The 45012-nt window shown below is 69.8% G+C and carries 32 protein-coding genes and 1 CRISPR repeat array; of the genes, 20 read left to right on the forward strand and 12 right to left on the reverse strand.

Translation table 11 applies throughout. The features are described from left to right. Positions 1-196: 196 nt before the first annotated feature. Positions 197-274: a pentapeptide repeat-containing protein gene (locus AC08OU_RS03840; RefSeq protein WP_476604392.1), complete on the reverse strand. Its 78-nt coding sequence runs from the start codon at positions 272-274 to the stop codon at positions 197-199. 490 nt (positions 275-764) lie between these two features. Between AC08OU_RS03840 and cas6 the strand changes: the two genes are divergently transcribed. From cas6 to cas2, 10 genes are read left to right on the forward strand one after another with little or no spacing between them, the layout of a single operon-like run. Next, the gene (cas6, locus tag AC08OU_RS03845; protein ID WP_476604393.1) at positions 765-1505 is read left to right on the forward strand and encodes a CRISPR system precrRNA processing endoribonuclease RAMP protein Cas6; all 741 of its coding nucleotides are present in this window, start codon (positions 765-767) and stop codon (positions 1503-1505) included. Positions 1506-1561: 56 nt separating this feature from the next. Continuing rightward, entirely contained in the window at positions 1562-3349 is a 1788-nt protein-coding gene (locus AC08OU_RS03850) for a hypothetical protein (protein ID WP_476604362.1), read from the forward strand. A 10-nt stretch (positions 3350-3359) separates the two neighbouring features. Continuing rightward, positions 3360-5444, forward strand: coding sequence for a hypothetical protein (locus tag AC08OU_RS03855; RefSeq protein WP_476604363.1), 2085 nt, complete (start codon positions 3360-3362; stop codon positions 5442-5444). Beyond that, positions 5441-7537, forward strand: coding sequence for a Cas10/Cmr2 second palm domain-containing protein (locus tag AC08OU_RS03860; protein WP_476604364.1), 2097 nt, complete (start codon positions 5441-5443; stop codon positions 7535-7537). Before AC08OU_RS03855 ends, AC08OU_RS03860 begins: the two co-directional genes overlap by 4 nt. Beyond that, positions 7534-8100 (forward strand): RAMP superfamily CRISPR-associated protein, encoded by a 567-nt coding sequence (locus AC08OU_RS03865; protein WP_476604365.1) that lies wholly within the window; start codon positions 7534-7536, stop codon positions 8098-8100. The genes AC08OU_RS03860 and AC08OU_RS03865 overlap by 4 nt, the downstream gene beginning before the upstream one ends. After that, a complete protein-coding gene (locus AC08OU_RS03870; protein WP_476604366.1) occupies positions 8100-9386 on the forward strand; it encodes a hypothetical protein in 1287 nt (428 codons plus the stop codon). The genes AC08OU_RS03865 and AC08OU_RS03870 overlap by 1 nt, the downstream gene beginning before the upstream one ends. Further along, positions 9383-10873 (forward strand): RAMP superfamily CRISPR-associated protein, encoded by a 1491-nt coding sequence (locus tag AC08OU_RS03875; protein WP_476604367.1) that lies wholly within the window; start codon positions 9383-9385, stop codon positions 10871-10873. Before AC08OU_RS03870 ends, AC08OU_RS03875 begins: the two co-directional genes overlap by 4 nt. Further along, positions 10870-11316 carry a hypothetical protein gene (locus AC08OU_RS03880; protein ID WP_476604368.1) on the forward strand — a complete coding sequence of 149 codons (447 nt, stop codon included), beginning with the start codon at positions 10870-10872 and terminating at the stop codon, positions 11314-11316. Before AC08OU_RS03875 ends, AC08OU_RS03880 begins: the two co-directional genes overlap by 4 nt. 2 nt (positions 11317-11318) lie before the next feature. Continuing rightward, the gene (gene cas1, locus AC08OU_RS03885) at positions 11319-13220 is read left to right on the forward strand and encodes a CRISPR-associated endonuclease Cas1 (protein WP_476604369.1); all 1902 of its coding nucleotides are present in this window, start codon (positions 11319-11321) and stop codon (positions 13218-13220) included. Next, positions 13211-13495: a CRISPR-associated endonuclease Cas2 gene (gene cas2, locus AC08OU_RS03890; protein WP_476604370.1), complete on the forward strand. Its 285-nt coding sequence runs from the start codon at positions 13211-13213 to the stop codon at positions 13493-13495. Before cas1 ends, cas2 begins: the two co-directional genes overlap by 10 nt. Positions 13496-13695: 200 nt before the next feature. After that, positions 13696-14697: a CRISPR direct-repeat array (repeat unit 37 nt; unit sequence GTCCGAAACCACGTCACGCCGTCAGGCGTATAGAAAC). A gap of 70 nt (positions 14698-14767) precedes the next feature. Here the strand turns inward: cas2 and AC08OU_RS03895 are convergent. From AC08OU_RS03895 to AC08OU_RS03905, 3 genes are all read right to left on the reverse strand, one after another. Then, positions 14768-15016, reverse strand: coding sequence for a hypothetical protein (locus AC08OU_RS03895; protein ID WP_476604371.1), 249 nt, complete (start codon positions 15014-15016; stop codon positions 14768-14770). A 362-nt stretch (positions 15017-15378) separates the two neighbouring features. After that, positions 15379-15588 carry a hypothetical protein gene (locus tag AC08OU_RS03900; RefSeq protein ID WP_476604372.1) on the reverse strand — a complete coding sequence of 70 codons (210 nt, stop codon included), beginning with the start codon at positions 15586-15588 and terminating at the stop codon, positions 15379-15381. After that, positions 15585-15983, reverse strand: a complete 399-nt coding sequence (locus AC08OU_RS03905; RefSeq protein ID WP_476604373.1) for a transposase — start codon at positions 15981-15983, stop codon at positions 15585-15587. The genes AC08OU_RS03900 and AC08OU_RS03905 overlap by 4 nt, the downstream gene beginning before the upstream one ends. 174 nt (positions 15984-16157) lie before the next feature. On the opposite strand from AC08OU_RS03905, the gene AC08OU_RS03910 reads away from it, so the two are divergent. Further along, positions 16158-18989, forward strand: a complete 2832-nt coding sequence (locus AC08OU_RS03910) for an AAA family ATPase (RefSeq protein ID WP_476604374.1) — start codon at positions 16158-16160, stop codon at positions 18987-18989. 51 nt (positions 18990-19040) lie between these two features. On the opposite strand, the gene AC08OU_RS03915 is transcribed toward AC08OU_RS03910, so the two are convergent. The 3 genes from AC08OU_RS03915 to AC08OU_RS03925 form a co-directional block, all read right to left on the reverse strand. After that, complete coding sequence (locus AC08OU_RS03915; protein ID WP_476604375.1) at positions 19041-19367, reverse strand: hypothetical protein; 327 nt, start codon at positions 19365-19367, stop codon at positions 19041-19043. Positions 19368-19493: 126 nt separating this feature from the next. Continuing rightward, the gene (locus AC08OU_RS03920; RefSeq protein WP_476604376.1) at positions 19494-19934 is read right to left on the reverse strand and encodes a hypothetical protein; all 441 of its coding nucleotides are present in this window, start codon (positions 19932-19934) and stop codon (positions 19494-19496) included. A 1-nt stretch (position 19935) separates the two neighbouring features. Beyond that, positions 19936-20568, reverse strand: a complete 633-nt coding sequence (locus AC08OU_RS03925; protein WP_476604377.1) for a hypothetical protein — start codon at positions 20566-20568, stop codon at positions 19936-19938. A 322-nt stretch (positions 20569-20890) separates the two neighbouring features. On the opposite strand from AC08OU_RS03925, the gene pglW reads away from it, so the two are divergent. The 8 genes from pglW to AC08OU_RS03965 are packed head-to-tail and all read left to right on the forward strand — an operon-like array spanning position 20891 to position 41454. Beyond that, positions 20891-25366 carry a BREX system serine/threonine kinase PglW gene (gene pglW / locus AC08OU_RS03930; RefSeq protein ID WP_476604378.1) on the forward strand — a complete coding sequence of 1492 codons (4476 nt, stop codon included), beginning with the start codon at positions 20891-20893 and terminating at the stop codon, positions 25364-25366. Beyond that, positions 25363-28995: a BREX-2 system adenine-specific DNA-methyltransferase PglX gene (gene pglX / locus AC08OU_RS03935; RefSeq protein WP_476604379.1), complete on the forward strand. Its 3633-nt coding sequence runs from the start codon at positions 25363-25365 to the stop codon at positions 28993-28995. Before pglW ends, pglX begins: the two co-directional genes overlap by 4 nt. A gap of 2 nt (positions 28996-28997) precedes the next feature. Beyond that, positions 28998-30194 carry an ATP-binding protein gene (locus tag AC08OU_RS03940; RefSeq protein ID WP_476604380.1) on the forward strand — a complete coding sequence of 399 codons (1197 nt, stop codon included), beginning with the start codon at positions 28998-29000 and terminating at the stop codon, positions 30192-30194. Beyond that, complete coding sequence (locus AC08OU_RS03945) at positions 30191-31180, forward strand: ParA family protein (RefSeq protein ID WP_476604381.1); 990 nt, start codon at positions 30191-30193, stop codon at positions 31178-31180. Before AC08OU_RS03940 ends, AC08OU_RS03945 begins: the two co-directional genes overlap by 4 nt. Positions 31181-31228: 48 nt before the next feature. Next, entirely contained in the window at positions 31229-35098 is a 3870-nt protein-coding gene (locus tag AC08OU_RS03950) for a BREX-2 system ATPase PglY family protein (RefSeq protein WP_476604382.1), read from the forward strand. Next, positions 35095-37959 (forward strand): BREX-2 system phosphatase PglZ, encoded by a 2865-nt coding sequence (pglZ, locus tag AC08OU_RS03955; RefSeq protein ID WP_476604383.1) that lies wholly within the window; start codon positions 35095-35097, stop codon positions 37957-37959. Before AC08OU_RS03950 ends, pglZ begins: the two co-directional genes overlap by 4 nt. Then, positions 37956-39275, forward strand: a complete 1320-nt coding sequence (brxD, locus tag AC08OU_RS03960) for a BREX system ATP-binding protein BrxD (RefSeq protein ID WP_476604384.1) — start codon at positions 37956-37958, stop codon at positions 39273-39275. The genes pglZ and brxD overlap by 4 nt, the downstream gene beginning before the upstream one ends. Positions 39276-39288: 13 nt before the next feature. Continuing rightward, complete coding sequence (locus AC08OU_RS03965) at positions 39289-41454, forward strand: DEAD/DEAH box helicase (RefSeq protein WP_476604385.1); 2166 nt, start codon at positions 39289-39291, stop codon at positions 41452-41454. A 157-nt stretch (positions 41455-41611) separates the two neighbouring features. On the opposite strand, the gene AC08OU_RS03970 is transcribed toward AC08OU_RS03965, so the two are convergent. Genes AC08OU_RS03970 through AC08OU_RS03985 form a run of 4 tightly spaced genes read right to left on the reverse strand, consistent with a single transcriptional unit; the run spans position 41612 to position 43430 of the window. Then, entirely contained in the window at positions 41612-42049 is a 438-nt protein-coding gene (locus tag AC08OU_RS03970) for a hypothetical protein (RefSeq protein WP_476604386.1), read from the reverse strand. A gap of 24 nt (positions 42050-42073) precedes the next feature. Continuing rightward, positions 42074-42502: a hypothetical protein gene (locus tag AC08OU_RS03975; protein ID WP_476604387.1), complete on the reverse strand. Its 429-nt coding sequence runs from the start codon at positions 42500-42502 to the stop codon at positions 42074-42076. Next, positions 42480-43154 (reverse strand): hypothetical protein, encoded by a 675-nt coding sequence (locus tag AC08OU_RS03980; RefSeq protein WP_476604388.1) that lies wholly within the window; start codon positions 43152-43154, stop codon positions 42480-42482. Before AC08OU_RS03980 ends, AC08OU_RS03975 begins: the two co-directional genes overlap by 23 nt. Before the next feature lie 15 nt (positions 43155-43169). Continuing rightward, positions 43170-43430 (reverse strand): hypothetical protein, encoded by a 261-nt coding sequence (locus tag AC08OU_RS03985; RefSeq protein WP_476604389.1) that lies wholly within the window; start codon positions 43428-43430, stop codon positions 43170-43172. 410 nt (positions 43431-43840) lie between these two features. On the opposite strand from AC08OU_RS03985, the gene AC08OU_RS03990 reads away from it, so the two are divergent. Further along, positions 43841-44128, forward strand: coding sequence for a hypothetical protein (locus AC08OU_RS03990; protein WP_476604390.1), 288 nt, complete (start codon positions 43841-43843; stop codon positions 44126-44128). 375 nt (positions 44129-44503) lie between these two features. Here the strand turns inward: AC08OU_RS03990 and bioD are convergent. Further along, on the reverse strand, positions 44504-45012 hold a 509-nt coding region (bioD, locus tag AC08OU_RS03995), incomplete at its 5' end, for an ATP-dependent dethiobiotin synthetase BioD (protein WP_476604391.1).

Consider the following 45012-nt stretch of genomic DNA (forward strand, 5'->3'; position numbering starts at 1 on the left):
AGGGTTTCGCATAAGCCTCATGGGATGGTCTCTCGTCCGAAACACAGTCACGCCGTCAGGCGTATAGAAACACGACGACCCGTTCCAGACGTACAGGTAGGCGCTGGTGTCCGAAACACAGTCACGCCGTCAGGCGTATAGAAACCCGTCTGGGGCACTCCAATGGCCATGATTAGCGATCCGGTCCGAAACACAGTCACGCCGTCAGGCGTATAGAAACCAGGTTCGCGCCGGTCAGGTTCGCGCCGATCAGGTTCACGCGTCCGAAACGCAGTCACGCCGTCAGGCGTATAGAAACCAGGTTCGCGCCGGTCAGGTTCGCGCAGCTCAGGTCTGCGCTGATCGTCCGAAACGCAGTCACGCCGTCAGGCGCATAGAAACACGTGCACGACGGGGTGCTCGCCAAACTGCTCCTCGGTCCGAAACGCAGTCAACGCTGTCAGGCGTATGGATGCTGGCCGAGCGTCGGGCGCCAAGTGGTGAGGAACTGTCCGAAATCAGGTAGGCGCCGTCAGGGTGCCAGGGTCTGTTCGCGGGCCTTGTGCGGCGTGTTGTCGGTGGGGGCTGCGCGGTTTGGCCTGCGAGTGTCTGGCGTTTTCTGGCAGGCTGGGCGCCGCTCGCGGCTGGGGATGCCGTGTGGAATGGGGTTCTGTGCGATGCCTTCTCGGTGGCGGCTGCTATTGGAGGGTCCTGCGGGCGTGCAGGTGCCGTTGATGGCGCCGTTGGCGGTCGTGTCGAGCTGGCTGGATGATCAGTCGCCGATGATGGAGTTGCCTGGTTGTGGGGATGGCGCGGAGGGCGACGCGGGTGTCTGGAGTCATTCGGCGCGGGTGCGGTCGTGGGCGTTGGCCCCGCCAGATGTGGACGGGGCCGGCCGGACCGTTCTGGATGTGCGGTTGCTGGATGACGCGTTGACGGAGCGTCTGGACGCTGTCCGGCCCGGTCGGCCGGTTCGGTTGGGTCGGCATCGGTTTCGCGTGGCGGCGTCGGCTCGGCGTGTCGCCGGGGCGCAGTGGGGGCAGTTGCGGCGTTGGTCGGGGGAGCGGGCTTGGCAGGTGCGGTTCGTCAGTCCGGCGGTGTTTCGTCGGGGTGGTCGGACGTCGCCTCTGCCGGAGCCGGCGACGTTGACGCGGGGGTTGTTGGCTCGGTGGCGTGGCCTGTCGCCGGAATCGGCGCCCGGTGAGCCTTCTCGTGGGTCTGCGTGGGTGTCGGATCTGGAGGGACGCAGCGAGGTCGTGTCCATGCGCGGGACGGTGGTGACGGGTTTCGTCGGCACGATGCGGTTCGTGTGTGACGGGTCTGAGGAGGACGCGGGGTCGTTCGGTGCCCTGTTGGCGTTCGCCGCTTACGCGGGGGTGGGGTCGCATACGACTGCTGGGTTCGGGGCTGTCGCGCTTGAGCCGACGTGGCAGCCTGGGCGGCAGTCCGGGGGCGGTTCGGGCCGGGTGGTCGATGTCGACGCGCCAGGTCGGCGGCGGCAGGGCGTGCCCGGCGTCGCCGGTTGATGTCGCGGGCGATGCGGGGGGTGGTCGGCGGTCCGGGACCTGAGCGGATCGAGCTAGTGAACCTGACGGACCATGCGGTGTCGGTCGATGGTGTCCAGCCGCTGACGCCGATCGACTCTTCCCGGCCCGATCCGTCGGCGTGGTCGGACGCCGTTCCTGCTCGGTTGGCCTTGGCGCCGGCGGGGCATGTGGCTCGGGTCGACGACGACCTCGATCGGGTCGCGGTGGAGGTCACCGAGGTCGGTGATCATCGGCTGACCTTGACCCGGCTGCGCCGCGGTTCCCGGCTCAGTGGGCTGCCCGAGCCGAGGCCAGGTCGCCGTTTCCTGGTCTCGCGGTTGACTGCGCTCGCGGCGGTTGAGCGCCGCGACCTGGTGTTCCCGTTGGATGAGATCCGTGACGTCGACGGCCGGATCGTTGCCAATGCGGGGCTGGGGACGTTCCTGCCGTCCACGGCGCGGGGGCGACTGGAGTGGGTGTTGCTGTGGTTGTCGGATCGGCGCGAGCGGCGGCGTACGCGCCGCGCGCAGCGGGCGATGCGCGGGACCTGGCTGAGCGCGGTGATGTTCGCGGGGGGTACGGCGCTGTTGGGTGGCGCTCTCGGGCTGGGGCCCGAGGTGATCGACACTGTCGGGCTGTCGCCGCCCCAGGGGTACTTGTGGCGGCGGTGGTTGACCCTCGCGATGGTGAGCTGTGGCCTGGCGCTTGTGCTGACCGGTGGGTGGCGTTGGCGTCGCGTCCAGCAGTTGCGGAAGGACCGTGGGACGGCCTACATCATCGCCGAGGAACGCATCAGTTGGCTGCGGGAGGAGCGTGCCTCGGTCCTGGCCCAGATCGCGCCGGAGTTCGCTGCGGTGCTGCGGGTGCCGGGACCTGCCGAGCTGAATCGGCGGTGGAGTTGGGGTCTGGACGCCGCGCACGTCGGTCGGTGGGATGAGCGGATCGACGATCTGGTGCGGTCGTTCTGGGCGGTTCACTACAACGACGACCAGGTCACGCACAACGCCGTCTTCGTGTGGGCGCCGTGGTCGGTGGCGATGGCTTTCGGGATGCGCGCCACGTACGGGCGGCGCGGCGTGGTGCTGCGGGTGCGTCAGCGGCCGAGCTTCGGCGCCGGCGGGATCAATCCCGAGTTCCGGCCGACGGATCGAGCACACACGTTCCTGACGGTTCCCGGGGAGCGGCTGACGACGCTGGCCCCGGGGCATGCGCTCAACTCCGCCGCCGCCGGGACCTGCCGCCTGGTGATCGATCCGGCGCCGGTGGTGCAGGTCTCGATGACGAAGGCCGAGGCGCAGGCTGCGGTCGCGGCCGAGGCCGCGACGGCGCCGGAGGGTGGTGATCGGGTGCTGTTGTTGATCGCTCGGGCTATCCCTGGCCCGATCGGGGGGATCCCGGCTCGGGGGCTGCCGAACGGTCAGGTCCGAGTCCGCGCCCACGACGGCGGACCTGCGAACCGGCTGCGGCCCGGGACGCACGAGGCGAAGGTGCGCGAGTGGTCGCTGTTGCCGGGCCCGGACACTCCGGCCGCGGACCGGTGGCTGCCTTGGGAGGCGTTCGAGACGATCGCGGACCGGGTCGCGCGGTGGGTCGCCGAGCAGGCGGAGTCTTGTCCCGGGCATGTCGTGCTGCTGGCCACCCGGCTGCCGCAGGAGGTCGTGATCGGGCTGGGGATCCGGGCCGGTCTGATGCGTGGGAGGGATCCGGACGGATGGCCGAAACACCTGTACCCGTTGATGTACAACCGGGTGACGAACGCCGCCGGCGACCTGCTTCAGGACGAACTGGTGGTGCCTCACCTCGAGCTGGGCGGCGACGCTCTGGCGCCCGAGCGGGTTGGGTAGGGGTCGCCGTATGACCGCTGTGGTCAACCCGTACACGTTCGTTCCGCTCGTGACGCGCGTTCAGCGAGGCGAGCCGTCCTGGCATCACCACGCGACCGCGGGGAACCTGAGCGGCGAACTCCGCCTGGACATCACCGCGAAGACACCGCTGCTGATGCCGGGATTCCCGACGCCCACGGGCCGGCAGGACGTTCCGCGGAACGCGGTCACCGGGGAGGTGATCCTGCCAGGCTCCGGGATCGTCGGTGCGGTTCGATCGGTGCACGAGGCGCTGGTCGGCGGTTGCCTACGCACGTCCGACCCGCAGTACGCACCGGTGCACCGGCACTCCGCGGTGAAGGCCCATCTGCAGAACGTGGAGTTCGGCATCGTCGCCGCCGTCGACGACCACGGTCCGCATGCCGGGCTGCCGGCGAGGGTCGTGCCGTGTTCTGACGTCGTCCTGATCGAGGCAGACCTCCTGGCGGGTCACCCGGGCGGTCCTCCCGCCACCGGCGACGTGCTCACCTTCCCCGAGGGCAAGGTGGAGTCCGTCAACGGTCGCCGGGTCCTGCGCAGACGGCGCACGGCAGCGGACGGGACTGTCCGTGGAGTCGCGCCGGATGATGTGAGGGTGGCCGGCGGGCCCGGGCTCACCGGGCCCTCAGGCAACGGGTGGACGCTCCTGGTCACCGATGCGTCCAAGGGCCGCCGCGTCACCTACTTCGCCGCCGGAAAGCCGGACGGGGCGGCGCTGGACGTACCCGGCGATGTCCGTGCCGCGTTCAAGGCTGCCCTCGAAGGGACGGACGACCGACGACCCCAGAACCGTGTTGCAGCGATCCCCGCTTCCAGTGAGTGGGGCCGTCAGGGCGCGCAGATGGTGGCCGTGCACCGCGACGGCGATCCCGCCGGACCCGTCCTCGGCCACCGGCTCAAGGTCTCCGACCGGGTGCACGTCGGCCAGCCGGTCCGGTTCCGCCGGTCCTCGTCCTCGTCCGGTGACGGCGACCGGGTGGGTGAGCTGCGGCTGTCGCACCTGTGGCGCCACCGGGGCGGTCCGGTGCTGGGTGAGCGGATCGGAGACGCCCGTCCGTGCACCGAGCCGGACCGGTTGTGCCCGTCGTGCCGGTTGTTCGGATCCGCCGGTAGCGATCGCCGCGACGACGCCCGCGAGGACGCCGCGGGGTCGCGGCAGAGGTCGTACCGGGGGCACGTGCGCATCGACGACGCGACACCAGCGGGTGCAGTCAGCACGCGTGCCTGGGAGCGCGCGCCGCTCGCCTCACCCAAGCCCAGCGCTGGGCAGTTCTACCTCGACCACTGCGGCATCCCCGAAGACCAGCTGCTCGCCACGGACAAGCAGGTCCCCGCCTACGCGTGGGGATCGGACCTGGACTCCCGCGCGACGGGGCCGCGGCGGATCAGCGGCCGAAAGTTCTACTGGCGCACCGCCGACCCGGCGCCGGAGCACGGCCGGGTCCGCGGACGCAAGCGGCCTCATCACGACAACGGCGAGCTGACCGAGACGGTCACGCTGATCGAGGCGGGAGCGACGTTCACCGCGCGCGTGTACGTCGACAACGTGACCCCCGCGCAGCTCGGCTCCCTGGTGGCGGCCATCGACCCGCGGCGACTGTGGCCAGGGGATCGTCTCGTGACGAGCGTCGGCGGTGGCCGGCCGTTCGGGTTCGGCAGCGTGGAGATCACCGTGACCGCCATTAGGGTGCAGGACGCCCGCGCGCGCTACCTGCCGGACCCGGACGGCCCTCCGGCTCCTGTCCCGGACCTGGACGAGTGCGTCGCCCGCTTCCGCGCCACGGTCGGCGCCGCCCCTGACTCCGCCGAGCATCCCGACGTCGATCCCGGCGTCGCGACCGACGACGCCCGGGCGGTCTGGGAGGACCTGCGGGCCGCGCTGACCTACGACCGGTTCCCTGACGCGCAGGTGTGGTACCCGGCCGGGGACACCGGCAACCCCGGCGAGGAGGACTTCGACAAGTCCTACGAGTTCTTCGGCAAGCCGATCGTCCCCCTGGCACGGCCGCACGAACCGCCCGCGGCCCACTGGATCCGACCACAGGTGACGCGACGCCCCGACGGAGACGCCGGATGAGCGCGAAGCGGAAGAAGCGCCAGGGCAAGTCGGCGCAACAGCAGCAGGCCGAACTCCAGGCCAAACGCTCGGCGGCCCGCGGCACCGCTGGGCGCCACACGGCGCCGGGAGGATCCGCAGGCTCCACGACGACGCCCTCGACCTCCGTGCCCGTCGCCCGGGTTCGGCCTGAGAACTGGTACGTCGACGTCGCCGCCGTCCGGATCCAGGACTGGCTCGGCCGCAGTCCCAGCCTCAAGCTGCGCCGCGGCGCCTCCGTGCTCCTGACCCAGAGCACCGAAGAGGCCGTGACGCCCGACTCGGGTGTGCTCCCGCCGCCGGTCGCCGAGAACACCGAAGCCGGCCGCATCGACGGTGTCGTGTCCGTGCGTTGGGCCGTCACGGCCGTCACGGCCGTCACGGCCGTCACCGACGACACGGCCGTCACCGACGTCACCGACGTCACCGACGTCACGGCCGTCACCGACGTCACCGACGTCACCGACGTCACCGACGTCACCGACGTCACCGACGTCACCGACGTCACCGACGTCACCGACCCCGCCGATGGCGTCGCGGTGGCCTCGGACGCCGCTCCGGATCCGCGGGAGGTGGCGGTGGCGGTTGTGACCCACTTGCGACGGCGGATGCCGCACCTGTCCATGCGGGCCGTGGCCGCTCGGGCAGCCACGTACGTGGAGGCGTACCCGCGCCTGGCCGCCGCGCGAGAACGCGGCGAGTTCATCGTCGAGGCCCCCGCTGCCGCGCCGGAGTCGTTCCTGGCCAAACCCTGCGACGCCTGCTTGATGGCGCCGGCCCGGCATGCCGGCGTCGTCATCGTCGGCGGCGAGCCCGCCCGGGACCTGTGCGACGAGTGCGTGGCGCGACTCGACGCCGCGGGCGGCACGAAGGGTGACCGGCTCGCACGGATGTCGCGCCCGGAGCGCCGCATGCAGGACGCCGTTCACGCCCTCGGCCACGACGTCAACTTCCCCGACGACTTCCTGCGCCAGGTCACGGACCGTCCCGCACGTGGTGCAGCGGCCCTGCCCGCCGCGGCCGAGGGCGTCCAGGCCGCTGACACGCACCTGGCCCTCATCTACGCCGACGGGAACCGGGTCGGCGCGTTCCTGCGCTCCGCGGTCGGCCGGGCCGATGCGGTGGATCGACCCGCGCCGCGGACCCGGTCGCGACGTACCGGCGACCTTGTCGGGGCGCCGCGCCGGCCCGACAAGTCGGAGATCGTCACCGCGCTGGATGAGGCCACGCTCGCTGCTCTCGGCCGCGCCGTGGTCGACACGTTCTTGGACCCGCCGGCCTGTCGAGATCCGAAGCGTCCCCCCGTCCTGACCCATCTCGCCGGGGGTGACGACCTGATGGTCAGCGTTCCGGCGGCGGACGGCTGGCGGTTCGCGCGGCGGTTGCTGGCCGCGTTCTCGGCCCAGCTCGCCGGCGTCGCGCAGGGCTGGGGCCTGGACCCCGAGGACATCCCGACCCTGTCCGCGGGCCTCGTCTTCCACCATTACACGCACCCGTTCTCCGAGGTCGTCACCCTCGCCGCGGGTCGCCTGAAGGCTGCCAAGAACCAGTTCGAGGGCCGGGCACCGGCGATCTCGTTCCTCGACGTCACCGCCGACGGCGCCGCCGCCGGCCCGCACCGCCGAGCCCGCGACCTCGACTGGCTGAACGCCAGCGCCCACGTCCTGGACGGGCTGGCGTCGACCCCTCGCTCGCATCTGCACACCCTCATCGACCAGCACCGGGCCTGCCTCCGCCGTGACCCGGCCGGAACGATGGGCGCGGTCAGGACGCCGAGGGACGGGGCCGAGACGCCGCAGCAGGCGTTCGCCCGTCGCGTGGTCGATCGCAACGACGACCGGGTCGTGCGGGCCGCACGTCACGCGGTCGCCGCCGTGACGGGCCTGTCAACGGCGCAGGCCGAGGCGATGACCCCCGCGTTCCTGCGCACCGAACTCACCGACAACGCCGACGCCCGGGACGAGTTGCGGAACCTGCTCGACGTCGCCCGCTGGTGGCGCGCGGAACCGTCGAACGCCACCGGCGAAGCAGACCCGGACGGCGCGGACGGCGTGGACTCGGGGAGGCCGGTGTGACGACCCTGGAGTTCACCGTCCGGTTCCACACCCCCTTCCGAGTCGGCGGCGCCCACGCCGTCGACGGCGTGGACCTCGCCACGGACCTGTCGGACCCGCTTCCCGCGGACAGCCTCAAGGGCGTGATGCGGGCCGCCGCCACCCGCCTGCTCGGCGCCGAGCATTGCCTGATCGGGGCGGTCTTCGGCAGCACCCGCACCCCGGCCGCCTGGTCATGGACCGGCGCGGTGCCCGGCGGCGACACCCACTGGTCCCGAGCCACCCGCCACCGCGTCGCGATCGACCCCCAGACACACACCGCCAGGGCCGACCACCTCGCCCTGGCAGAGCACGCCTGGGTCCCGGCCGCGGGTTTCACGGTGGAGCGCGTGCGGCGGCTGGACCCGCGGGACGAGCAGTTCCACGCTGCGCTGCTGAAGGTCAGCGCGGGCGCCGTCCACGGGCTCGGCTCCTGGCGGCGTCGCGGGCTCGGCTGGGTCAGCATCACGCCCGCGGACGGACCCGTCACCGCCGCCGACGTCACCCGTGTGCTGGAAACTGCCGACGGGGAAGGGCAGCAGTGATGGCGAGGCTCACCGTGACCCTCACCCAGCCGGCGCTGCTGACCGATCGCGCCCGCAGCGACTTCGTCCGCAGCAGCCACCACCACCTCACCGGCGCGGCGGTCCGCGGCGCGTTCGCCGCCGCGTGGATCGCGCGGCACGGCCCGGTCGCCCCGTCCGGCAGGCTGCGGGAGGAGTTCCTGGCGCTGTTCGAAGGGCAGGTGAGATTCGCGCCCCTGTTCGCCGGCGACGGGTTCATCCCGCTGTCCGTGGTCGGGCACAAGTACCGGGTTCCCGAGGTGTGCGAGGCCGCCGAGGTCGACCTGGCCGCCGATCCCGCCGCGACTCCGGCGTGCCCCGACTGCGGCGTCCAACTCGAACCTCGGCACGGACTCACCAACCCGGCCGCCGCCCGCCGCCGGATGAGCGTCGGCATCGGTCCCGGTGATGTGGCCCGCCACCGCCACCTGTTCGCCCGTGACTCACTCGATGCTCGGCAGACGTTCACCGGCCACGTCATCAGCCGCGACCCGGCCCTGCTGGACGTCCTCACCGACCTCGGGCCGATCCGGATCGGGGGTCGGCGCACCACCCACGGCCGCGCCGACATCGCCATCGACCGCACCGCACGACCTCCCAGTCCACAGCGGCGCCGGGACGGGCGCATCGTGCTGCGCCTGCGCGGGCCCGCCGTCTTCGTGGACGACGTCGGCAGGCCACTCGCCCAGCCCCATCCCCGCGACCTGCGCCAGGCCCTCGACCTGCCCACCGACACCACGGTCGAGGTGGAACGGTCGTGGGTCCGCTGGGACCGTCACGGCGGATGGCACGCCGCAAGCGGACTGCCCAAGCCCATGGAACTGGCCGTGGCCGCCGGATCCACGTACGTGGTCCGAGCGGATGCGCCCGTCACGGACGCCGCAGTGGCGGCGCTCGGTGAGCGTGGCCTCGGACTGCGCCGCCATGAGGGCTACGGCGACCTCGGCGCCGTGTACCAGCCGGCCGAGTCACCGAAGCAGCGACGTGAACGGGAGGCCCGCACCGTCAACGCCTACGCCCGGGTGCTCAGCCTCACGCTGAACGAGAACACCTGGACCCGGATCCTGACGCAGCTCGGCCGGGTCGCCAGCGGTGATCAGCAGGCGCGCACCGCCCTCGTCACCCTGGCCGAACGCATCCTCAATCCCGAGCCTACGGACCGCACCCCCACGACGCACGAGACCGACGCCGCGCGGCGGCTGCTCGAGCTCGTGGACCAACCGGGCACCGTCATCCGCCTGCTCCACGACCACTGGAGCAGCACATGACTCGCGCACCCGCCACCGTGACCCTGATCCGTTTCCACCTGTGCCTGACCGCTCCTGGCGGCGTCACGGTGCCCGGCGCCAATCGCCGGGACGAGGTGGACGCCATCCTGGACACCGACCATCGCGGACTGCCGCATCTGCCGGCGACCTCCCTGGCAGGAGCGCTGCGCCAGGCCTACCGGGACCAGGTCGGCGAAGACCGCGCCGACGCCGTCTTCGGCCACCTGCTCCCGCCCGGGACGGGAGGGGACGACGTCGACGCGGTCGCCAGCCGCCTGTGGGTGCTGGGCTCGCGGCTGATCGACGACCGCGGCGAACCGGTAGCGCCGGAGGCCGTGGAAGTCCTCACCAGGACCGCCACGGCCATCGACCGCCGTCGCGCCGCCGCCCGCGTGCACACCCTGCGCACGGATCAGATGCTGCCGGCCGGCGCCCGGTTCGAGGTCTTCACCCGCTGGCACGGCGCCACCCCCACCGACCGCGACGAACTGCTCGGCGTCATCTCCCGGTGGCGCCCACTCATCGGACGCGGCATCACCCGGGGCCGCGGCTGCTGCGACGTGGAGAACCTGCGGTGGGGGGTCCTTGACCTCCACGATCCCGACAACCTGCTCACCTGGGTCACCGCAGGGGGACCCGCGCTGTTCACCCAGGTCGCCGTCCGCCACCCCGAACCGGGCCACGCCGCCTCGGCGGCCCATCAGACCGACGCCGGTACCGTTCCCGCCGCCGTGAACGCGGCGGTCCCCAGCCCCGGCCGCGCATCCGGCCGCACCGTGCTGCTGGACGTACCAGGACACCTGCGCGGCCCGCTGCTGATCGGCAGCGGCGCCGCCATCGAGAAACCACGCCCCGACGGGGGCACGCGCGAGGTGACGCAGCCGCTGATCGAAAACGGCCGGCACCTGGTGCCCGGCTCCGCGATCAAGGGGGTCCTGCGGTCCCGCTGCGAGTACCTGCTCCGCAGCCTCGCCCCACCCGAGGAGATCGAGCGGTTCGCCTGCCTGGAGCAGCGCTGCGGCACCTGCCTGCCCTGCCGCACCTTCGGCCACGGCGGCGGCCCCGCAAACGGCGGATCGGTGGGCGGGCGAGCCAGGCTGCGGGTTCTTGACGCGCCCATCGAGAACGTCGTCACACGCGAGCGTCACCACGTCACCCTCGACCGGTTCACCGGCGGAGGTGTCGACGAACTGCTGTTCAGCGACGACGTCGTCGAAGCCGGCACGTTCCGCCTCGTGGTCGAGGACCTCGGCCTGAACCCCGAGGATCGGGCCGTCCTCACCGGCGTCCTGCGGCTGGTCCTGGCCGACCTCAGCGACGGCCTGATCGGCATCGGCCGATCAACCACGCGTGGCTACGGAACCGTGGGCGTCGACCTCGCCGCCGCAGAGGCCGCCGGACTGCCCACCGTGACCCAGGCACAGGAACTGCTCGCCCGGCACGTCGCGTCGATGGCACCGACACCCGCACCGGAGGTCCGACCGTGACGGCAACCAGACCCGAAACCGGGACCCGACTCACCGGTGGCCTCCTGACCTGGACCGCGGCCGTCGCCGGGCCCCTGTCCGCGGCCACATGCCTGTGGCAGGACCTCGACGGCGTCCACATCGCCCCCGCACCCGACGATCCGCCCCCGACTAGCATCATGTGGGGCTGGCGGAACGACTCCGCCGTCCGCGTCCGCCTGGACGGCCACGACGCCCACGTCGCCGTCATCCGCCTCGACGGCGACGAAACCATGAGCTGGGTCCCGGTCATCGCCTGGTCACCCGTCGATGGGCGCGTGCAACAGGTGCGGGTGGCACCCGACACGGATCCCACGGACCTGGGGACCCACCTCGCGCAGATCACCGTCGAGAGCCTCGCCGACGGAGCGGGTCCCATCACCTTCATCGTTCCGGCCCGGCTCCTGCCCACCTCCCACGCTTAGCCGTGTCAGAGGCCGCGATCAGCACGAGCGGCCTGCTCGGGCAGGTCGCCCGGCTGCCGCTGCTGCGGTCCGGTTGGGATGACGTGCTGGCGAACGACCGCGCCGACGGGGTACTCGGGGCCGGCGTGACACGCTTCGCCGAGGACGCCGAGGAACACCTGGCGCGGATCGCCGCCGAACTCGCCGCGGGCACCTTCCGGCCGGGGCGGCTGACCCGGGTGGCGCTGCCGCGCGGCGACGGCCGGGTGCGGTCGTTGCACGTGCCGACGGTGCGGGACCGGATCGTGGAGCGGGCGGTGCTGGAGATCGTGACGCCGATCGTGGATCCGCTGCTGGGACCGTCGTCGTTCGCGTACCGGCCCGGACTGGGGGTCGCGGACGCCGTCCAGGCGGTGTGCCGGTTGCGCGACGAGGGCCTGGGTTGGGTGGCGCGCGCCGACCTGGCCGACTGCTTCCCATCGATCCCTGTCCCGCATCTGCGTCGGCTGATCGCGGCAGCGATCGGTGACCTGCCGCTGCGGGAACTGGTCGAGGCGTTCCTGGCGCGTCGTTCCACCGGTGAGGGCGGGATCCGCGCGGTGCCGGGCCTGGCGCAGGGCTCACCGTTGGCGCCGATGTGGGCGAACCTCGTCCTGGCCGGGTTCGACGACCGGCTGCTGGACGCCGGGTTCCCGCTGGTGCGGTATTCCGACGACCTCACGGTGCTCGCGGGCAGCCGGGACGAGGGATGGGAGGCGATGCGGATGGCCGACGCCGCGGCGTCCGAACTGGGGATGCGCTTGGGGGCGGGCAAGAGCCAGGTGATGTCGTTCACCGACGGGTTCACCTTCCTCGGTGAGGACTTCGGCCCTCGCTACCCGCCCAGCCTCAGCGATCACCGGGTGATCGAACCGCCCCGGCGGGTGGTGTACGTCGGGATCCAGGGCGCCCGGGTCCGAGTGGAGGCCGGGCGGGTGCTGGTCGAGTCACCGCAGGAGCAGGAGCTGCTCGACGTGCCCTCCGGCCAGGTCGAGCGGCTGGTGTGCTTCGGTGCCGTGGGCGTCAGCGCGGGGTTCCGGTCGTGGGCCCTGGCCAATGGCGTGGACCAGGTCTTCCTGTCCCGGCGGGGGTCGTTCCTCGGCCACGCCGACGGCGCGGGGGGCCGGACTCGGGTCGCGCGGCTGCGGGCGCAGCTGGCGGCGGCGGACGACCCGGCGCGGTGTGTCCCGTTCGGGCGGACGGTGGTCGAGGCGAAGGTTCGCAAGCAGATCGTGCTGCTGCGCCGGCTGGCCCGCCGGGCGAACGCCGCCGTGGTCGCCGAGGCCACCGGCCTGATCGAGCAACTGCTCGTGATGCTGCCCGCAGCCGGGGAACGGGACGAGTTGATGGGCCTGGAGGGCGCGGCGGCCCGGGCCTACTTCGGCGCCATGGGCGCGATCATGCCGGAGGGGTTGACGTTCGAGGGCCGCTCCCGTCAACCCCCGCAGGACACGATCAACGCCGCCCTGTCCTACGGGTACGCGGTCCTGGCCGCCGAGGCGGTGTCCGCGTCGGCGGCGGCCGGTCTGGACCCGGCGATCGGGCTGCTGCACGCTGACGCCGACCGCCGCCCCAGCCTCGCCCTGGACCTGATGGAGGAGTTCCGGCCGCTGGTGGTCGACCAGGTCGTCCTCGCCGCTGTCAACCGCGACGAGCTACGACCCGAGCACGGCCGCCGCGAAGACGGTGTCCGGGGCGTACTGCTCACCCGCGCCGGCCGCCAGGTGATCCTCGACGGCTACGAGAAACGCATGCTCCAACACACCCGCGGCGCCCTGCCCGGCTTCTCCGGGAGCCTGCGCCGGCACCTGTACCGGCAGGCCGAACGCGTCGCCGCCTACGTACACGACCCCGACGCCGGCTGGACCGGACTGTCATGGCGCTGACCGTCGTCATCACCTACGACATCAGCGAGGACCGCCGTCGCGCCCAGACCGCCGCCACCTTGCAGATCTGGGGCGACCGCATCCAACGCAGCGTGTTCATCTGCACCCTCGACCAGGCCCAGCTCACTGACCTGCTCGATCGACTCACCGGCATCATCGATCCCGACACCGACGCCGTCCACGTCTTCCGGCAATGCGCCGCATGCTGGGGCGACGTCACCGTCCTCGGCCAAGCCACCGTCACCGAGGAGCCGTACTACTGGGCCGTACTCTGATGCACGGGCAAAATCACGGACGAAAGGGGACAAAACCGGTGGTTGGCGATCATGCCGCGAGGGCGTCACCTGTGCAGGCCCACCACCAGCACGAACGTCGCCTACCGGCGAGTTATCCACAAGGTGCGGGATGCAAAACGCGGTGGCCCGTGCAGACGGCCGACAACGCCGCAGGTCACAGCCACCTCTACGATGATAGAGTCCGAAACCACGTCACGCCGTCAGGCGTATAGAAACAACTTGCAGTATCCCGTGCTATCAGTTCCGGCTGCGAGTCCGAAACCACGTCACGCCGTCAGGCGTATAGAAACAAACATGTACCTGATGACAAAAGCATTCACCAGAAGCACGTCCGAAACCACGTCACGCCGTCAGGCGTATAGAAACGCCTTGATGGCGGCGATGATCTCCGGCTGCCCGAGGTCGGTCCGAAACCACGTCACGCCGTCAGGCGTATAGAAACTCGAGTCGGACACGGAGAATTTCGGACAGCGGGAATGTCCGAAACCACGTCACGCCGTCAGGCGTATAGAAACGCGGCGACGATCCCGGCACGCACGGAGACCCTGGCGCCGTCCGAAACCACGTCACGCCGTCAGGCGTATAGAAACCTCCAGCCATTCCCGGGCGCTTTCATTTGGCGCCCGTCCGAAACCACGTCACGCCGTCAGGCGTATAGAAACACCACGCGGATCACTCGCGGATCGGCGATTACGTTGAGTCCGAAACCACGTCACGCCGTCAGGCGTATAGAAACCGCTAGCGGCTGCGCTAGTAGCTCCTCGCGACCCGTCCGAAACCACGTCACGCCGTCAGGCGTATAGAAACTTGTAACCGTTGATGTTCATTGTGGTCTCCCTTGAGGTCCGAAACCACGTCACGCCGTCAGGCGTATAGAAACTAGTAGTACCGCGCCACGCCGCCGTTGTAGAGGACGGTCCGAAACCACGTCACGCCGTCAGGCGTATAGAAACTGACCCAGATCTTCTTCCCGCCATCGCGATTGCGCTCGTCCGAAACCACGTCACGCCGTCAGGCGTATAGAAACTTCGGACGAACCCTCCTCTGTTAGCACAACTTTACCTGTAGTCCGAAACCACGTCACGCCGTCAGGCGTATAGAAACGGGATGAACTCGATGGAGACGCCGCCGGGCTTGTCGACGAGTCCGAAACCACGTCACGCCGTCAGGCGTACAGAAACGGTACATGTCCTGCGGCCAGGACATTGGCTGGTGCTGCCTGGCAGCTACTACTGGTGCGGAGGATTAGATTCAAACTTCCCAGGTGGAAGAGCGAGCTCCTGCGCGGTTTTCGCTCTGGGTCTCGACGTCCCATTCTACGTCCTTGACGTCAGCGAAAGGCTCAAGGTCGAAGACCCACTCCGGCAGTTCTTCATCGAGGCGGATCCTGGTGACGGTTGCGCGATAGGAGTCGTCGGTTGTTTGGGACAGGGTGAGGCCGGTTTCTAGATCCAGCGCGAGAGAACAACGCTTTCCATCAGGGAAGACGTATGTCTCCATCGCTACCCGTCGTCGCGCGATAATCAATTCCGATCCGGGTGGGCCAACCATGTGTGACGCAGACCGCAAGAAATCCGGATGGCCCCAGCTAAGGTAGCCTATCTCTGCTTCAGGGTGCCATTCCGTCTCGCGCGGGAATCTTCGTAGGCCATCTCTCGTCGCTGCGATGTGATCACCCTGTGTATGAAGCACGAGCAGCGAGCTACCCTCGTCCACGCGCCACTGGTCCGGCTTATGGAAGTAAACTTGCCGCTGGATCATGGGTGAACCCCGAGCTTTGATGACGACAGACGCCTCAAGCGAACGAACGGCCGCCAAGCGCTGGAGTACCTTCCGGTTACTGCTCACTTTGGTACCTCCAGTCAGGCCGTACTGTACAAGGTCAACGACGCTCGCTCGCACTGGCGCTGCATCTGCCCCCGAGCATTCCGCACCGGCGGGCGTGCCGGGCCCAGCGGCACCGGCCGCACCGGGTGGGCCCGGTAGTGGCCGGCCCGCGACCGCCCCACGGCGGCGCAGGCGGCCTTGGCGCCCACCACCGGGGTCAGCTCCAGCACGGCGGTGTCGATCACTTCTCGGGCTCGCTCTCGGGCCGGTCCGCGCTCTGCTTCGAGAGCTGCGCCAAGAGCGCGGACAGTTCCCCCTGGACCCGGATCACCTGCCGGGCCTTGTCCAGCTCGGCCTGCAGCCGGGCGTTCTCGCCTGCCAGCCGTTCGTTCTCCGGCGCCGCCGGGTCGGTCGGCTTCGGGCCACGACTCGTGGCGGACAGGGCCGCGAGGGCGCCCTTGTCCCGCTGCTCGCGCCAGGCGCTGATCAGCGACGTGTACAGCCCCTCCCGCCGCAGCAGGGCACCCGTGTCGGCCTTGTCCAGCCGGTCATACTCGGCCAGGATCTCCAGCTTGTACCGGGCGGTGTACGTGCGCCGCGACGCTCGCTCACCCACTTCCGGGTCCGGGACGTCCTCCACCCGAACAGCATGCCCCCTCGGTACGGCAGGCACCGTCTGCGTCATCGAACTTGATCTCCAACTCTCGCCCTCAGAACTCAGCAATCAGCACCGCTGAGGTGTTAAGACCCATGCCGGGATACTGGGTTGGGGGCGAACCGCGAGGCAGTTGGCCGGGGGAGACGGAGGGGCGGGGTGCTTGGTCCTTCATCCGACACCGCGACCGCTCGCGGTGCCGTCTCCGCGGGTAGTGATCTGCTGCTCGGCCGTGAACCGGAGCGATCAAGGGTCGACCAACTGATCACCGGTGCTCGCGCCGGCCGCAGCGAGGCGATCGTCGTTATCGGCGATCCGGGCATCGGCAAGACCACTCTGCTCGAGTACGCTCGCGACCGCGCCCGCGGGATGACGGTTCTGTCGGCGCGTGGGTACGAGTCGGAGTCCCACCTTCCGTTCGCCGGCCTTGCAGATCTTGTTCGGCCCCTGCACGGGCTCCTTCGCGCGTTGCCGTCGCAGCAGGCCGAGGCCCTGCGGGGCGCGCTGTCTCTGGGCCCACCGGCGGGCGGTGACAGGTTCGCGATCTGTGCGGCAGTGATCAACCTGCTCGGAGCCGTCGCGGACCAGGGTCCGGTCCTGGCAGTCATCGACGACGTTCACTGGCTCGACGACTCCTCCCGCGAAGTCGTGCTCTTCGCGGGACGGCGCCTGCACGCCGAAGGCATCGCTCTGATCATGGCAAGCCGGCCCGTCGATGCCTATGACAGTCTCTATGCTGGCCTGCAGCAGTTCCGGTTGGAGGCGCTAACTCGATCCGAGGCCGACCAGCTGTTCGACACAATGGCCGCCGACGTGCCCGGACACGTCCGTACGCGACTGTACGACGAGGCGGCAGGCAACCCCCTGGGCCTCCTGGAGTTGTTCCAGGCGTGGAGCCGCCAACCTGATCAGGGTGTCGCTGTCGGTGTGCCGGCGGAGTCTCGGCTGGCCGCTGCGCTCGGTGGCCTCCTGATGCGACTGCCGGAGCGCACACGCGCGGCGTTGCTGCTGGCGGCCGCGGCGCCCGGCGCTGAGCGGGACGTCGTGCTGCGCGCCGCCGAGCTGTCGGGCCACGGGCTGGCCGACTTCGCGCCGGCCGAAGAGGCGCGAATACTGAGAATCGAGGCGCGTCGTATCGAGTTCCGGCACCCGCTCTTGCGGTCAGCTCTGTACGGATCGGTCTCCGAGCACGCCCGCGCATCAGTGCACGCCGCGCTTGCCACCGTCCTGGCAGACCTACCGGGCGATGCCGCCGCTGATTCTCGGGCCTGGCATCTGGCCGCGGCCCGCGTGGCTCCGGATGAGGAGACCGCGAACGCGTTGACGGCCGCGGCAGGCCGCGCGCGGGCTCGGGGCGGTTACCTGGAGTCGGCGCGCGCCTATGAGGAGGCGGCGCGCTTCGGAAGCGCGTACTCACGTTCCCGGTCGCTCGTCAGAGCGGCTCGGGGGCTCCAATTGGCGGGCCATGTAAGACGCATGTTCACCCTGCTGGACGAGGCGCTCGTGCAAGCGGACCCACGACAGCGCGCTCTGATCCAACAGATGCGTGCGTACAGCTGGATCTGGCACTCCATGCCGGACGACGACACCGGCCTCGGCCCGGGCGCCACCCGCATCGAAACCGCCCTACGCGATCTGCTGACGGGTGCCAGCGAGGTCGAGGTCTCCGATCCGGGCCGGGCAGCGGTCATGTACGCCGATGCCGCGGTCACCAGCTACATGCAGGCACGGATCGGTGGGGCGCTGTCTCTGGCCCGCCGTGCGCAGGCGCTGAGTGAAAGGGCTTCCCTCCCGTCCCAGGTCGTGGCCGGGGTGACGGCGGCAGCAGTCTTTTCGCTGGCCGGCCACAGCGCCCAGGCGGCTGAGACGCTCGACCGCTGGTTCGACCCGCTGCTTGCCGCCGATCCCGTGGTCGCCGCCCAACAGCTGGCTCATGCGAACTTCGCCGCCATCTGGCAGGAGGACTACGCGCGTGCTCGGCAGGCGGTAACGCGGCTCGTCACCGGAGCGCGGTCGCTCGGCGCCGTCGGAATCATCCCGCAGTCCCTCGCGGCAGCGGCGGAGTTCCACTTCCGCCTGGGACAGTGGTCGCAATCTCGCGCCGCAGCCGAGGAGAGCCTGTCTCTTGCCAGCGAGATCCGGCAGACTAACCTCTTCGGCCTCTACTACGTCGCTCGTCTGGATTGTCTGCAGGGCAGGCACGAGGAAGGCGAGCGGCGCCTCGCAGAACTCTCCGACCTGGCAGGTCGCTCCGGGGCGAACATCATGATGCCTTTCGTCAGCCACACGCTGGGTCTCTCGTCCCTCGGACGGAGCGACTCACCGGCCGCGACCCGTCACTTCGAACAGGCACGTGCCCTCACGCTTGCCGCCGGACTCCGTGAACAGCGGGCCTTGCCGTGGGGATACGACCTCGTCGAGACGTACGTCCGCACCAAGCGCACCGTGGACGCGACGCACTTGCTGCGCCAGCTCGCGCCTGATCCCGACGACGTCACTCAACCATGGGCGCAGGCGGTGGCCGCCCGCTGCCGGGGTCTGCTCGCCGACGACACGAAGGGGATGGCGCATTTCGAGGAGGCACTGACCTGGCATGAGAGGGCCGAACAGCCCTTCGAGCTAGCCCGGACGCTGTTGTGCTTCGGACAACGGCTCCGCCGCCACCGACAGCGCGCGGTCGCGCGCCGCCACCTGGTGCGGGCATGGGAGATCTTCAGCCATCTTGACGCGGCCGACTGGATCGCTCACGCGGGCCGCGAAATCCTCGCCGTCGGTGGTACCGCCAGCCACGGCCGCGGCGTCACAGGCCCCCTGACGCCACAGGAACTTCAGGTCGCGACAATCGTCGCCGCCGGCGCCAGCAATCAGGAAGCCGCCACAGCGCTGTTCCTAAGCCGGAAGACCGTCGAGTACCACCTGAGCAACATCTACCGGAAGCTGAACATCCAGTCCCGTGGTGAACTTGCTGCCCTGATATCCAAGACGGCGTAAGAAGAGAACTTGTGGCACGCGGGGCGCGCGTCGGGAAAGGCAACATTGGCGTTACGCGGGGCGGGTTCGTTGATCCATTTCTTCGAGCAGCGTCATCCCGGCGTCGATCAGTTCCTCGCGCTTGGCGTCCGTCAGCGTGGGCTGGGTGACGAACTGATGGATGAATCCCAGTTGGACGTCGACCCGCCGGATGGGCTCGACCCCTTCGATCATCTTGCCGTCGCCGAGCGCTGTGCGGATCAGGGTCTCGACCATCCAGGCAGGCACTGGCTTCTCGTCGACGTCGATGATCTGGTACTCCGTCCGCGTGCGGCGGATGGCCTCCTCGCAGCCGTCGCCGACGGCGTCCCGTACGCACAGCACGAACGCCGCCGCCACGATCCTGTCAAAGACACCCTCAGCCGGATCCTCATTCGGAGGCGGACCTGGGAAGACCCCGTGGAAGATCTCGCTCAGCGCTCGGCGACTGTACTCGCGATCCATCAGATGCCCCTCGGCAAAGGGTCATGCACCAGTCTGATCCAAGAATTCCTGAGCGGTCTCGGCTGCCTCCGTGAGGTATTCCTCGTAAGCTTCACCTCTCAATCCGAGGTCGCCCAGCACGATGCCGTAGGTAAGCATCGCCTGGCCCTCGGTGAGCTCCTTGTCGGACATGCCATCGAGCAAGGACTCCTCTCCGAAGCCCGACCGCACCAGAGCTTCGCCCAGCATGGGCGGGAGCGCCTCGGCCTGGACGTAGTCCGTTCGGATGCACTCAACGAGCTCGGTCACCTCCTGGCGCGACGGTGGTGAGGGAAACCGGCGATCAACCGCGACGGCGAACGCACCGGCGAGCGCGGCTCGCGACCACCTGGCGCCGCCCATCCTCTCGATGAGGTCGCGATCGAGCTTCGTATCCGGCGTGAGCATGAGCCTGATGTGCTCACGCAGTTCCTTCACGGGCATGTCAACTCCTTAGCCATCTTCCGACCCTGCGCCAGAACGGCTTCCATCCAAACACGAGCGTTGCGATAGTCAGGCCGGCGTCGGCCGCGTGTCCCGCGGATAGTTCTGGGGCGGCCTGACCGACAGTCGCGATGGACGGATCTCGCGGCTCGCGGGACTCCGCCATACCGGGTCCGGGTGGATCCGGCAATCGATGGAACGTTCGCGACGCCCCTTCCACCCGATCGGCATTTCCTTGGACTGCATCCGACAGATCGTCTCGGCTGCCTGCGAGCTGTTGCAGCCAGCGTGCCCTCGGCGTCTTGGCTGCCGCGCTCGCTTGGGCGAGATCGACCAGTTCGGTACCGCTCGGACGGTACTCCGACCCCGTGGGGACCGCGCCGGCCAGGTCCGGAGCGACGTCGCGCACGAACTCGTGCAACGCCTCGGCTCCCTGATGGAACCGATTGGCCGCTTCACGCAAGCACTCCTGCGCGTCCGAGACCAGCCGGACAGCGCCGTGCACGGCGTCGTGACCGGAGCCCTCGGCGGCCTGCGTGTACTGCTGCGGCATGGTCCGGGCATGCTCGTCCGCCACCGAGCACCCGTGTTGCCCCCGCCCACCGGCCTCGACGGCCTGAGTGAGCAGGGCCACGGCCCGGCCAACGTGAGACACGAAGCAGTCGATCAGAGGTTGGCGGCGTACTCGTCGGCGGTCTGCTGCGCAGTTCGCAGCAGGGTCACCGCCTCTCCGAGCTTCTCCTTGCTCTCACGGAGGGCCTCGGGTCTCACGACCGGTAGGGAGTCGCACGTTGAGGTGATCTTCGCCCAGGCCAGGGAGCTCGACGGCCCGGGTGTCTCGGATATCCGGTCGGAACCCAATCGACTTGCTGCTTGCCTGCGACGGCCCGATTGCGCCCAGTAGCATCGCCACCGTCGGTTGGGCGAGCGGGGCGGAACGGAAGGAAGTGATCGGCGTGGCTCGGCCGGGCGGGGCGGCCCCGGGGCCTGCGCAGCCGAGGCGGCAGCACCGGTGGAATCAGGAGCGGCCCTCGGAGTACCCGTGGGAGCAGGACGGCCTGGACCACGTCCGGCGACTGCTGCCGGACGCCGAGCCCTACCGTGCCTGGGCGACCTTCTCCTTCACCGCGGCGTCGGGCCGGGTCAACGAGTGCGATTTGTTGATCGCCGTCCCTGGCGGGCTCTACCTGGTGGAGTTGAAGGGGCACCCCGGTCGGGTGGTCAACAGCGGGGAGACCTGGACGTTCGAGGAGCAGGGCGGGCGGGTCCGGACGATCCGCAACCCGCTGTTCCTGACCGACGTCAAGTCGAAGGATCTCAAGAGCCGCCTGGACTGGGCCGCTCGCCGGCTGAACATGCGCCTGCGAGTCCCCTTCGTGCAGCCGGCGGTCTTCCTGTCCGCACCGGGCCTCAGTTCCGCCCTCGACGAGGTGCAGAGCACGATGGTCTACGCCCGGGACGGCGCGTCGACCGGTCTGCCGACGGTTTGGGGCGATCTGCTGAGCCGCCCCCCGCAGCGAGACGCCCAGCGAGTCACTCCCGAGTTCTCCAAGCAGCTGCCCAAGCTGCTCACCGAGATCGGCATCCGAGCCTCGACCGCCCACCTGCGATATGGCGACGACTGGATGCTGGCCTCCGAGGTTCTGGACGCGGGCCCGACCTGGGAGGATCGGCTGGCCACCCGGTCTGGACTGGTGCGCGAGCAGGGCCGCGTGCGCATCTACCTGACCGCGTTGCAGGCCACTGACGAGGTGCGCAAGTCTGTGGAGCGCGCGGCCCGCAGGGAATACCAGGTGCTGCAAGGGATCGCGCATCCGGGCATCGCCCAGGCGCTGGACCTGCGCACCCACCAGGGTGGCCCGGCGATCCTGTTCCGCCATCACGCGAGGGACCTGCAGCTCGACTCCTACCTCGCCGTGCACGCCGAGCGGCTGACCCCACCCATGCGCCTCGACCTGGTCCGCCAGTTGGCCGAGGCCGTCCGCTACGCGCACAGCCGTTCCCTGTACCACCGGGCACTTGCCGCACGATCGGTGTACGTGTCGGCCAAGGACGACGGCTCCGATCCCGTCCTGCGGATCATCGACTGGCAGTCCGCAGCTCGGGACTTCGACACCACCGGGGGGTCGTCGCTCCGGGCAACGTCGCTGCCCGGACGGCACACCAGCAACGCGGACGTGTACCTGGCGCCGGAGACCGACACCCCGTACGCAGATCCCGCGGACCTCGACGTGTTCGGGCTCGGTGCGCTGGCCTACCTGATCCTCACCGGTGATCCACCGGCCACCCAGCGGGCGGCGCTGATCGGCCGCCTGGAGGTCGAGCGTGGGCTCCGCCCGGTCGCGGTGTCCGACGGGATCTCCCCGGCCCTGGACGCCCTGATCTTCGACGCCACCAGGGCCGACGTCAACGAGCGGCTCGACTCGGCGGAGACGTTCCTCGAATATCTGACCGAGCCCGAACGGGACGTCGCCGACGCGCCGGTGAGCGTGAACGTCGACCCGCTGACGGCGCGGCCGGGTCAGGAGATCGACGGCGACTGGACGGTCGAACGGGTACTCGGCACCGGTGCGACCGCGCGGGCCCTCCTGCTGCAAAGACTCGAGGAGGCGGACGACGGCGAGGTCGTCGTCCGTGAACAGGTCCTCAAGGTCGCGCTCGACGAGCACAAGGCCGCTCGCCTGACCGCCGAGGCGCGGGCGCTGGACCTGGTCGGCGGTGGTGCCGTCGTCCGGCTCCTGGGTGGTCCTCGACAGGTGGGCACCCGCACCGTGCTCGACCTGTCGTACGCCGGCGACAAGTCCCTCGGGGCACACCTGCGCGCCGAGGGCCGGTTGAGCTATCACGACCTCGAACGCTTCGGCAGCGACCTGTTCACCGCGCTGGACCAGCTCGCCGGCAAGGGCGTCCGGCACCGCGACCTGAAGCCTGACAACCTCGGCATCCTGCGCCGGGCCGACCGCTCGCGCCAGTTGGTGCTGTTCGACTTCTCGTTGGCGGACGTCCCGGAGAAGGACGTCATCGTCGGGACCCGCGGCTACGTCGACCCCTTCATCGGCACCGACCGCCGGCCCGTCTTCGACGACCAGGCGGAGCGGTACGCCGCGGCGGTCACCCTCTACGAGATGGCCACGGGAGCCCGCCCGGTCTGGAGGGACGGCGCGGTCGATCCCCGGATGACCGACGACGAGACCCCGGCGATCGCGGAGGAGCTGTTCGATCCAGCTCTGCGAGACGGGCTGGCTGCGTTCTTCCGGCGAGCGCTGCACCGTGAAGTCGACAGCCGATTCGACACCCTGCGCCGGATGGAGGACGCCTGGCGCGCGGTGTTCACCGCGGCCGACGCGACCGCACCGCCGAGCACGCCCGCCACACTCGGGCGGGAAGGTGAGACCCTCGGGGAGACGCTGGACGCGCACGTGGCGGCCGCCACCGAGGACACTCCCCTTGAGGCCTCCGGTCTGACCCCCCGGGCGGTGTCCGTCGCCCACGGGTTCTCGGCCACGACCGTGGGTGAGCTGCTCGACGTCCCGCTCCACGAGATCGCCCGCGCTCGCGGGGCCGGCGCTCTTGTCCGCAAGGAGCTGAACCGGCGGCACAAGCAGTGGACCGCCGCGTTGCGCCGTGTCCAGGAGCCAGCCACGCCCCCTTCGGGCCGTGCGGGTGCGAAGGTGCGCTCCGGATCGGCCGGGCAGCCGACATCGGCGGTCGAGGTGGAGGTTCAGGCCGACTGGGTCCCATCCATCGACGAGTTGGCCACCCTGCTGTCGCCGCACCACGGCCGTCGTCGTTCCAGCAAGACCGACACGATCCGCCTCCTGCTCGGTCTCCCTGATGAGCACGAGATCCCGGCGCCGTGGCCGACTCAGGTCGAGGTGGCTCATCGACTCGGGATCACCCAGATGACCGTCTCGCGCAACCAGAAGGCAGCGGTGAAGGAGTGGGCTGCCCAGCCGTGGATGGCGGCCGTGCGCGACGAGATTGTCGAGCTCGTCGCGGCCGGTGGACGGGTGATGACCGCCCGCGACCTCGCGGCCGCTCTGCGCGCTCGGCGCGGGGCCGCCGACGACGCACCCGAGCGGACGATAGCCCGCGCGCTGGCCGTCGTCCGGGCCGCTGTCGAGACGGAGGTACGGTCGGCGCCCGACGACGACCCGGGTGGCCCCCAGGTGGAGGACGGCGCCGGGACGTTCGTGGGCGACGAGGCCGGTCCACGACTGGCTGTCCTTCGTCGCGGCGACGCCGTCCTGATCGCCCTGGAGTCCCTGCCCGGCACTGACGACCCGAGCCCGCCGGAACTGGCCGATTACGCGACGGCAGTCGGCCGAGTGGCGGACGATCTCGCCGCCCGCGACCCGCTGCCCGGTCGTGGCACGGTCCTCCGGGAGTTGCGCGCGGTCACCCCGCCGGAGGGCTTCGACCCGCTCGCCGACACCCGCCTCGTCGAGCTGGCCGCCGCCGCGTCGACCACCAGGGTGGCCGCCTCCCCCCGGCTGGAGCTCTACCCGCGCGACCTCGACCTCGCGCGTGCCCTGCGGATCTCCCAGGCCGCGTCCGGGGTCCGCCAGGGGGCGAGCGACCGCCGCGAGTCCGGGATCACCGTGGACGCCCTCCTGGACCGGGTCCGAGCCCGGTTCCCCGACCTCGTACTCGCGGACCCGCTGACCCACGTCCAGCTCGAGGAGGCGCTGGCCGAGGCCGGGTATCAGCTCGAGTACGACGCCGCGGACCGCCGGTTCCGGCCTCCGGTACCGGCCACGCCATCGATGTCGAGCACCTTGGGCAGCCTGGGGAGCGTGCACGGCCGCGCGCACGATGCCGCGGGCCAGCGGAACGACGTGGCCGCCGTCAAACTCGACACCGCGCTCACCCGCGGTGGGTTCCTTGCCCTTACCCTCCGCGGGAAGCACCTGCCGGGGACGGCAACCGCGATCGAGCAGCGGTACCCGGTCGCGGCCGTGGACCTGAACCGCGAGTTCCTGGCCCTGTTCCGGGCCCTGGTGGCCGAACGTGGTCAGGACTGGGCGAAGGTTCTCGGCGGGGACGCCAGACTCAGCCAGACCGGCGCCACCCCCCGTGGGCTGTCCTCGTACCTGCGAGCGGCGATGACCCGGCTCGCGGAGCGCCTTCCCAGGGTGGCCGGTGAGCGGCAGGTGCTGTTCGTCCACGGCGCCGGGCTGCTTGCGCGGTACTGGGACGACGGCGGGCGCGAGGTGCTCACCGGACTCCAGAACGCCGCGCGCCGCCCGGCCGGCGCGCCGTTCGGGTTGTGGCTGCTGTGCCCGGGGGAGCATGCCCGGGAGGTTCCGCGCCTGGACGGCAAGACTGTGGAGGTGCTCGGGGATCACGAGCGGGTGGTACTGGACACGTCGGTGATCCATTGGTTGCACGGGGTGGGCACCCTGCCCGGAGAGGGGAGGGCGGCGGGATGAGGACGGCGGAGCACGGCGAGGTCACCGAACTGGTCAAGGACCTCCGGCGGCAGGTGGCGCTCCTGGCGAATGACCTCACCACGCGGGCCGCGGAGCCGGATGTGGACGCGCGGCTGCGGGCGGAATACCAGGGCGCTCGCCAGGCCCGGCGGACGGCGACCGGGTACGCGGAGTGGCTCGAAGGACGGGTCGGTCAGGCGGCCGCGGCCTGGGTGCTCGCGACGGTCTTCGTCCGCTACTGCGAGGACAACGAGTTCATCGAGTGGCCGTTCCTCTCCGGCCCCGGCGAGCGGCTGATCGACGCCGAGGAACGACGCAACGCGTTCTTCAACAGGAACCCCAACCTGAACGACCGGGACTGGCTGCTCGCCGCCTTCGACCACCTCGAAGGCATGAATGACACTGTCGCCGGGCTGTTCGACCGGCGGCACAACCCCCTGTGGGACATCACGCCGTCGTACGAGGCGGCCGGTGAGCTCGTGAAGTTCTGGTGGCGCCGCGACCCGGACGGCGAAACGCGCTGGCACTTCGACGGCTGGGACACCCGGTTCCTCGGCGACGTCTACCAGGACCTGTCCGAGCACGCGCGCAAGACGTATGCGCTGCTGCAGACCCCGGAGTTCGTCGAGGAGTTCATCCTCGACCTCGCGCTCACGCCCGCGATCGAGGAGTTCGGGCTCGACGGCCTGCGCACCATCGACCCCACCTGCGGGTCCGGGCACTTCCTGCTCGGGCTGTTCCACCGCCTGCTGGACCAGTGGCGGCGCACGGCGCCCGGCACGGACGACTGGGACCTCATCCGCCGGTCCCTCGGCTCGGTGCACGGCGTCGACAAGAACCCGTTCGCGGTGTCGATCGCGCGGTTCCGGCTGCTGCTCGCCGTGTTGGCGGCGGCCGGCGTCAAGCGCCTCGACCAGGCCCCGGTGTTCCCGATCAACGTCGCGGTCGGGGACTCCCTGATCCATGGCCGCGGCGCCCCCCGCTTGCAGGAGGACGATGCGCCGCTGTTCGACCTTTCGGACGGCGAAGAACCCAAGGAGCACACCTACACGACCGAGGACGTCGACGAGTTCCGCGACGTTGACCTGCTCGGCCGCGGCACGTACCACGTGGTTGTCGGCAACCCGCCATACATCACAGTGAAAGACAAGCGGGAAAACGAGAGCTACCGGGGTCGGTACGACGCCTGCGCGGGAACGTACGCACTTTCCGTGCCCTTCGCCCAGCGGTTCTTCCAGCTCGCCCGCAAGACCAGCGGCTCAAACGGCGATCGTGCTGCCGGCTTCGTCGGTCAGATCACGGCCAACTCATTCATGAAACGCGAGTTCGGCAAGAAGCTCATTGTCGACTTCTTTCCGAGTGTTCATCTGACGCATGTCATCAACACGTCCGGTGCGCACATCCCGGGTCACGGGACCCCGACAGTGATTCTTGCTGGGCGGAACCATTTGGCCCGTGACGAACCGATTCGCGCGGTCTTGAGCGTTCGGGGCGAACCTTCCTTGCCTAGAGACCCAGCCAAGGGCTTCGTGTGGCAGGCGATCGTAACTCAGACCTTCGGCTCGCCAAGTGAATCCGAATGGGTTTCCGCGGTGGACGCCGACCGTGACGTCTTTGCTGGCTACCCCTGGTCGCTCAGTGGAGGTGGGGCCGTAGATCTGACGAACAGAATTTGTCTGCATACCTCCCCGCTCGGACAGCGCGTGACCAGTGTCGGACGGACGACCGCGACGGGGGCGGACGATGCGTTCTTTCTTCCCAATCGGGAGACTGCCCAACGATTGGGGGACGGGGCCTGCATTCGAGAACTCGTGATCGGCGACGCGGTTCGTGACTTCCGGATCGCGGGCGCGATCTTTGTCCGAAATCCGTACGCCGACCTTCGCAACACAGAGGCTGTCAGTTCTGAAAACAGGCTCGCGATTCATAGCCTGTGGCCATTTCGTGAGTTATTATCGACTCGTGTGATCTTTGAAAAGACAGTCATTGAAAGTGGCCATCCCTGGTATTGCCATCTTGAAAACTATTCGAGCAAGTTAAGTGTCCGTTTCGGAATAGGGTTCGCGTTCGTTGCCACCCACAATCACTTTGCACTAGACAGGGAATGTCGCTTGTTCAACAGAACCGCGCCGGTGATAAAGTTGCCGGAGGGGGCGAGCGAGGACGATCACCTGGCGCTGCTTGGGGTGCTGAACTCGTCAACCGCGTGCTTTTGGTTGAAGCAGGTCAGCCAGGACAAGGGGAACAGAGGCGGTGAGCGGTCGACGGGCCGCTACGCGTGGGAGAACTATTTCGAATTCACGGGTACGAAGCTCCAAGAGTTTCCGTTGCCACCGGTGCTGCCACTGGAGATTGGACGGACGCTGGACGCGATGGCGGGAGATCTCGCGGCGCACGAGCCGCCAGCAGTCTGTTCAGTCGAAACGCCAAGCCGCGAAAGGCTGGACCTGGCGAGGCAGAGTCAGGAATTGGTTCGTGGTCGGATGATTGCGCTGCAGGAAGAACTGGACTGGCAGGTGTATAGGTCCTACGGCCTGCTGACGGACGCTGAAGTTGCGGCGTGCACGGTGGCAAGTCGCGGTGCTCTTCCCGAGGTGAGGCTCGGGGAACGGTCATTCGAGATCGCGATGGCGCCGCGAGCCGTCGAAGACGAAGCCGTCGAGCAGTGGTTCGAACGGCACGGGTCCACTCCGGTCACCGAGATCCCGGAGCATTGGCCGGCCGAGTACCGCAGCGTCGTCCAGGCGCGGATCGAGCTGATCGAGAAGCGGCGGGATCTGGCGCTGATCGAGCGGCCGGAGTGCAAGCGCCGGTGGTCGATCGAGCCGTGGGAGGCGCGGGAACGGGAGGCCCTGAAGGGCTGGTTGCTCGACCGGTGCGAGGACCGCCGGTTGTGGTTCGCCCTGCGGGACGGGTTCGAGCAGCCCCGCCCGCTGACCGTGAGCCAGCTCGCGGACCAGTTCCGCACCGATGAGGACATGCAGTCCGTGGCCCGGCTGTACGCCGCCGAGCACCTGGGCAAGCGCGACTGGTCGCTGGCCCAGGTGCTCGAGTCGGTGGTCGCGGACCAGCATGTCCCCTTCCTCGCGGCCCTGCGCTACCGGAAGTCGGGCCTGGCCAAGCGCGTTGAGTGGGAACGGGTCTGGGAGCGGCAACGCGAGGAGGACCGCACCGGCGAGCGGCTCCCCATCGACGTCCCGCCGAAGTACAAGCCGGTGGACTTCGCCAGGACGTCGTACTGGTCCCAGCGCGGCAAGCTCGACGTCCCGAAGGAGCGGTTCAGCTCGTATCCGGGTGCCGGCCCCGACGCCGACCCGACCCTGCTGCTCGGCTGGGCCGGTTGGGACCACAAGGACCAGGCGCAGGTTCTCGTCAACCTCGTCAACGACCGCAGTACCGACTCCGGCTGGGGCGTCGACCGGCTTACCCCACTGCTGGCCGGCTTGCAGGAGGTGCTGCCCTGGGTGCGCCAGTGGCACGGTGAGCACGACCCCGATTGGGGGGGCAACCCCGCCGAGGATCTCGACGGTTTCCTTACCGGCCAGCGCACCCGGCACGGCCTGACCGAAGACGCCCTGCGTGCGTGGCGTCCCCCGCAGGCCGGGCGCGGCCGAAAGGCTCGGGCATAGTTGTGACCGTGCCCGATGACCTCGCGATCAGCCTGGGGCGAGCGGAGTCCCCGACGCTGGAGTTCAAGCGGGAGGCGAGGGACCGCGACGCCATCCGTCGGGCGATCTGCGCGCTGGCCAACGACCTCGTGGGGGCCGGCGGCGGCGACCTGCTGATCGGCGTCGCGAGCGACGGGACCGCCGGCACGGTCGACACCAGCGACGAGGCGCTCCTGGCGTTGGCGCAGATCCGGGACGAGGGCAAGCTCCTGGAGCGGCCGTCGATGACCGTCGACAGGGCGTTGTTCGACGGCACGACCGTCATCCGCATCCACGTCCACGCCTCGACGGCGCCGCCCGTCCGTCTCGACGGCGTGGCGTGGGTCCGCCCCGGCCCTCTCACCAAGCGGGCGTCCGCACAGGACGAGCAGGTTCTCGGCGAGCGACGGGTATCCGCCACCCTCCCGTTCGACGCGCGCAGCGTGGCCGGTTCCCGGGAATCAGATCTGGACCTGGAACTGCTGCGCTCCACCTATGTCTCCGTCGCGGTCGACCCGGAGGTGCTCCAGGAGAACGGCCGCCCCTTGCCGCAGCAACTGCGTTCCCTGCGCCTGCTCGATCCGGTAGGGGTGCCTACGGTCCTCGGGCTCCTCCTGGGTGGCTTCGACCCCACCGCCTTCATTCCAGGTGCCTACATCCAGTTCGTTCGCTACGACGGAGTGGACGCTGACGCGGCGATCCGGGATGAGGAGGAGATCCGGGACAACCTGATCACGGGAATCCGTACCGTGACGACCCTCCTTCAGGCCTACGTTGCCCGCCGGGTGGAGGGTGTCGACGCGTTCGCCGAACAGGGGATCTCTGACTACCCGATTCCGGCGCTGCGTGAAGCGATCATGAATGCTCTCGTGCATCGGACGTATGAAGGCTCGAACTCGCCCGTGCGTATCCTCTGGTTCGACGACCGGGTCGAGGTGAGCAATCCCGGCGGCCCGTATGGTGCCGTTGACGAGCAGAACTTCGACCACGTGAACGACTATCGGAACCCCTCCCTCGCGGCCGCGTCGAAGACCCTCGGCTATGTCAACCGCTTCGGTCGAGGCATCGAACGGATGCGGCTGCAGATGGCCAGGAACGGAAATCCGCCGCCGCGCTTCGAGGTGAGCCGGTCCTGGTGGACGGTGACGCTGCCGTGCCGCGCGGAGGCGACGACACCATGACCACGGTTGCGCTGTTCAACAACAAGGGCGGTGTCGGAAAGACCACCCTCGCCTACCACCTGGCGCACATGGTCTCGCGACTCGGCCTCCGCGTCCTCGCCGTGGACCTCGACCCGCAGGCGAACCTGACCGCGCACTTCGTGGACGAGGGTGACCTCGAGGCGATGTGGGGCGCGGACGAGAGTGACCGGGCCACCGTCGCGGGCGCCGTCCAGCCGATCGTGGACGGCCTTGGCGACGTCGCGCCCATCGCGCCACGCCCCATCGCGGAGAACCTGTGGCTGCTGCCGGGCGACCTGTCACTGAGCCGGTTCGAGGAACGTCTGGCCCAGGAATGGCCGGCGACCCTGGCTGGAGGCAACAACGCGGCTGTCCGGGTGACGACCGCCTTCCACCGGCTGGTCCGCGCCGCCGCGCACGGGGTGGAAGCCGATGTGGTCCTGGTCGATGTCGGCCCGAATCTCGGTGCCCTCAACCGGTCGGCGCTCCTGCTGGCCGAACACGTCATCGTGCCGCTGGGCGCTGATCTCTTCAGTGCCCAGGGCCTGCGAAACCTCGGGCCGGTGCTGCGCAAGTGGCGTGCCGACTGGCAGACGACGGCGCTGCCCCGGGTCCCGTCCGCTATCGGCGCACCGGCGGGAGACATGACACCCCTCGGGTACGTCGTCATGCAGCCGAGCATGCGGCTCGACCGGCCGGTACGGGCGTACCAGCTGTGGCTGGACCGCATCCCCGGCGTGTACGCCGCGGCGGTGCTCGGCGACGGCGACGGAGCGCCAGCGGCGGGGCACGAGATCGCCACCGTTCGCAACTACCGCAGCCTGATGCCGCTGGCGCACGATGCACGCAAACCGATGTTTGACCTGCGTGCGGCGGACGGCGCGATCGGGAGCACCCAGAGGTACGTCCAGGTGTGCTTCTCCGAGTTCAGGGCTCTCGCCGAAGAGGTGCTACGACGGCTCCAGGTGAGCGCCCCCAGCCGATGACGACAAGGACCAGACGTTGATGATGACGACGACACGGGGCGAACTGGCTTGAGCGGCGACCTGTTCCTGCGGGACGTGATCGACCTTCCGGAGTCGGTGCACGCGGGTGACTTCAAGGTCGAACTGTCGGGCGGGTTCGCCGAGACCGCGCAACGGGTCGAGGAATACGTCGTCACCGATCAGTTGCAGCACGCGTTCGGGAAGGCCCTCTCGATCGTCAAGGCGGCGATGCGGGACGGCTCGTCGCACGCGGCGTACCTGCACGGCTCGTTCGGGTCAGGAAAGAGCCACTTCCTGACCGTGCTCCACGCAATCCTGAACAACGAGCCTGCGGCCCGGGCGAAACCTCGTCTCCAGCCGGTGATCGCCGACCACGACGAATGGCTGCGGGGCAGCAAGTTCCTGATGGTGCCGTACCACCTCGTGGGGGCCGCCGATCTCGGGTCGGCGATCCTCGGGGGGTACGTCGCCACCATCCGCCCCCTGCATCCCGACCGCAGCACACCTCCGGTCTACCGGGCCGACGCGATGCTCGCCGACGCCGCGCGGCAGCGGCAGTTCCTGGCCGACGACGCCCGGTTCGCGGAATGGTTGGGTGCTGCGGGAGGCACCTCGGACACCTCGGGCGGCGACGACGACCTCGACGTGATCGAGGAGGCGGGTGTCACGGGATGGACGCCGGCCGAGCTGGATCGCGCGTTCACGGCGCCGGCCGGTGATCGGGCGCGGGACGCCCTGGTGTCGGCGTTGCTGTCGGGGCCGATGTCGTCGTACGTGCGGGGTGCCAGCGGGGACGCGGGAGCGTTCATCCCGCTGGAGAACGGCCTGTCCGTGATCACCCGGCACGCGAAGTCGCTCGGGTACGACGGGCTGATCCTGTTCCTGGACGAGCTGATCCTGTGGCTTCAGGCGCACATGAGCGACCGGGACTTCGTCGACGCCCAGGTCAGTTCGCTGGTGAAGCTGATCGAGTCCGGGGTGGCCGAGCGGGCGCTGCCGATCGTGTCGTTCATCTCCCGGCAGCGGGACCTGTCCCAGCTCGTCGGGGAGGACGTCACCGGCGCGGACGTCAAGAACCTCGAGACGCAGGTGCAGTACCTCGCGGCTCGCTTCGACGTGGTGAATCTGGAGGACCGCAACCTTCCGGCGATCATCAAGGAACGCGTGCTGAAGGTGAAGCCCGGGCCGGGACGGGCGGCGCTGGACGACGCGTTTGCCTCGGTGGAGTCGACGAGCGCCGTGACCCGGGATGTCCTGCTCGACGCCGGTGGCGCCACCGGCGCCACGTGGCAGGATTTCCGGGAGGTGTACCCGCTGTCCCCGGCCCTGCTGAACGTGCTGGTCGCGCTGTCCGGCGCGCTGCAACGGGAACGCACCGGATTGAAACTGTTGCAGGAGATGCTGTTCCGCCGCCGGGAGGATCTGAAGCTCGGGCAGCTCATCCCGCTCGGCGACCTGTGGGACGTGCTCGCCGACGGCACCGGCGAGGCGTTCACCGACCGGCTGCGGCGCGAGGCCGATGCCGCGCAACGGTTCCACGCAAAGGCACGCGCCTACTTGCTGGAGAAGTACGGCAGCGACACCGACAATCGGTTCGTCGCCGACGATCGGTTCGTGAAGACGTTGCTCCTGGCTGCGATCACCCCCGATGTCCCCGCGCTGGCGCGGTTGACCGGGGCCCGGCTGGCCGCGCTCAATCACGGCTCGATCAGGTCCCGGGTAAGCACCCCGGGCCAACTCGTCGTCGGCCGGCTGCGGGAACTGCAGGGCGAGTTCGGTGAGCTGCGCGCCGACGGGGACGAGGACCCGGTCTTCAGCCTGCACCTGACGGACCTGGACATCGAGCCCCTGCTCGACGCCGTCGGTGAGCAGGACTCCCTGGGTGCGCGTCGGATCTGGGTGAAGGACCAGCTGTGGCGGGCATTCGGCGTCCAGGGTGGCGGGGAGTTCGTCTGCGAGCGCCCAGTGGTCTGGCGGGGCACCCGGCGAACCGCGGAACTGGTGTTCGCCAACGTCCGTGACGAGGCTGATCTGCCGGATGCTCAGTTCTCCCCCATCACGCAGGGCCGGGTCCGGGTCGTCCTCGACTACCCGTTCGACGCTCCCGGGCACTACCCCAGCGACGACGCCCGCCGCGTGGAGCGGCTGAAGCGGGACCGCCTCGAGACCCCCACCGTGGTGTGGCTGCCGCACTTCTTCTCGGACCAGCGACGCGGCCAGCTCGGCCGGCTGCTCAAGATCAATTACCTCTTGGAGCGGGAGCGGCTCGCCGATTACGCGGCGCACCTCGGCGCCGAGGACCAGATCCGAGTGCGGCACCAGTTGCAGGCCCAGCGGGACACCCTCACCTCACAGCTCGGGGTCATCCTGCAGCAGTTGTACGGCATCGCCGGAGGCGACGAGGCGAACCTGTCGGCGCAGGTCGGCGACGAGGGCCACGTCAGGTCGCTGCTCCCGGGCCACGCGCCGAGGCTGCTGGGGGGAGCAGGTTTCGAGCAGAACCTGCTGTCCCTGACCGACGGGCTCTTCTCCACTCTGTACCCCAAGCACCCCGACTTCGACCCCAACCGCAGCCGCAGGGCGGTCACTCCCGCGGAGTTGCGCAACGTCCATGACTGGATCGCCCGGGCGATGGAGGACGGCGAACGACGGACGCTCCTGGAGTCCGGCCAGCTCGCGCTCGCGCGGCGAATAGTGCATCCGCTGGAGCTCGGTGAGGTCGCGGACGGACCGTTGACCGTGTCACCGGAGTGGCGGCGCCGGATCGACCAGCACGCTGCGCAGATCGGCGTCCGTGGTGACTTCGCCGTCGAGGACATTCGGGGCTGGATCGCAGACCTCGGCTGGACCGGCTTGGACCGCTTCGCGAGCAGTCTCGTCATCAGCACGTACGCGCTGCTGGCCGACCGGGCGTGGGTGTTCCAAGGTCACGTGGAGTCCGTACCGCCGAGCCTGGACCGGCTCGGCACCGGATGGGCGCTGCGCGCGCAACAGTTGCCGACCGAGGCGGAGTTCGCCACCGCCCGCGGGCGCGCGGCGACCCTGTTCGGGCTGAAGGTGCCGGACGCACTGTTCGCCCGCAACGTCGCCCGCCTGGCCGGCGACGTCGGGGAAAGGGTCAGGACGCTCGAGGCGCCGGTCATCGATGTGCGCCGCTCGTTGGATCGGCATGCCGGTGACCTAGGCCTTGCCGATCGCCCGGATGCAGCGCGAGTCGTGTCTGTCCGGCACGCGGCAGACCTGCTCGCACGGCTCGGTGCCGCGCGGGAGGCCACCGAACTGGTCCGTGTCCTCGCCGCCGCCGGCTACGACGTCGAGGACGTGGTCCTGGCCTTGGCGATCACCTCCGCGCCGCAGGTGCGGGCAGCCTTGGACGCGGTCGACTGGACCCTGCTGGCGTCCGTCCGCGGCTTCGTGGCCCGAGGGGACCGGCTGGCCGACCAGGCCGAGCGGTTGCTGGAAGAGGTCGCCACGGCCGCAGCTGCCACCGAGTTCGAGCGGCCCTTGGCACCCGTTCTCCAGTCGGTGCGGCAGCGGGCGGTCACCCTGATCAGCGAGGCGGCCAGGCTGGCGTCCGTGGCGCCGCCGACACTGCAACCGCCGGCGACACCGCAACCGCCGCCGGGTCCGCAACCAACGCCGGCGCCTCCACTGTCGGCGGAGCCGCCAGCAGGTGCCGGTCAGATCAGCCTGACCGACGTGGAGCAACCGGGGATTCCCTCCGGCCCCGCGCGATCGGGGAAGGCGCGGCGGGTGCGGGCCAGCGCGGTGGAGTCGGCGCTGCCGGCTCTGGTGGCGCAGGTGACGGGCGAGATCCGCGACTTCGCTGCCGCCCACCCTGACGTGGAGATCGAGATCGGCTGGCACCAGGTCGGCGCCGTCGAGGGTTCCCACGACGATGAGGAGGCTCTGGGGTGACGGGTGCGCCACCGGCGCTCAACCGGCGTGTCCTCCAGGCGCTCGTCGAGCGGGAGCTCGGTCGAACGCCGTCCGTCGCGCCCGACCCGGACCGGGATCGGGATCGGGATCGGGATCGGGATCGGGATCGGGATCGGGATCGGCCCACCACCGCGCCCCGGTTGGTCCTGGTGCACGGCCGCTACACGGATCCGGTAGCGACGGACTTTACGGTGACGGTCGACGCCTCCAGCAGGGTGGTGCGGGTCAGCGACCAGCAGTCCGTCTTGGGGGCAGTCGAGGCCTGGCACGACCACCTGAGCAAGGCGCCGGTCGGTGATGACCTGCTCGTCATCACGACCGGCGTGGGCGACGACCTCGGGTGGGATCTGAAAGGGGTCGCCCTGCGGGCCCGGGTTCTGTCGGTCGACCGTGTCGACATCGTCCAGCAACGGTTCGGTGCCCACGACGTCGATCCGCGGATTCGGCAAGCGCCCTGGCTGGTCGACGCCCTGATCGATGCCGAGCCCGCGCTCGGCTGGCCCGCCCAGGGCGGGCTGCTAACCCTCGACACGGCCGTGCGGGAGCTCGTCGGCGCCCGCCTGGACCTGGCCGACGAGGCGCGTAGCGGGAGCTTGGACGCGGACACGCTGCTGAGCTGGACGCAGCGGCCGGGGGCGCCGGAGCGGTTCGCCCGCCTCTCCGGCCCGGAGCGAGCGGGGATCGCCGCTTGGCTGACCGCGCAGGTAGGGACCGCTGCGCCCGTCATGCTGGCCCTGGCCGTGGCAGGTAGGGCCGGGGACGCGATGGCCCTGGGCCTGATTTGCGCGGTGGCGGCGGCGCCTGGCGCCTCGGCGGATGCCGCCCTGGCGCTCGGTGGGCTGCTCGGTGGCGTCGTCACCACGCCCGGGGAGCTGCGTGCCCTGGGCGAGGTGGTCGAGGGTGCGCTGGCGCGGTGGGTGGCGGACGCCGAGCGCCGTGGCCCGCACAGCGAGGTCGCCGGGCGGGTGCTGGCGGTGGCCCGTCGGGCGGACGGGCTTGCCGCCCAGGCTGGTCTGACCGAGGCGCTGGCGTTCAGCCGGGTCCTTCCCTCCGCCTTGCGCGCCAGGATGCGCACGCTGGCCATGACGCTTGCCGTGCCCGCTGCCGGCATCCCCGACGCGGAGGCGATCGCATCCGCCGAGGCCGCGCTCGAGGCCGTCGAGGAGCACAGCCTGGTGCGGTTGGACTCGCGTGGGCTGGACGTCGCACGGATGGGGGTCCGGTTGCTGCGCTGGTTGTCGGGTGCACCGGCCAACGTGGTGACCTCCGTCGCGGAGGGGTTGTCCCGGCAGGTCGCGGACTGGGGGTGGGTGGATCGCGCGCTGGCCGTCGTCTGGATGGGTGATCCATCAGGCGACGAGGTGGTCGGGCACGCCTACCGGCGCCTGCACGACGCGGTACGCACCCGCCGGGACGACCTGGACGAGCAGTTCGCCGCGCGGTTGACCACGTGGGCCGCGCAGGCCGCCACCCCGGCGCCGGATGGCTGCCTGCTGGTGGAGGATCTCCTGGCGAGGATCGCCGCCCCGCTGACCAGTGATCGGCACGCGCCGTTGATCATCGTCCTGGACGGGATGAGCAGCGCCGTCGCCGCAGAACTGGGCGAGCAGTTGCTCGAGCGTTCCTGGACCGAGATCTCGCCGCAGGCCGCCCGGCGGGCGGCAGCGGCATCCGTGCTCCCTTCAACCACCCAGCTCAGCCGGGCCAGCCTGCTGACCGGAACGCTGACGGCGGGTGACCGGGCGACCGAGTCGTCGGGGTTCGCCGCCTTCTGGCGGTCCAGGCGGCGCGAGGGAGTGCTGTTCCACAAGGCGGACCTGGTCGGCCCCGCGGGGCACCGGCTGTCCGAGCCGCTCGTGCAAGCGCTGGCCGGGACCGGGGTTGTCGGCGTCGTCCTGAACACGATCGACGACGCGCTCGACCACGGCAGGGAAGGCGACCGCACCGGTTGGCGACTGCAGGACATCACATTCCTGCCCGACCTGCTGGACGCCGCCCGCGGCTACGCGCGACCGGTGGTGATCGTGTCCGATCACGGTCATGTGCTCGACCGGACCCAGCCGGGGCAAGGCCCGACAGCCGCGTCCGGCGTCGAATCGGCCAGATGGCGGAGCGGGGCCCCTGGACCCGGCGAGGTCGAGGTAGCGGGGCCGCGCGTCCTCGCCGCCGGCGGCCGGGTCGTGCTTGCCTGGCGGGAGGACGTCCACTACACCCCCCGCCGGGGCGGCTACCACGGAGGTGCAGCACTGACGGAAGTCACCGTTCCGATCCTGACGTTCCTGCCCGGTACGGACGGCCTGCCCGCGGGTTGGTCCGTGCTCGCGCCTGGTGCGGTGACCCCGCCCTGGTGGGAGGCACGGCCCGCCGCCGACGTGGCCCTCGCGCGGGCGGCGGAAGCGGGCCTTGCCGCTCCTTCGGAGACTGGCCGGCCCCGGACCGGCAAGGCGGTCCAGGCCCCGCAAGACGACTCGTTGTTCGAGGTTCCCGGCATGGCGACGGCAGGCGTGGGCGACGTCGCGACGTCGCCGCGTGAATCACTCGGAACGCGGGTGGTCGACGGCGAGGTGTATGCCGTCCAGAAGTCGTTCGTGCGCAAACCTCCGGGCAAGGCGGAAGTCGCCGCGGTCATCGACGCCCTGGTCGCTGCGAGCGGGACGCTGCCCTTGGCGGCCGTCGCCGCACGAGCCGGCCGGGCCGGACGCAACCCGCAGTTCTTCGCCGCGACCCTCGAGCGACTGCTGAACGTCGAGGGGTACGAAGTCGTGCGCGTCGTCGACGACGGCCGGACCCTGCGCCTGGACATTCCACGGCTTCGGCAGCAGTTCGAGGTGCCCGAGTGAGCCGTCCGGTCAGCTCGGCGCGTCGACGCGAGGTGATTGACGCGCTTCGCCGAGGTACGGTGCCGCAGCAGGGACTGGACCTGTTCGCCGTCGGCCTGGACAGGTTCGTGGCGGCCACGGACGAGGACCTTGCCGCGGTTTCAAGGGGTGGTGCGGCCTTCCACGCCGTGCGGGGCGAATACGGATCGGGCAAGACGTTCTTCGCCCGGTGGCTGGCCGAACGCGCCAAGCGCGTCGGCATGGCCACCGCCGAGGTGCAGATCTCCGAGACCGAGACCCCGTTGCACCGGCTGGAGACGGTCTACCGGCGGCTCACCGAACGGTTGACGACGGCCACTCACCCGCCCAGCGCGCTGCGGGGCATCGTCGACTCCTGGCTCTACACCCTTGAAGAGGAAGCCCTCGAGGCCGGTCAGGTCTCGCCGGATGACGCTGCCGGGCTCGAAGCAGCCGTCGCTGCGCTCCTGGAACAACGCCTGGCTCAGGTCGCCCGGACCACTCCGGCGTTCTCGGCGGCGCTGCGCGGGTATCGGCGGGCGCGCCTGGACGAGGACGCCGCGACGGCGGAGGCGTTGATCGCGTGGCTGGGGGGCCAGAAGTCCGTGGCGGCCTCTGCCAGGCGGTCGGCTGGTGTCCGTGGAGACCTTGACCACTTCGCGGCGCTGGGCTTCTTGCAAGGCTTGTTGACGGTCCTTCGTGACTGTGGGCATCCCGGGCTGCTCCTGGTCCTCGATGAAATCGAGACGCTGCAACGAGTCCGTGGCGACGTGCGGGAGAAGGGCCTCAACGCGCTCCGGCAGCTCCTGGACGAGATCGATGCCGGCCGGTTCCCCGGCCTGTTCCTGATCATCACCGGTACCCCGGCCTTCTTCGACGGTCAGCAAGGGGTCCAGCGCCTCGCCCCACTGGCGCAACGGCTGGCGACCGACTTCTCCACGGACCCACGGTTCGACTCGCCCCGTGCCGTACAGCTACGGCTCTCCGGATTCGACCTCGCACGGCTCGGGGAGCTGGGCCGGGCCGTGCGCGATCTCTTCGTCGGCGGCGCGCGCAACCCCGGTCGGGTCGCCGCGGTCGTGGACGACGCCTACGTGGCTGACTTGGCCGAGGCGGTGACCGGCGGCCTCGGCGGCAAGGTCGGTGTCGCGCCGCGGATCTTCCTGCGCAAGCTGGTCGCGGACGTCCTGGACAGGGTGGACGAGTTCGCGGAATTCGACCCCCGCAAGCACTACGCGCTCACCGTGACCTCGGCGGAGCTCACCGAGGTCGAGCGCAACGCAGCCCGGGCCGACGACATCGACCTCGATCTGCCGTGACCGGGACGTCTGCGTGCTGACCGCCTTCGACCGGCTGCACCCGGTGCTCGGCCACCACATTGTCAACAGCCTCGGCTGGCGGACGCTGCGCGCGTTGCAGCGGGAAGCGGTCGATCCTGTCCTGGACGGCGCAGACGCGCTGCTCCTCGCGCCAACCGCCGGTGGCAAGACCGAGGCTGCCGTGTTCCCGCTGCTGACCGCGATGGAGGAGCGGCACTGGTCGGGCCTCTCGGTCATCTACGTCTGCCCCTTGAAGGCATTGCTCAATAACCTGCAGCCGCGTCTGGAGCAGTATGCGGGCTGGTTGGGGCGGCGGGTCGCGATCTGGCACGGGGACGTGTTGGCCGCGGGGCGGCAGCGGATCCTGCGCGAGCCCCCGGACCTCCTGCTGACCACTCCGGAATCGCTGGAAGCGATGCTCATCAGTCTCAAGGTCGAGCAGGAGACGTTCTTCGCGGGACTGCGAGCCGTCGTGGTGGACGAGGTCCACGCGTTCGCGGGGGACGACCGCGGATGGCACCTGCTCGCCGTCCTGGAACGGCTGTCCCGCGTCGCGGGCCGACCGATCCAGCGGGTGGGACTGTCCGCGACCGTCGGCAACCCGATCGAACTGCTCGACTGGTTGCAGGGCTCGGGCCGTGGCCAGCGCCCAGCCCTCGTCGTCGCCCCCGACGTCCGTGCTGCAACGGCTGCTGACGAGATCTTCCCCGACGCGTTCTCCGTGGGAGGGAGTTCGCCACGCTCTTCGCCACCGCCCGCCGACGTCGAGCTCGACTACGTGGGGTCGGTCAACAACGCGGCCACGGTGATCGCAACTTTGCATGCGGGGGAGAAGCGGCTGGTGTTCTGCGACTCCCGGCAACTGGTGGAGGAGATCGGTGCCGCCCTCCGCGAGCGCGGGGTGACCACCTTCCTGTCGCACGCCTCCCTGTCGGCGGATGAACGGCACCGGGCCGAGCAGGCTTTCGCCGAGGCCCGTGACTGCGTGATCGTGTCCACGTCGACGCTCGAGCTGGGCATCGACGTCGGTGACCTCGACCGTGTCATCCAGATCAACCACCCCTCCAGCGTGGCGGGCTTCCTGCAGCGCCTCGGTCGGACCGGTCGCCGCCCCGGAGGCTCCCGCAACGCCGTGTTCCTGGCCCTGAACCGCCAGGCTCTGCTCTGGTCGGCAGGGATGCTTCACCTGTGGGGAAAGGGGTATGTCGAACCGGTCGTCGCGCCACCCGAGCCGCGGCACATCGTGGCCCAGCAACTGCTGGCGCTGTGCCTGCAGGAACATCGGATCGGTAGCTCGCTATGGAAGGACGCCTGGAACGGGCTGGCGCCCTTCGACAGCAGCGCCGAACCGATCATGCGGCACCTGATCGAGCGCGGGTTCGTCGAACAGGACGGAGAGCTGCTGTTCATCGGCCCGACCGCCGAACAGCGATTCGGGCACCGCCACTTCATGGGTATGACCGCCGTCTTCACGGCGCCACCGCAGTTCACCGTCCTGGCGGGCCGGCAGGAGATTGGGCGAACCGACCCGATGCTCCTCACCGAGAAGATTGACGGACCTCGGCTGCTCCTCCTGAGCGGGCGGAGCTGGAAGGTTACCTGGACCGATTGGAAGCGCAGGCGCTGCTACGTCGAGCCCGCCGAAGGCGGCGGTAAGGCTCGCTGGATGACACCGGGGATCTCCGGAGCTAGCTTCGCCCTGTCACACGCCACCCGTGAGGTGCTGCTCGGCGCCGATCCACCGGTCGCCCTGACCCAACGCGCCCGAAGGACCCTCGCCGAGGTGCGCGACGAGAACCTGCCCACCGTGCATCCCAGCGGCACCGTCATCACCCGGATCAACGACGACGTCAGGTGGTGGACCTGGGGCGGCTACCGCACCAACGCCACCCTCGCCGCCACGCTGTCCGACCTCACCGACGGCGTCCAGCGTTTCGACGACGCCAGCATCCGGATGCGCACCGACCTCACGCTCGAGATGTGGAAAGCCGGCAGCGCCGACGCCGCTGACCGCCTGTGCTTGCCGGACATCGACGAACGTGCCCTCGAGGGCCTGAAGTTCAACGAAGCCCTGCCGGAACGCCTGGCAACAGCAACCCTCGCCGCCCGGCTGGCAGACCTGTCTGGCGCCGTGAAGGTTCTGGCAGAACCGATTCGCTTCATAGTCATCGACGGGTAAGTGGATCCGCGAAGAGTGCCGGTCAACAAAAAGGCAATTGCCCCGCATGGCAGAATTGGGCAATAGGTCCGGAATTCCTCTCGGGCACTCGAATTGGTACATAGGCCGTCCGGGCGAGCTTCTGCCAGGATCAAGCTTGAGCGCATTTCACTACGAGTCAGGCGGGCCGACCTGGCTTGCGTCGGCCTATCTCTGCCAAGGCGTCAACGGCCGTTTCGACCAACACCGCTCGCCGTTCGTCGAAGATTGGTTCCGTCTCAGCGAACTTCGACATGAGACCGATCTGGACGTCGGCCCTCGTTTCCGCGTCAATTCCCTGGATCATCGTCACGTCGCCGAGCGCGGATCGGATGAATCCCTCGATGACCCATGCGGGAATCCGTCGACCGTCCAGATCGAACAATGGATACTCGCGCCGGATTCTGCCGATAGCTGCTTCCCCGGCGTTACCAAGGACCTCCTGGACCCAAAGGGTGAATGTGACGGTTACGATGTGGTCGAAGAATCCTGAATCCTGCTCATCGATCGGCGGGGGCGGCGGCCGAACACCTTGGAACAAGTCGGTGACGGCACGGCGACCATACTCGGGGTCCACCGGTAGATTCTCCGATCTCGCTCGTCACTCGCCCAGATATTCTTGCGCCGTCTTCGCCGACTCCGTGAGGAATTCCTCAAATTCCGCGCCCTTGAGACCGAGATCATGGACGATCCCGTACGTCATCATCGCTTGCCCCTGCGTGAGTTCTTTGGCGGACATTCCCTCGAGCAGGGACTGGTCCTCGAAGCCGGACCTCACCAACGCCTCACCCAGCATGGGAGGGAGCGCGTCGGCAGCGACGTACTTCTCACGGATCCGCGCCACCAACTCCGCCACTTCTTCACGAGTCGGCGGCGAAGGAAAGCGCCGACCGACCGCGGTCACGAAGGCACCAGCCAGCGCTGCCTTTGCCCACCTAGCACCCCCCATTCGCTCCACTAGAGCCCGGTCAAGATCGTCGCTCGTCGACAGGGTCTGGCGGATGTGCTCACGCAGTTCCGCTACCGGCATTTCCACTCCTTCGCCATTGGCCCATTCTGCGGAAGAACCGCCGCGCGCCCAAGGCGACGGTCACAACGGCGACGGCGATGTCAGCGGCGTGGCCGGCGGAAGGTTCCGATGAGGACACTACAGGGATCGAGAGATCTCGTGGTCGACTGACGACAGCAGACGCGGGACCCGGCGGTTCCGGCATCTTGGTGTAAGCAGGCTTGATCGAACTCACGTTGTCAAGGGTCGTGTCTGCTGCCTCTGATATTTCTTCGCCACCCTCAATAAGTTCGTCAAGCCAACGTGCCTTTTTACTCTTCTGCGCCTGACTCTCTCGGGCGAGATCGAGTAGTTCTGCCCCGATTGGACGGTACACCGAGCCGGGAGAGAAGTCGCCGGCGAGGCCAGGCGCGATGCGCCGCACGTAGTCGCGCAGTGCCTCCGCCGCGCCGTGCAGGCGGTTCGAGACTTCCAGCAACGCTTCCTGCGCGTCGAGGACGTCGCGGTGGGCCGCTTGAGGGACATCGTGGCCGGAATCCTCGGCGATCGGGCCGTACGCATCGCGCATGACCCGCCCGTGCTCGTCCGCCGTCGAGCACGCCCCTTGCGCCTGGCTTCCCGCGTCCACGGCCTGCGCGAGCAGCGCGACCGCGCGGGCGACACGAGAAACCACGAGGAACTCGCGCCCTCAGAGGCTGTCCGCGTACTCGTCGGCGGTCTGCTGCGCCCTCTGCAGCAGGGTCATGACCTCGTCGAGTTGCTCGCGCGCCTGCTGGTACATGGCCTGCGCCTCTTCGATCGTGTCGGACCCGCTGTCCTCGGCCGCTTGGCCGATCAGCGTCAACGCCTCATCCACGGACTGCGCCGCCTGCCCCACCGCCCCGATCGCCTGATCGGCCTCGCCCGACGCCGACGCGATCGCCGCCTTCGCCTCACCGATGGCACTCACGGGTCCCCCTCGCGACAGACCGTCATATCCCGGGCTACTTTCGCGAAACTCTCACCCGCGGCCACCGTTCGATGGCGCAAGGCCCGAAACCAGGGCGGAACGTCAGAGACTCACGTTAGGGTGGCCATCGATGCGCCCGCGCCGTTGATTAGCGATGCTCACCCCGCGCGTGAGGACTGGCCGCCGCGCAGATCGCCGCCAGGTGCACACCCGAACCGCCACGGCAGTCGTCCTCGGGGCGGCGTCGGGACCGGCATCGCGAACGGAGGTCCAGCGTTTCGTCGGTGGCGCATGATGGGATGAGCTGGTGGCGCAGAGGCCGGCGCAGAGGCTGTCCCTGGATGATCCGCAACCGTTCGAGTCCGCGACGTCGTACGAGGTCCGAGGGGCGCTGGAGGAACTCGTCCGGCGTGACCTGCTTGGCCCGTGGGACGGCGAGCACGAGCAACTCCCGCCTCGCGCGATGGGTCCCCGCGAAGCGATACCTGGTCGGGATGTTGGGTCCCAAGCCGGGCGCGCGCGGCGCGGCTTCGAGCTCCGCGAGCCTTCCCGAGACCGACGCGACCGCGAGTGGCGATCTGCAGGAGGTCGGCAAGCTGCCCGAGCAGCTGCGCCCGGCTGCCGAGCATGCGCTCCACGAGGCGCCGAGCGGCCGAACGGATCGACGCCGGCATCCGGCTGCTCGGCGACCAGGGTGAGGCGGCGGCCTCCTGGCGGCCGTTCCAGCTCGCCTTCGTGCTCCTGAACCTGCCGTCGCTCACCGACCCCGCGCACCCAGAGCGCGCCGCGGACCGCATCGCCATCATCGACCTCCTGTTCTTCCCCACCGGTGGCGGAAAGACCGAGGTGTACCTCGGCCTGACCGCCTACACGTTCGCGATCCGGCGGCTGCAGGGCGTTGTTGGCTCCGGTACCGACGCGCGGAACGGCGGCGCGGGCGTCGCCGTGCTGATGCGCTACCGGGGGTCGGCATCAAGGCGGCGCATCCGTGTACTACCCGCACTCTTGTATGGGTTGCGTCAGTTGTCCCTGTCCGAGCTCGCGGCGCTCCGCACTTGGCGAGCCGATGCGGGTCACGGGGGTGGGGTGGCGGTGGTGAGCCAGGTGGTGCTGCGGGCGCGGAAGGTGGGGGTGTCCAGGGCCGCCGCGCCGTCGGGTAGGGCGCCGAGCAGTGGCACGCCGGTGAGTTCGGGCAGGTCGCGCAGGTTCTCCCGCTCGACGGCGCCGGGTTGCCGGGGCCAGGCGCCTACGACCAGACCGCGCGGGGCAAGTCCGCGGCCCCGGGCGGCCTCCACCGTGAGCTCGGCGTGGTTGAGGGTGCCGAGTCCGGCGGTCACCACGACCACGGTGGTGACCGGGAAGCGTCCTGCACTTGCAGCGGTCGGGGCGAGGTCGGCGAGTGTGCCGCCCTCGCTGTCGAGGCGCACCAGGAGCCCGCCGGAGCCTTCGACGATCACGAGGTCATGGCCGGCGGCCAGGTCCGCGACGCGCTCGGCGTACGCCGCGACCGGCGGCAGCGGCGTGCCGGCCAGCCGGGCCGCGGCCTGGGGGGCCATCGGCTCGCGGAGCCGGGTGAACTCGT

This window comes from Frankia sp. CcMO1, from assembly GCF_977945845.1.

Bases quoted from the DNA above. Each gene is read 5' to 3' on its own strand.
- cas6 (WP_476604393.1), top strand. From the start codon at position 765: ATGGAGTTGCCTGGTTGTGGGGATGGCGCGGAGGGCGACGCGGGTGTC.
- AC08OU_RS03855 (WP_476604363.1), top strand. From the start codon at position 3,360: ATGACCGCTGTGGTCAACCCGTACACGTTCGTTCCGCTCGTGACGCGC.
- AC08OU_RS03860 (WP_476604364.1), top strand. From the start codon at position 5,441: ATGAGCGCGAAGCGGAAGAAGCGCCAGGGCAAGTCGGCGCAACAGCAG.
- AC08OU_RS03870 (WP_476604366.1), top strand. From the start codon at position 8,100: ATGGCGAGGCTCACCGTGACCCTCACCCAGCCGGCGCTGCTGACCGAT.
- AC08OU_RS03875 (WP_476604367.1), top strand. From the start codon at position 9,383: ATGACTCGCGCACCCGCCACCGTGACCCTGATCCGTTTCCACCTGTGC.
- cas2 (WP_476604370.1), top strand. From the start codon at position 13,211: ATGGCGCTGACCGTCGTCATCACCTACGACATCAGCGAGGACCGCCGT.
- AC08OU_RS03895 (WP_476604371.1), bottom strand. From the start codon at position 15,016: ATGGAGACATACGTCTTCCCTGATGGAAAGCGTTGTTCTCTCGCGCTG.
- AC08OU_RS03920 (WP_476604376.1), bottom strand. From the start codon at position 19,934: ATGCCCGTGAAGGAACTGCGTGAGCACATCAGGCTCATGCTCACGCCG.
- pglX (WP_476604379.1), top strand. From the start codon at position 25,363: ATGAGGACGGCGGAGCACGGCGAGGTCACCGAACTGGTCAAGGACCTC.
- AC08OU_RS03945 (WP_476604381.1), top strand. From the start codon at position 30,191: ATGACCACGGTTGCGCTGTTCAACAACAAGGGCGGTGTCGGAAAGACC.
- AC08OU_RS03975 (WP_476604387.1), bottom strand. From the start codon at position 42,502: ATGCCGGTAGCGGAACTGCGTGAGCACATCCGCCAGACCCTGTCGACG.